Origin of the sequence: Mesorhizobium sp. B2-7-1 (assembly GCF_006440735.1) — a bacterium.
Classification (GTDB): Bacteria; Pseudomonadota; Alphaproteobacteria; order Rhizobiales; family Rhizobiaceae; genus Mesorhizobium.
Genome location: NZ_VFUA01000040.1, coordinates 1 through 49,637, shown reverse-complemented (window position 1 = coordinate 49,637; position 49,637 = coordinate 1). Strand labels below are relative to the sequence as shown.

Annotated in this window: 51 protein-coding genes; 20 read left to right on the top strand and 31 right to left on the bottom strand. The window is 63.8% G+C overall.

Features of this window, described 5'->3' with window-relative positions:
* Nucleotides 1-23 precede the first annotated feature (23 nt).
* The 3 genes from FJ471_RS16800 to FJ471_RS16790 all read left to right on the top strand — a co-directional run bounded on the left by FJ471_RS16800 (nucleotide 24) and on the right by FJ471_RS16790 (nucleotide 3,796).
* A complete protein-coding gene (locus FJ471_RS16800; RefSeq protein ID WP_348643346.1) occupies nucleotides 24-854 on the top strand; it encodes a hydantoinase/oxoprolinase family protein in 831 nt (276 codons plus the stop codon).
* Between the two features lie 26 nt (nucleotides 855-880).
* The gene (locus FJ471_RS16795) at nucleotides 881-2,674 is read left to right on the top strand and encodes a hydantoinase B/oxoprolinase family protein (RefSeq protein WP_140804903.1); all 1,794 of its coding nucleotides are present in this window, start codon (nucleotides 881-883) and stop codon (nucleotides 2,672-2,674) included.
* Between the two features lie 228 nt (nucleotides 2,675-2,902).
* Nucleotides 2,903-3,796 (top strand): DMT family transporter, encoded by an 894-nt coding sequence (locus FJ471_RS16790; protein WP_181179467.1) that lies wholly within the window; start codon nucleotides 2,903-2,905, stop codon nucleotides 3,794-3,796.
* A gap of 28 nt (nucleotides 3,797-3,824) precedes the next feature.
* Here FJ471_RS16790 and FJ471_RS16785 read toward each other — a convergent pair whose 3' ends face one another.
* From FJ471_RS16785 to FJ471_RS16770, 4 genes are read right to left on the bottom strand one after another with little or no spacing between them, the layout of a single operon-like run.
* Nucleotides 3,825-4,526 carry an RraA family protein gene (locus FJ471_RS16785; protein ID WP_140804899.1) on the bottom strand — a complete coding sequence of 234 codons (702 nt, stop codon included), beginning with the start codon at nucleotides 4,524-4,526 and terminating at the stop codon, nucleotides 3,825-3,827.
* On the bottom strand, nucleotides 4,526-5,641 hold the full coding sequence (locus FJ471_RS16780) for a mannonate dehydratase (RefSeq protein WP_140804897.1): 1,116 nt from the start codon (nucleotides 5,639-5,641) through the stop codon (nucleotides 4,526-4,528). Before FJ471_RS16780 ends, FJ471_RS16785 begins: the two co-directional genes overlap by 1 nt.
* 2 nt (nucleotides 5,642-5,643) lie before the next feature.
* The gene (locus FJ471_RS16775; protein ID WP_140804895.1) at nucleotides 5,644-6,429 is read right to left on the bottom strand and encodes an SDR family oxidoreductase; all 786 of its coding nucleotides are present in this window, start codon (nucleotides 6,427-6,429) and stop codon (nucleotides 5,644-5,646) included.
* A gap of 13 nt (nucleotides 6,430-6,442) precedes the next feature.
* Entirely contained in the window at nucleotides 6,443-7,177 is a 735-nt protein-coding gene (locus FJ471_RS16770) for an FCD domain-containing protein (protein WP_140804893.1), read from the bottom strand.
* 188 nt (nucleotides 7,178-7,365) lie between these two features.
* On the opposite strand from FJ471_RS16770, the gene uxuA reads away from it, so the two are divergent.
* From uxuA to FJ471_RS16710, 12 genes are all read left to right on the top strand, one after another.
* Nucleotides 7,366-8,550, top strand: a complete 1,185-nt coding sequence (gene uxuA / locus FJ471_RS16765; RefSeq protein ID WP_140804891.1) for a mannonate dehydratase — start codon at nucleotides 7,366-7,368, stop codon at nucleotides 8,548-8,550.
* A 120-nt stretch (nucleotides 8,551-8,670) separates the two neighbouring features.
* Nucleotides 8,671-9,813 (top strand): extracellular solute-binding protein, encoded by a 1,143-nt coding sequence (locus FJ471_RS16760; protein ID WP_140804889.1) that lies wholly within the window; start codon nucleotides 8,671-8,673, stop codon nucleotides 9,811-9,813.
* The gene (locus tag FJ471_RS16755; protein ID WP_140804887.1) at nucleotides 9,813-10,664 is read left to right on the top strand and encodes an IclR family transcriptional regulator; all 852 of its coding nucleotides are present in this window, start codon (nucleotides 9,813-9,815) and stop codon (nucleotides 10,662-10,664) included. The genes FJ471_RS16760 and FJ471_RS16755 overlap by 1 nt, the downstream gene beginning before the upstream one ends.
* Before the next feature lie 27 nt (nucleotides 10,665-10,691).
* On the top strand, nucleotides 10,692-11,723 hold the full coding sequence (locus FJ471_RS16750) for a sugar ABC transporter substrate-binding protein (protein WP_140804885.1): 1,032 nt from the start codon (nucleotides 10,692-10,694) through the stop codon (nucleotides 11,721-11,723).
* A 158-nt stretch (nucleotides 11,724-11,881) separates the two neighbouring features.
* The gene (locus tag FJ471_RS16745) at nucleotides 11,882-12,865 is read left to right on the top strand and encodes an ABC transporter permease (protein ID WP_140804883.1); all 984 of its coding nucleotides are present in this window, start codon (nucleotides 11,882-11,884) and stop codon (nucleotides 12,863-12,865) included.
* On the top strand, nucleotides 12,855-14,387 hold the full coding sequence (locus tag FJ471_RS16740; protein ID WP_140804881.1) for a sugar ABC transporter ATP-binding protein: 1,533 nt from the start codon (nucleotides 12,855-12,857) through the stop codon (nucleotides 14,385-14,387). The genes FJ471_RS16745 and FJ471_RS16740 overlap by 11 nt, the downstream gene beginning before the upstream one ends.
* Before the next feature lie 63 nt (nucleotides 14,388-14,450).
* Nucleotides 14,451-15,446 carry an ABC transporter permease gene (locus FJ471_RS16735; protein WP_140804879.1) on the top strand — a complete coding sequence of 332 codons (996 nt, stop codon included), beginning with the start codon at nucleotides 14,451-14,453 and terminating at the stop codon, nucleotides 15,444-15,446.
* A 1-nt stretch (nucleotide 15,447) separates the two neighbouring features.
* A complete protein-coding gene (locus tag FJ471_RS16730) occupies nucleotides 15,448-16,233 on the top strand; it encodes an SDR family oxidoreductase (RefSeq protein ID WP_140804877.1) in 786 nt (261 codons plus the stop codon).
* A gap of 18 nt (nucleotides 16,234-16,251) precedes the next feature.
* Entirely contained in the window at nucleotides 16,252-17,457 is a 1,206-nt protein-coding gene (locus tag FJ471_RS16725) for a CaiB/BaiF CoA-transferase family protein (protein WP_140804875.1), read from the top strand.
* A gap of 2 nt (nucleotides 17,458-17,459) precedes the next feature.
* Nucleotides 17,460-18,248, top strand: a complete 789-nt coding sequence (locus FJ471_RS16720) for an enoyl-CoA hydratase/isomerase family protein (protein WP_140804873.1) — start codon at nucleotides 17,460-17,462, stop codon at nucleotides 18,246-18,248.
* Nucleotides 18,245-20,038: a CoA-transferase gene (locus tag FJ471_RS16715; RefSeq protein ID WP_246684744.1), complete on the top strand. Its 1,794-nt coding sequence runs from the start codon at nucleotides 18,245-18,247 to the stop codon at nucleotides 20,036-20,038. Before FJ471_RS16720 ends, FJ471_RS16715 begins: the two co-directional genes overlap by 4 nt.
* A 10-nt stretch (nucleotides 20,039-20,048) precedes the next feature.
* Entirely contained in the window at nucleotides 20,049-20,897 is an 849-nt protein-coding gene (locus FJ471_RS16710) for an SMP-30/gluconolactonase/LRE family protein (RefSeq protein ID WP_140804871.1), read from the top strand.
* 70 nt (nucleotides 20,898-20,967) lie between these two features.
* On the opposite strand, the gene pqqE is transcribed toward FJ471_RS16710, so the two are convergent.
* Genes pqqE through pqqB form a run of 4 tightly spaced genes read right to left on the bottom strand, consistent with a single transcriptional unit; the run spans nucleotide 20,968 to nucleotide 24,078 of the window.
* Entirely contained in the window at nucleotides 20,968-22,095 is a 1,128-nt protein-coding gene (gene pqqE / locus FJ471_RS16705) for a pyrroloquinoline quinone biosynthesis protein PqqE (protein WP_140804870.1), read from the bottom strand.
* Nucleotides 22,092-22,388: a pyrroloquinoline quinone biosynthesis peptide chaperone PqqD gene (gene pqqD / locus FJ471_RS16700; protein ID WP_140804868.1), complete on the bottom strand. Its 297-nt coding sequence runs from the start codon at nucleotides 22,386-22,388 to the stop codon at nucleotides 22,092-22,094. The genes pqqE and pqqD overlap by 4 nt, the downstream gene beginning before the upstream one ends.
* Nucleotides 22,385-23,143 (bottom strand): pyrroloquinoline-quinone synthase PqqC, encoded by a 759-nt coding sequence (gene pqqC / locus FJ471_RS16695; RefSeq protein ID WP_140804866.1) that lies wholly within the window; start codon nucleotides 23,141-23,143, stop codon nucleotides 22,385-22,387. Before pqqC ends, pqqD begins: the two co-directional genes overlap by 4 nt.
* Nucleotides 23,140-24,078 carry a pyrroloquinoline quinone biosynthesis protein PqqB gene (pqqB, locus tag FJ471_RS16690; RefSeq protein WP_140804864.1) on the bottom strand — a complete coding sequence of 313 codons (939 nt, stop codon included), beginning with the start codon at nucleotides 24,076-24,078 and terminating at the stop codon, nucleotides 23,140-23,142. Before pqqB ends, pqqC begins: the two co-directional genes overlap by 4 nt.
* Before the next feature lie 100 nt (nucleotides 24,079-24,178).
* Between pqqB and FJ471_RS34825 the strand changes: the two genes are divergently transcribed.
* Nucleotides 24,179-24,412 carry a hypothetical protein gene (locus FJ471_RS34825; RefSeq protein WP_181179464.1) on the top strand — a complete coding sequence of 78 codons (234 nt, stop codon included), beginning with the start codon at nucleotides 24,179-24,181 and terminating at the stop codon, nucleotides 24,410-24,412.
* Between the two features lie 84 nt (nucleotides 24,413-24,496).
* Here the strand turns inward: FJ471_RS34825 and FJ471_RS16680 are convergent, their stop codons facing one another.
* From FJ471_RS16680 to FJ471_RS16670, 3 genes are all read right to left on the bottom strand, one after another.
* Nucleotides 24,497-25,399 carry a substrate-binding domain-containing protein gene (locus tag FJ471_RS16680; protein ID WP_140804862.1) on the bottom strand — a complete coding sequence of 301 codons (903 nt, stop codon included), beginning with the start codon at nucleotides 25,397-25,399 and terminating at the stop codon, nucleotides 24,497-24,499.
* Nucleotides 25,371-25,895, bottom strand: a complete 525-nt coding sequence (locus FJ471_RS16675; RefSeq protein WP_140804861.1) for a c-type cytochrome, methanol metabolism-related — start codon at nucleotides 25,893-25,895, stop codon at nucleotides 25,371-25,373. The genes FJ471_RS16680 and FJ471_RS16675 overlap by 29 nt, the downstream gene beginning before the upstream one ends.
* A gap of 158 nt (nucleotides 25,896-26,053) precedes the next feature.
* The gene (locus FJ471_RS16670) at nucleotides 26,054-27,955 is read right to left on the bottom strand and encodes a methanol/ethanol family PQQ-dependent dehydrogenase (protein WP_140804859.1); all 1,902 of its coding nucleotides are present in this window, start codon (nucleotides 27,953-27,955) and stop codon (nucleotides 26,054-26,056) included.
* Nucleotides 27,956-28,652: 697 nt separating this feature from the next.
* Between FJ471_RS16670 and FJ471_RS16665 the strand changes: the two genes are divergently transcribed.
* On the top strand, nucleotides 28,653-29,006 hold the full coding sequence (locus FJ471_RS16665) for a hypothetical protein (RefSeq protein ID WP_140804857.1): 354 nt from the start codon (nucleotides 28,653-28,655) through the stop codon (nucleotides 29,004-29,006).
* Between the two features lie 51 nt (nucleotides 29,007-29,057).
* Here FJ471_RS16665 and FJ471_RS16660 read toward each other — a convergent pair whose 3' ends face one another.
* The 4 genes from FJ471_RS16660 to FJ471_RS16645 form a co-directional block, all read right to left on the bottom strand.
* The gene (locus tag FJ471_RS16660) at nucleotides 29,058-29,798 is read right to left on the bottom strand and encodes an ATP-binding cassette domain-containing protein (protein WP_140804911.1); all 741 of its coding nucleotides are present in this window, start codon (nucleotides 29,796-29,798) and stop codon (nucleotides 29,058-29,060) included.
* Complete coding sequence (locus FJ471_RS16655) at nucleotides 29,767-30,513, bottom strand: ABC transporter permease (RefSeq protein ID WP_181179474.1); 747 nt, start codon at nucleotides 30,511-30,513, stop codon at nucleotides 29,767-29,769. Before FJ471_RS16655 ends, FJ471_RS16660 begins: the two co-directional genes overlap by 32 nt.
* 77 nt (nucleotides 30,514-30,590) lie before the next feature.
* Entirely contained in the window at nucleotides 30,591-31,580 is a 990-nt protein-coding gene (locus FJ471_RS16650) for an ABC transporter substrate-binding protein (RefSeq protein ID WP_210242031.1), read from the bottom strand.
* A 40-nt stretch (nucleotides 31,581-31,620) separates the two neighbouring features.
* A complete protein-coding gene (locus tag FJ471_RS16645) occupies nucleotides 31,621-31,830 on the bottom strand; it encodes a hypothetical protein (protein ID WP_140804853.1) in 210 nt (69 codons plus the stop codon).
* Between the two features lie 289 nt (nucleotides 31,831-32,119).
* Between FJ471_RS16645 and FJ471_RS16640 the strand changes: the two genes are divergently transcribed.
* Complete coding sequence (locus FJ471_RS16640; protein WP_140804851.1) at nucleotides 32,120-32,500, top strand: cytochrome c family protein; 381 nt, start codon at nucleotides 32,120-32,122, stop codon at nucleotides 32,498-32,500.
* A gap of 182 nt (nucleotides 32,501-32,682) precedes the next feature.
* Here FJ471_RS16640 and gph read toward each other — a convergent pair whose 3' ends face one another.
* Genes gph through FJ471_RS16590 form a run of 10 tightly spaced genes read right to left on the bottom strand, consistent with a single transcriptional unit; the run spans nucleotide 32,683 to nucleotide 42,567 of the window.
* Entirely contained in the window at nucleotides 32,683-33,384 is a 702-nt protein-coding gene (gph, locus tag FJ471_RS16635) for a phosphoglycolate phosphatase (protein ID WP_140804849.1), read from the bottom strand.
* Nucleotides 33,381-33,938, bottom strand: coding sequence for a thioredoxin family protein (locus tag FJ471_RS16630; RefSeq protein ID WP_140804846.1), 558 nt, complete (start codon nucleotides 33,936-33,938; stop codon nucleotides 33,381-33,383). Before FJ471_RS16630 ends, gph begins: the two co-directional genes overlap by 4 nt.
* 20 nt (nucleotides 33,939-33,958) lie before the next feature.
* Nucleotides 33,959-34,645: a ribulose-phosphate 3-epimerase gene (gene rpe, locus FJ471_RS16625; protein ID WP_140804845.1), complete on the bottom strand. Its 687-nt coding sequence runs from the start codon at nucleotides 34,643-34,645 to the stop codon at nucleotides 33,959-33,961.
* A complete protein-coding gene (gene cbbX / locus FJ471_RS16620; RefSeq protein ID WP_140804843.1) occupies nucleotides 34,642-35,580 on the bottom strand; it encodes a CbbX protein in 939 nt (312 codons plus the stop codon). The genes rpe and cbbX overlap by 4 nt, the downstream gene beginning before the upstream one ends.
* A gap of 23 nt (nucleotides 35,581-35,603) precedes the next feature.
* A complete protein-coding gene (locus tag FJ471_RS16615; RefSeq protein WP_140804841.1) occupies nucleotides 35,604-36,023 on the bottom strand; it encodes a ribulose bisphosphate carboxylase small subunit in 420 nt (139 codons plus the stop codon).
* Nucleotides 36,024-36,034: 11 nt separating this feature from the next.
* The gene (locus tag FJ471_RS16610) at nucleotides 36,035-37,495 is read right to left on the bottom strand and encodes a form I ribulose bisphosphate carboxylase large subunit (protein WP_140804839.1); all 1,461 of its coding nucleotides are present in this window, start codon (nucleotides 37,493-37,495) and stop codon (nucleotides 36,035-36,037) included.
* 35 nt (nucleotides 37,496-37,530) lie between these two features.
* Nucleotides 37,531-38,610, bottom strand: a complete 1,080-nt coding sequence (fba, locus tag FJ471_RS16605) for a class II fructose-bisphosphate aldolase (RefSeq protein ID WP_140804837.1) — start codon at nucleotides 38,608-38,610, stop codon at nucleotides 37,531-37,533.
* Nucleotides 38,611-38,621: 11 nt separating this feature from the next.
* A complete protein-coding gene (gene tkt, locus FJ471_RS16600) occupies nucleotides 38,622-40,625 on the bottom strand; it encodes a transketolase (RefSeq protein ID WP_140804835.1) in 2,004 nt (667 codons plus the stop codon).
* A 10-nt stretch (nucleotides 40,626-40,635) separates the two neighbouring features.
* A complete protein-coding gene (locus FJ471_RS16595; RefSeq protein ID WP_140804833.1) occupies nucleotides 40,636-41,508 on the bottom strand; it encodes a phosphoribulokinase in 873 nt (290 codons plus the stop codon).
* Nucleotides 41,509-41,517: 9 nt separating this feature from the next.
* On the bottom strand, nucleotides 41,518-42,567 hold the full coding sequence (locus FJ471_RS16590) for a class 1 fructose-bisphosphatase (protein ID WP_140804831.1): 1,050 nt from the start codon (nucleotides 42,565-42,567) through the stop codon (nucleotides 41,518-41,520).
* 119 nt (nucleotides 42,568-42,686) lie between these two features.
* Between FJ471_RS16590 and FJ471_RS16585 the strand changes: the two genes are divergently transcribed.
* Both FJ471_RS16585 and FJ471_RS16580 read left to right on the top strand, forming a co-directional pair.
* Nucleotides 42,687-43,673: a LysR family transcriptional regulator gene (locus FJ471_RS16585; RefSeq protein WP_140804827.1), complete on the top strand. Its 987-nt coding sequence runs from the start codon at nucleotides 42,687-42,689 to the stop codon at nucleotides 43,671-43,673.
* A gap of 202 nt (nucleotides 43,674-43,875) precedes the next feature.
* Nucleotides 43,876-44,076 (top strand): hypothetical protein, encoded by a 201-nt coding sequence (locus FJ471_RS16580; protein ID WP_140804825.1) that lies wholly within the window; start codon nucleotides 43,876-43,878, stop codon nucleotides 44,074-44,076.
* Nucleotides 44,077-44,085: 9 nt separating this feature from the next.
* Here FJ471_RS16580 and FJ471_RS16575 read toward each other — a convergent pair whose 3' ends face one another.
* The 6 genes from FJ471_RS16575 to FJ471_RS16550 all read right to left on the bottom strand — a co-directional run bounded on the left by FJ471_RS16575 (nucleotide 44,086) and on the right by FJ471_RS16550 (nucleotide 49,142).
* A complete protein-coding gene (locus FJ471_RS16575; protein WP_140804823.1) occupies nucleotides 44,086-44,715 on the bottom strand; it encodes a hypothetical protein in 630 nt (209 codons plus the stop codon).
* On the bottom strand, nucleotides 44,715-45,575 hold the full coding sequence (locus tag FJ471_RS16570; RefSeq protein WP_181179470.1) for an ABC transporter permease: 861 nt from the start codon (nucleotides 45,573-45,575) through the stop codon (nucleotides 44,715-44,717). Before FJ471_RS16570 ends, FJ471_RS16575 begins: the two co-directional genes overlap by 1 nt.
* An 11-nt stretch (nucleotides 45,576-45,586) precedes the next feature.
* Nucleotides 45,587-46,339, bottom strand: a complete 753-nt coding sequence (locus FJ471_RS16565; RefSeq protein ID WP_246684743.1) for an ATP-binding cassette domain-containing protein — start codon at nucleotides 46,337-46,339, stop codon at nucleotides 45,587-45,589.
* A gap of 82 nt (nucleotides 46,340-46,421) precedes the next feature.
* The gene (locus tag FJ471_RS16560; RefSeq protein ID WP_140804819.1) at nucleotides 46,422-46,865 is read right to left on the bottom strand and encodes a hypothetical protein; all 444 of its coding nucleotides are present in this window, start codon (nucleotides 46,863-46,865) and stop codon (nucleotides 46,422-46,424) included.
* A 32-nt stretch (nucleotides 46,866-46,897) separates the two neighbouring features.
* Nucleotides 46,898-47,824 carry a YVTN family beta-propeller repeat protein gene (locus FJ471_RS16555; protein WP_181179461.1) on the bottom strand — a complete coding sequence of 309 codons (927 nt, stop codon included), beginning with the start codon at nucleotides 47,822-47,824 and terminating at the stop codon, nucleotides 46,898-46,900.
* A 67-nt stretch (nucleotides 47,825-47,891) separates the two neighbouring features.
* Entirely contained in the window at nucleotides 47,892-49,142 is a 1,251-nt protein-coding gene (locus FJ471_RS16550; RefSeq protein ID WP_140804905.1) for an ABC transporter substrate-binding protein, read from the bottom strand.
* Nucleotides 49,143-49,637 lie beyond the last annotated feature (495 nt).

Sequence of the window (49,637 nt, the reverse complement as noted above, 5' to 3'; positions counted from 1 at the left end):
CGAGCGTCGTCACCAGCGGGTTGATGCCGATGCCGGCGATGAGCACGCCGTTGGCGAGGCCGATCGCGCCGGCGATCGAGGAGATCACCGTGCGCGAGGGCATCAATCCGCGCGACTCCTTCTTCGTCTGCGGCGGCGGCGCCACCGCCATCCACATCGCCGAGATGGCCGACATCCTCGGCTTGAAGCGCTATATGGTGCCGCGTTTCATGGCCGGCCTCAGCGCCTTCGGCGGCCTGATCTCCGACATCCGCTCCGAAGAGAGCGCGGTGCTGCTCACCTCCGATGCCGACTTCAACGTCGCCGGTGTCAACGATGCGCTGAAGCGGCTCAAGCAGGCCGGCAACAACTTCCTCGCCGAAGCCGGCGTCGCGCCGGAGAATCGTCAGTTCGAGTTCTCCTTCCTCGGCCGCTACGAATACCAGTCCTTCGAGATCGAGGTGCCGTTCGAGGCCAAGGACGGCGTGGTCGATGAGAGCGATCTGCCGGGTCTGGTCGAAGCCTTCCACAAGATGCATGAGCGCATCTATTCGATCCGCGCCGACAATGACGTGGTCGAGTTCACGGCCTGGAAGCTGCGCGCCATCGGCAAGCGCTCGGGCCAGGACATCTGGCAGAAGAACACGCTGGCCGACCAGGTCGGCGCCATCGACCTGAAGGCCCAGCGCGGCATCTACCAGCAGGAGAGCGGGCGTGTCGAAACGGTGCCGGTCTACGAACTTGCGCGGTTGCGCGCGGGTGCGCAAGTCGCCGGTCCCTGCCTCGTCGAGGCCGAGACCTTCACCGCCTATCTCAAGGACCAGCACCAGGGCCAGATCGACCGCTACGGCAATCTCGTCGTCAACATCGCCTAGTCAAATCCATACAAGGGAACGATCCTATGGACTCCATCAACAGGCTCGAGCTCGACGTCGCCGACCGCCGTGTCGACCCCTTCCTGATGTCGGTGCTGAAAAGCCGCTTCGAGGCGATCGTGCGCGAGATGACGCTGGTCGTCATGCGCGCCAGCCGCTCGGCGGTGATCAAGAACGCGCGCGACTTCTCCTGCGCCATCCTGACCTATGATCATCGGCTGGTCTCTGTCGAGGACGCGCTGCCGATCCACGTCATGTCTATGGACATGGCGACGCGCCCGTTGACTGATCTCTTCGACGACATCACGCAAGGCGACATCTTCCTCAATAACTGCCCCTATACCGGCGGCACCCATCACGCCGACCTGATCATGGCGATGCCGGTGTTCTTCGAGGGCGAGCCGCTGTTCTGGGTCGTGGCGCTGTCCCACCACGCCGACACCGGCGCGCCGGTGCCGTCGACCTATCTGCCCTTCGCCAAGAACATCTTCGAGGAGGGGATGCATTTCCCCTGCGTACGCGTGGCGCAGAACTACGAGGAGAAGAAGGACATCTTGCGCATCGGCACGATGCGCAACCGCGTGCCGGACATGTGGCTCGGCGACGTGCGCGCGCAGATCGGCGCCTGCCGCACCGGCGAGCGCCGCATCGGCGAGTTGTTCGCGCGCTACGGCCGCGACACCATCCTCGGCTTCGTCGAGGACTGGTTCGACTACGGCGCGCGCTGCGCCAAGGCGGCGATCGCCAAGCTGCCGGCCGGCAGCTACAGCTACGAAACGCGCCATGACCCGGTGCCCGGCGTCGCCGATGAAGGCATTCCGGTCAAGGTGACGATCAATGTCTATCCGGAGAAGGGCGAGATCGTCGTCGACGTGCGCGACAACATCGACAATGTGCCGGGCGGCCTCAACCTGTCGGAGAACACCGCAACCGGCTCCTGCCGTATCGGCGTCTTCAACAATCTCGACGAGAGCATCCCGCACAATGAGGGCGCGAAGTCGCAGATCAAGGTGCTGCTGCGCGAGGGAAGCGTCGTCGGCAAGCCGAAATATCCGGTCGGCACCTCGGTCGCCACCACCAACGTCAACGACCGCCTGATGATTGCCGGCAACTGCGTCTTCTCGCGCATGGGCGCCCCTTACGGCCAGGCCGAGAGCGGTTCGCACCTGCCGGCCGGCGTCGGCGTCATTTCCGGCGAGGATCCGTTCAAGCACGGCAAGTCCTACGTGAACCAGGTCTTCGTCGGCTATGCCGGCGGCGGCGCCCGCCATGGCTTCGACGGCTGGCTGACCTATTGCGGCCCGGCCAATGCCGGTCTGATCCAGCTCGACTCGGTCGAGGTCGACGAGTCGATGTATCCGATCGTCATCGAGCGCCGCGGCGTGCTGCCCGGGTCGCAGGGTTTCGGCGAGTTCGAGGGCGCGCCGGCGACCGGCGGCGTCTTCTATCCGCTCGATCATGACATGACGATCGTCTACGCGGCCGACGGCACCAGCTTCCCGCCGCGCGGCGTGCTGGGTGGCGGCGACGGCAAGGAAAGCGAGACGATCAAGCTCCGTGCCGGCGAGAAGATCGTGCTGCCGGCCTTCAGCGAGGAGACGATCGAGGATGGCGCCCGTATCGAGTTCACCGCCTGTGGCGGCGGCGGTTACGGCGATCCGCTGAAGCGCGATCCGAAGCGGGTCGCGGCGACCGTCAATCGCGGCTGGCTGAGCCGCGAGGATGCCGAGACGGTCTACAAGGTGGTTCTGGTCGATGCCGACGAGCCCGGTCTGCTCCGGGTCGACGAAGCTCGTACAGCCGCCCTCAGAACGGTTTGACTCCGATAGAGCGTTTCACCGTTTCACGGAAACGGTGAAACGCTCTATCCCTTTGTTTTTACGCAATTCCGGACGGAAGGCTACGGCGAAGCTGCCGAGCCCAACCGCTCACACTTTTCATGGAATTGCTCCAGGCGCGGAACAGGTCTGCAAGAGACCTCGAATTCCGGGCCGGTGGTTGGAGAGGGAGCGCCTGCCCGGCGGGGTGCCATGCATGACGACCGACCCGTGGCGAGCGACCGCCTGCTGCCGATGGACGCTGTTCTTCTGCTGCTGGCAGCGGCGATCTATGGCGGCATCTTTCCGGTCAACCGGCTGGCCGCCGAAACGCAATGGCCGCCTGTGGGCTTCGCCTTCGCCCAATCGCTTGCGGCAGGCGTGATCCTGGCCGTGTTGGCAGTAGCAGCCGGCGGTCGGTTCGCCGTTACCGCCGGACAGGTGCGCACGTACCTGATTTTAGGCGGTCTGGTGGTTGGCCTGCCGATCGGCATCCTGGTCTCGGCCGCTCCGCATGTCGACGCCTCGGTGCTGACTTTGGTGCTCTGCCTTTCTCCCATATTCACCCTTGCCATTGGTGCGCTGGCGGGCCTTGATCGCTTCGATTGGCGCACTCTCGCCGGCATGCTGCTCGGAGTGGCAGGCGTGGCCGTCCTCGCGTTGCCCGATGTGGGCGTTGTCGGCTCGGATGGCATCGTCTGGTTCCTGGTGGCGCTCATTGCTCCGGTCATGTTCGCCGCCGCCAACAATTGTGCCAAATGGCTGCGCCCCGAAGGTGCGTCTTCTACAATGATGGCGGCCGGAACATTGCTGGGAGCGGCCGTCGTCGCCGGCCTCGTCATGCTTGCGCTCGGCAGCGCGGCATTGCCTTCCGAGTGGACCGGCAGGACCGCGATGCCGCTCGTTCTCGCCACGGCGATCAACGCCGTCTTCTTCGTCCTGTTCTTCGAGCTGGTCGCTCGGATGGGACCGACGCGCTTTTCGATCTTCAACTATCTGGCCGTGGCCGCCGGCATTCTCTGGAGTATGGCCGTCTTCGCCGAACGACCGGCCGCCTCGTTCTGGCTGGCCCTGTTGCTGATGCTTGCAGCCATGTATCTGGTGCTGTCGCGCAAGCCCGACTGACCGTTTGGTTACGACCAGCCGCGGCCTTTCACATGATGCCGAAGGTCTTGTAGGCATCCACCGCGCTCATCCCTTCGCGGATTGCCTTGGCGACGAGCTTTTCTCCTCGGACTTTTTCAAGGGCCAGGCGCACCACCTCTTCCTCCGCTTCCCGCGGGATAACGAGAACGCCTTCCTTGTCGCCGAACAGCAGCGTTCCCGGCTCTATGCGGACGCCGCCGATTTCGAGCGCGCAGCGATAGTCGACGACCTTGCCGCGCACGCCCTGATCCTGCGCGTAATAACCAGTGCAGAAGCAGGGAAATCCCAGCGCCTTGATGCCGTCCGTGTCGCGGGCGAAGCCGTCGACCAGCGCGCCATGCGCGCCAAGGATCTTCGCACGCGTCGACATCAACTCGCCCCACAGCGCGTAACGGGGCGAGGCGCCGCTGGCGACGTAGATCTCGCCGGGCTTCAGGTCGTCGAGCGCTTCGAACATCAGCCCGAATGGCTTCACCATCAGTGGGTTGTGCGTCGGTCCGCTGGACGGAAAGATGTCGGTCTCGAGCACCGGCATGGCCCTGCCGAGCAGGCGCGTCTTCTCGTCGACGGGCTTGAACACCGGCGGCAGGAATTGATGCTGCAGCCCCAGCGTGTCCATCACGTCGCCGACGACCGCGACGAAGAGCTCCTCCTCGAACAGTCGGTACATTTCGGCGTCGTCGGCATAGAGACGTGTCGATCTGGTCATCAGGCTTGCATCCGTATGTTGCTGGAGTGCTGTGAGCGCGAGGGTCCCAGCGCCGCGGCGTTCTGCACCAGCGCGCGCATATAGCCGAGCGCGAAGGCCTTCCCCGCGTGCCAGGGCGCATCGCAGGACATTTCCGGCGTATGGTCGGGGATGATGACGCCCTCATAGTTTTCATCGCGCAGGATGCGGACGATTTCGGCCATGTCGATGTCGCCGTCGTCGACGAAGGTTTCGTGGTAGTTCGGCACCTTGCCGCGCACGTTGCGGAAATGGATATAGCCGATGCGCTTGCGTCGGGCGAAGCGCCGGACATGCCCGTAAATCTCGTCGGTGTCCGGCATCTCCTGCAGCGAGCCGAGGCAGAGCTCGAGCCCGTTGGCCGGCGAATCGACTATGTCCATCAGCCGGTCGTATTTCTCCGGCCGGTTGACCAGCCGCGCCGCGCCGCGCAGCGCCTCGGCCGGCGGATCGTCCGGATGCGCGGCGAGCACCACGCCGGCCTCCTCGGCCACCGGAACGACGTCCCGCAGGAAGGCGCCGAGCCGCTGCCAGAGTTCATCGCTGCTCACTCTCACCGGTTCGGCGCCCGGCCGGCCGGCGCGATAGCGCATGTTCCAGACCACGCCGTCGGGCAGGCGCAAGTCGGGGTCGATGGCCGCAAGGTCGAGCCCGACCGACATCGCCTCGCCGCGCGCGAAGGGCCCGCGCGACCAGCCCCAGACGCCGGCGATGGAAAAATTGTAGCCGATGCACGGGATGCCGGCGCGGCCGGCATCCCGGATAAGCCTCTTCAGCCCTTCGATCTGCTTCGCCCTGTCGGGGCCATCGAGCAAGACATCGGACCAGAAGCGCGGCGAGAAATTCTCGATCGCGGCGATTTCCAGCCCGTTGTCGCGCACGGTCTTCACCAGGCCGGCAAAGTCCTCGTAGTTCCACAGCTCGTCGGTGGAGCAATCGCCCCAGCCTTCCGCCTCGCTGCCTGCCGACAGCGAAGGATCGCGGCCGCGAAAATAATTGGTGAGGTGGGCGACGATATGGGTGGCGCCTGCCTGGCGGGCGAAGCGGAAATTGTCGGGAGTCAGCGATTCCCGGTAAAGACCAAGACCGATCTTCATGGTCACCTCACGCCGATGCCGGCGGTCAGGCCGCCATCGATCTTGTAGTCCGCGCCGGTGCAGAAGCCGGCTTTCGACGAGCACAGGAAAGCGATGAGCTCGGCCACTTCCTCCGGCTCGCCGATGCGGCCGAGCGGATGCGCCGCGCCGAAGCGCCTGTAGGCGTCCTCGACGTCGGCATCGCTGCCATTGTCGCCGCGCGCGGCCTTCTCCAGGATCGGCGTACGGATCGAGCCCGGGCTGACCGAATTGACCCGTATGCCCGCGGCCGCGTAGTCGAGCGCCAGCGAACGCGTCAGCGTATGGATGGCGCCCTTGGTGGTGGCATAGGCAGCGACGTTCTGCTGGCAGGCGAAACCCTGCACCGAGGCGACATTGATGATCGCGCCGCCGCCGCGCTTGATCATTTCCGGGATGCCGAAATGGGCGGTCAGATAGATCGAGCCGACATTGACCGTCATCGCCTTGTTCCAGGTTTCCCAGTCGGTCGTCGTCGCGGTTCCGTAGGGATGGACCGCCGCCGAATTGACGATCACGTCGAGGCCGCCGAAGCGCGCCACGCCGGCAGCGACGGCGTCGCGGACCTGGTCTTCTACGGAGACGTCGATGTCCACGACCAACGCGCCGGCCCCGGAGCTTTCCAGTTCCGCCCTCATCGCCGTATTGGCAGCGCGATCGATGCCACAGGCGACGATCGCGGCGCCGCCGGCGGCAAGGCGCCTGGCGGTTGCGAGACCAATCCCGGTCGTCCCAGTCACCAGCGCGACCTTGCCTTCAAAATCCTTCATTGCGGGAACTCCTTCAGTCGCTGTCGGAAGCCGGCTCTTCCGGCAGGAAGCGCAGGGCGAAATCGAGATGGCGGCTCATCAGATAGGCGTAGGCCAGCCTGTCGCGCGCGCGGAGCGCGGCGATGATCTCGCCATGCGCGGCGCGGGTGTCGGCCAGCACCGGTCGCATTTCCTTGCCGATGGTCATGATCCGCAGGATCACGGGCGACAGGAACGAATACATGTCGGTGAGCATGCGGTTGTCCGCCAGCCCGATCAGCGCCATGTGGAAATTGAAGTCGTTCTCGGCGGCTTCCTCGATCGAGCGGCTGTCGACGATCCTGGCGTTGATCTCATCGAGCGCCTCGATCTGCTCGCTCGTGGCGTTGAGCACGATATGGTCGCCGATGCCGACCTCGATGATGCGCCTGAAACCCTGGATGTCGGCGAAGGACGAGCGCGAGACATCCATATGCGCGGCGAAGAAATTCTGGATGGCGATGCTCTGCCCGTCGGCCAGCACCGCGCCGACACGCGGCTTGGGCTCGATCAGCCCATAGGTGCGGATGGTGCGCAGCGCCTCGCGCACGGTGTTGCGGCTGGCGCCGGTGATCTCGCTGAGCTCGCGTTCGGTCGGCAGCACATCGCCGACATTGAGTTGTCGCGCGCGAATAAGCTCAAGAATCCGTCCGGCCGCGGTGTCGACCGCGGACCTGCCGCCAGCGCGGCGGGCGACGGCGTTGTCACGCGCGGCCTGAGTGTCTTCCAACGCCGATCCTCCTGAATTGTTGGACCAACATATCGCAGAGTCTGAGGAAAACAACTGGTTTCGGCGGCTGCTTGGTCGAATTCCCTGAGATTTTGGCGCGAGTGGACCTCTTGTAGACTCGAAATTTTTAATTTGACTCTCGTTGTGGTCCAACAATAAGTTCCGGCCATTCATAGAGGGAAGCGGCAATGGAACAGTGCTGGCGCTGGTATGGCCCGGACGACCCGGTGACACTCGATCATGTCAAGCAGGCGGGCGCGACAGGCGTGGTCTCGGCCCTGCACGACATCTATGACGGGCGCGCCTGGCCGCTGGAGAACATCCTCGAGCGCAAGCGGATCATCGAGGCGGCGGGGCTGACCTGGTCGGTGGTCGAGAGCATTCCGGTCCACAACTCGATCAAGATCGGTTCGCCGGAGCGGCTCCGCTATGTCGGCTTCTACAAGGATACGATCCGCGCCCTGGCGAAGGTCGGCATCGCGACCATCTGCTACAATTTCATGCCGGTGGTCGACTGGACCCGCACGGATCTGGCTTGCCGCCTGCCGACGACGGGTTATGCGCTGCGCTTCGACGCGATCGATTTCGCGGCCTACGACCTGTTCGTGCTGAAGCGCCGGAATGCGCGGGACGGCTACACGCCCGCCCGCATCGCCGAGGCGGAATCGCGGCTGAAGGAGCTCGGCGACGAGAAGATCGACAGGATCGAGCGCAATCTCATCGCCGGCCTGCCCGCCACCGAGCGTGCCTACAACCGCGACAGCTTTCGCGACGCCTTGGCCGACTACGATTCGATCGGGCCGAAGGAATTGCGCGAGAACCTGGCCTGGTTCCTGCGCGAGATCATTCCGGTGGCCGAGGAGGAGGGGGTGCGCATGTGCATCCATCCCGACGATCCGCCATTCTCGCTCTACGGCCTGCCGCGTATCGTCTCGACCGCCGAGGATGCGCGCTTCATCCTCCACGCCGTCGACAGCCCGGCCAACGGGCTGACGTTCTGCACCGGCTCCTACGGCACGCGCGCCGACAACGACATCGTCGCCATGGTCAAGGCATTTGCGGAGCGAATCCATTTCGTCCATCTGCGCAACGTCACCATCGAGGATGACGGCTCCTTCCACGAGGCCGAACATCTCGAAGGCGGCACCGACATGGCGCATGTCATCCTCGCGCTGATGCAGGAGGAGGCGCGCCGTCGCAAGGAAGGCCGCGCCGACTGGCGCATCCCGATGCGGCCCGATCACGGGCATCTGCTCGCTGACGACATCGGCAAGACCAGGATCAATCCCGGCTATTCGCTGATCGGCCGCCTCAAGGGCCTCGCCGAACTGCGCGGCATCATGCGCGCCGTCGAGCGGTTCGGGCTGGCTTGAGGCGGTCGCCGGGAAGAAGGTTGTCGTTTGCGTATGTAAAAACTATTTGCTCAGGTAAAAATACCTGCTACTGGTCTGCGGGTCGGGCACATGCCCGGTTCCAGGGAGGAATTGCCGGATATGACAAGACTGCGCGGTCTTGCGTGGGATCATCGACGTTGCTGGGGTCCGCTGGATGCCAGTGTGGCGCCGTATCGCGCCGCCAATCCCGACCTGGAAATCGAGTGGGACCGCCGCAGCCTCTACGAATTCGGGGAAGGCGCGCTCGGCCCGGTGCTCTCGGCCTACGATCTGGTGGTGTTCGACCATCCCTTCATCGGCGACATCGCGCAGGACGAGTTGATGGTGCCGTTCGACGCTTATCTGTCGGTTGAGCAGATCCGTTTCTTCGAACGGGATTCGGTCGGTCCGTCCTGGCGGTCCTACGAGAAGAACGGACGCCAATGGGCATTGCCGATCGATGCCGCCTGCCACGTCGCCTCCTATCGTCCGGACCTGCTGGAGCGCTACGCACCGGTGCCCCGTACGCATGAAGAGGTGGTCGCGCTCGGCCGGCTGGCGCGCAAGGACGGGAAATGGCTCGGCCTGCCTTTCGTGCCGACTGACGCTATGTGCCTGCTTCTGACGCTTGGCGACCCGCAGGAGGACGGCGAGCAGTTCATCGCGACGGACATGGTCGAGCAGGCCGTCGGCCAATTGCGCGAGCTTGCCGCGCTGTCGCATCCGAACTCGTCCGGTTGGAATCCGATCCGCTGCTACGACCACATGATCGCGCATGACGACGTCGTCTATGTGCCGTTCGCCTTCGGCTATGTGAACTACGCCGCGAAGACCGACAGGCCGTATCTGCGCTTTGCCGACGTGCCGACCGCGCGATCGGCCGGCGCCCTGCTCGGCGGCGCCGGCATCGGCGTCAGCGCCCAGTCGAAGCACAAGCAGGCGGCGATCAACTATGCGCTGTTCCTTTGCTCGCCCGACTATCAGCGCGGCGACTATGTCAAGTCGGGCGGGCAGCCGGGATCGCTGGCGGCCTGGAAGGATGCCGAGGTCAATCGCCTTTCCGGCGATTTCTTCTCCTCGACGCTGCGCACGATCAGCTCGTCCTACCTGCGTCCGACGCATCCGGGTTTCATCGCTTTCTTCCGCGAATGCGCGCCGCGCGCGGCCGCGGCCATCGCCGGCGACATCTCGGCCGCTGAGCTCGCCGACCACGTGAACCGCCTCTACCGCGAAGCCAGGCAACCGGAACGGAGCGTTGCGTGATGGCTGCCGGTATTGCCGAAACGCTCGAAGAAAGCGAAAGCGGCCGCAACGGATATCGCGTGCCGGCGGTGGAGAAGGCGCTCGACTTGCTGGAGTTCATGGCTTCCAGCGCCGATGCGATGACCCAGACCGAGATTGCGACCGGCCTTGGCAGGTCCATCCACGAAATCTACCGCATCCTGCTTCTCCTGGAGAAGCGGGGCTACATCTTCCGCACGCAATCTGACCGCTTCCGGCTGTCGCTGAGGCTGTTCGAACTGGCGCATATGCATCCGCCGGTGAACAGGCTCGTCGAATGCGCGCTGCCGGTGATGCGCGAATTGACCGCCAATGCCGATCAGAGCTGCCATCTTGTGGTGCGCGAGGGACAAAACGCGCTGGTGGTGCTGCAGATCGATTCGCCGCTGCCGATGCGCTATTCGGTTGCGCTCGGCTCGCATTTCCCGATCCTCGAAACCAGTTCCGGCGCGGTGCTGCTCGCCCATTCGAACCGGGCCGAGCGCGACCGCATCGTCGAGCGCATCGTCGCCGCTGGCGAAGGCCAGGGAACGCGCGAGGAAATCGAGGCGCGGCTGAACGAAGTGGCGAAACTCGGCTACGAGATGCGCGCGTCGTTGGCCGTCGAGGCCTGCACCAACATCTCCATGCCGGTGCGCGATCACACCGGCGCCGTCATCGCCGCGCTCACGGTGCCGCTGCTGCCGCAGAAGGCGGCGCGTTTCGACCGTGAAACCGTCTTCGAGCGAACCCGGACCGCCGCCGAGAAGATATCGGCCGCGCTCGGCTGGGGCGACGCCAGCAGCTCTTCACGTGCCGACCCGGAACGGCGGGATTACCCGTTCAGCGACTGAGACAAACGAAAACCCTGGGAGAGAAAAATGAACTGGTCCAAATCAATCCTGCTCGCATCCGCGGCCATGCTGGCCATTGGCGCGGCGACGGCGCGCGCCGAGAACATGCCCAAGCACATCGGTTACGTCACCAACTACGCCACGCATGAGTGGTACCAGAACGTCATCAAAGGCATGAAGGCGCACGGCAAGGAATTGGGGATCGAGGTCGAGGTGCAGGACGCCAATCTCGACATAGCCAAGCAGGTCGCCGCGGCCGAAGATTTCATCGCCAAGGGCGTCGACGTGCTGATCATCACCCCGGTGAACGAGGAAGGCGTGGTGCCGCTGCTGCGTCAGGCCAAGGCCGCCAACATCCCGGTGGTGCTCGAGGGTAACCCGGTCAAGGGCATGACCACGATGGTCGCCATCTGCGACTACGACACCGGCTATTTCTCCGGCGTCGAGGCCGGCAAATATGCCAAGGAAAAGCTCGGCGGCGTCGCCAAGGTGATGAATGTCGGCCTGCCGTTGCTGTCGGCGACGGTGCTGCGTTCGCAAGGCTTCATGGACGGGCTGAAGACCATCGTCCCAGACGCGGTCATGGTCCACGATCTCGATGGCGGCGGCAATCCGGACCGCGCGCTCGAAGTGTCTTCGGCCGCACTCGCCAAGAATTCCGACATCAACATCATCTACGGCATCAACGACTCGTCCTCGCTGGGCGGTCTGCAGGCCTGGAAGGCGGCCGGCAAGTCGCAGGACGGCCTGCTGACGGTCGGCACCGGCGGCGAAGGGCTCGCCTTCATCAACGCCATGCAGAACGAACCGTCCTACCGCATCGAGGCCGCCATGTTCCCGGAAAAGGAAGGCTTCACGACCATCGACGCGGCGGTCAAGCTGTTCAACAACGAGCAGGTGCCGGAGCACATCGTCAGTCCGACCGCGCCGATGACTGGCGACGACTGGAAGAAATACTATGATTATGACGGCACGACCCGCACCATCAAATGGGACGCCGTCAACGCGCTCCAGCCGCCGGCAAAGTGCATGAAGACCTCGGCCGATCTGAAGAAATAAGTCGGTCGGAGCGGCCTTTCCCGCATCGCGGGAAGGGCCGTCAGCTAGGTCGGCGACGACACGGCGCGGGCGCCTGACCTTAGAGATAGAGCATGATGTCGTCCGAAAACCGCTTCACACTTTTCGGCATCATGCTCTAGCGACGGGAATGGACTGACATGAGCGAGCTTACACACGCTTCCACGCAGAAGCGTTTCATCGGCGGCCAGCTTCTCGGCAGCAGCCAGCTGGTGCTAGGCGCCATCCTGGCGGTGCTGTGCATCGCCATCTCGATCGCGGCGCCGCAGTTCTATTCGGAGGCCAACATCATCGCCATCCTGCGCCAATGCGCGCTGGTGCTGATCGTCGCCTCGGGCATGACAATGCTCATCATCACGGCGGAGGTCGACCTGTCGGTCGGCGCCTCGCTCGCCTTTGTCGGCTGCATCGGCATGGCGGTGCTCAATTCCACCCACAGCCTCGCGCTCGGCATGCTGGCGGCGCTGGCCTTTGCCGGCGGCGTCGGCCTGTTCAACGGGCTCGTCGTCACCAGGCTCAGGGTGAACTCGCTGATCGCCACCATCGGCACCATGATGATGCTGCAGGGGGGCGTCTATCTGTTCACGCGCGAGGCGGTACAGAACCACAATCAGCTGGCAAGCTTCACCGACCTCGGCGCCGGCTATGTCGGCGCGGTTCCGGTTCCCGTCATCCTGGCGGCGCTGATCTTCGTCGTCGCCTATGTGACGCTGCGCTTCACCACGCTCGGCCGCTATCTCTACGCGGTCGGGGCCAATGAAAAGGCGGTGCGCCTGTCCGGCCTGCGTTCGGAACGGCTCAAGCTGCTTGCCTTCGTCGTCACCGGCCTGTGCGTCGGCGTCGCCGGCATGATCCTGTCCTCGCTGATGAATGCCGGACAGCCGACAGCCGGGCGCGGCTTCGAGCTGACGGTGATCGCCGCCGTCATCCTCGGCGGCACCAGCCTGCTCGGCGGCCGCGGTTCGCTGTTCGGCACGCTGCTCGGCGTGCTGGTGCTGAAAGTGATCGACAACGGGATCATCATCCTGGGCTGGAACCAGGACCTGCAGATGGTGGTGCCGGGCATCGTCATCATCCTGGCGACCTATCTCGACATCATCCGGAACAAAGCCAATGTCCGTTGATTTCCTTCATCCCGGCGAAGGTGCTGCCATCGACACGAATGTGCCGGCGCTGGAGATGCGCGGCATCGGCAAGCGGTTTCCGGGCGTGGTGGCGCTGGACAATGTCGACTTCACCCTGGAGCCTGGCAAGATCCACGCCCTGATGGGCGAGAACGGCGCCGGCAAGTCGACGCTGATCAAGATCATGGCAGGCGTCTACGGCAAGGACGCAGGCACCATCCGCATGCGTGGGCGCGAGGTCGACATCAAGTCGCCGCGCGACAGTTTGAAGGAAGGCATCAAGGTCGTTTTCCAGGAGATCGCGTTGATCTCCGAATTCACCGTGGCGGAAAACATCTTCCTCGAAGGCTATCCGACCGGCAGGACCGGCTCGATCGACTGGAAGAAGATCCGGGCGGACTCGGCGGCGCTGTTCAACCGCATCGGCTTCAACGTCGATCCGGCGGCACGGACCGGATCGCTGCCGGTCAGCCAGCAGCAGATGGTCGAGATCGCCCGCGCGCTCGCCCACGAGGCGCGCGTGGTGGTGATGGACGAACCGACATCCTCGCTGACGCCGAACGAAGTCTCGCTGCTGTTCACCGTCATCCGCCGTCTGGCGGCGCTCGGCATCGCCGTGGTCTATGTAAGCCACAAGCTCGACGAGGTGTTCGAGATCGCCGACACGGTGACTGTGCTGCGCGATGGACGCCACATCTCGACCAGGCCGATCGGCGAGCACACCAACGACACGCTGATCCAGGACATGATCGGCCGCCGGATCGACAACCTCTTTCCCCGCCAGCGCGGCGCGGCGGGCAGCAAGGTGGCGCTCTCGGTCGAGAAGCTCAGCACGGCGAAGAAGCTCATCGACGTGTCCTTCGAGGCGCGCGCCGGCGAGGTGCTCGGTTTCTTCGGATTGATGGGCGCCGGCCGTACCGAGCTCGCCAAGGCGATCGTCGGCTACGATCCGATCATTTCGGGCACCATCGCGGTCGACGGCCAGCGCCTCGCGCCGCACGACACGCGCACCGGCGTCCGGCTCGGCATCGGCCTGCTCACCGAGGACCGCAAGAGCGAAGGCCTGATGGGCGAGCTGCCCGTCTACCAGAATGCCAGCCTCGCCTCGCTCGGCGCGTTCGCCCGATTGGGCTTCGTCGACAAGGCGAAGGAGCACCAGGCGGTGCAGGACTATGTCGATCGCTTCCGCATCAAGACGCCCAGCCTGTTCCAGCAGATCAAGAACCTGTCGGGCGGCAACCAGCAGAAGGTGCTGATCTCGCGCTGGCTGATGCGCGGCCTGAAGGTCATCGTCGTCGACGAGCCGACGCGCGGCATTGATGTCGGCGCCAAGTCGGAAATCTTCGCGCTGATCGACCGGCTCGCCGGCGAAGGCCTGGCGGTCGTCATGATGACGTCGGAGATGCCGGAGCTGCTCGGCCTCGCCGACCGTATCGCGGTGATGTGCGAGGGCCGCCTGACCGCGATCATGTCGCGCGAGGACGCCACGCAGGAGAAGATCCTCAATGCGGCGATCGGATAGAACCATGACGCATCGCCGCAGCATCCCTGGCGATACGCGCCATTCCCTCGGAGGAGGCAAGCGATGAGCCTGGCAAGCACGGCTTCCGCAAAAGACCAGCCATCCATGCTGGCGAGGCTCTTTGCCCGGCAGGAACTCGCGCTGCTCGTCTGCCTCATCCTGGTGCTGGCGTTCTTCTCCATCACAGTGGAGAACTTCTTCTCCGTGCGCAACATGACCAACGTGCTGGGCCAGGCCTCGCTGGCGCTCACCGCTGGCATCGGCTGCGCCATCGTCTTCATTTCCGGCGAGGTCGACATCTCGATCGGCTCGCTGCTGGCGACCATCGCGCTGCCGCTGATCATCATCATGAACGACACCAACTCGCTGCTCCTCGGCGTCGGCGGCGCGCTGCTGTTCGGCCTGATCATTGGTGTCGTGAACGGCTATCTCGTCGCCTATGCCGGCATCAACTCGTTGATCGTCACGCTCGGCACGATGTTCATCATGCGCGGCGGCGTCTATCTCTACACCGGCCAGCGCGCGATCCCCGACGACGCCAGCCTCGACAGCTTCATCGCGCTGTCGGATGGGCGCCTTTTCAACATCGTCCCCTATTCGGCGGTGATCGCGATCGCGCTCCTTGTCGCCTTCGGCTACATGATGCAGCACCGGCCGTTCGGGCGGCAGATCTATGCCGTCGGCGGCAATCAGGAAGTGGCGCGGCTGGCCGGTTACGACGTGCGGCGCGTCAAGTTCATCTGCTTCATCATCAGCGCGCTGCTCGCCACGGTCGCCGGCATTATCCTTGCCGCGCGCGTCGGCTCGGCGCAGCATACCGCGGGATTGAATTTCGAATTCCAGGTCGTTGCCGCGACGGTGCTCGGCGGCGTGAGCCTCGCCGGCGGCATCGGCAGCCTGACCGGCATGGCGCTGGGCGTCCTGATCCTGCAGTTCCTGTCCAACGGCCTGCGCGGGCTCGGGCTGCCGACCGAATGGCAGCTGGTCATCACCGGCATGATCATCATTGCCGCGGTCGCCTTCGACGAGGCGAAGCGCCGGCGCGCGAATGGAGGCTGACATGGCTCGTCTCGAAGGAAAAACCGCCGTCATCACCGGTGCGGCCGACGGTATCGGCCACGCGATCGCCGAGGCGATGGCGCGGGAAGGGGCGCGTGTCTTCCTCGGCGATATCGCCGACGAGGCCGGTGAGAAGTTCGCCGGTGCACTTCGCGCGGCCGGCCGTCGCGCCGACTACGTCCATTGCGATGTCTCCCAAGAAGCCGATATCGCCGGCCTGATCGACAGCGCCGTCAAGAAGACCGGACGTCTAGACGTCCTGGTCAACAACGCCGCCATCGCCATAGGCGGCATGCCGGTGCACGAGATGACCGACGAGCAATGGCACCGGCTGATCGCGGTCAACCTGACCAGCGTGTTCCGCGGCTGCAAATACGCGCTGCCGCATATGATCGCGCAGAAGTCCGGCTCGATCATCAACATGGCCTCGGCGCAGGGCCATATCGGCCTCGACGGCTGGACCGCCTATGCCGGTGCCAAGGGCGCGGTGATGGCGATGACGCGCCAGATGGCGGTCGAGTTCGGCCCTGTGAACATCCGCGTCAACTCGATCTCGCCGGGCACCATCAACACGCCGATGAACGACAGGCTGATCAAGGAGATCGGCGGCAGCCTCGCCAAGGCCTGGGTCAAGATGCATCCGCTCGGCCGCATCGGCGAGCCTTCCGAGGTAGCCGAGGCCGCCGTCTATCTGGCTTCCGATGCGGCCGGCTTCACCACCGGCACCGACCTGCGCGTCGATGGCGGGCTGACGGCAGCGCCCCGCTACGTTCCCGAACTGCTTTGAAACGAAACGAGACATGAAATGAACAAGGCCCTCGAAGGCGTCCGCATCCTCGATTTCAGCCATCTGTTGCAGGGGCCCTTCGCCACGCAGCTGCTCGGCGACATGGGCGCCGACATCATCAAGATCGAGCGCGCCGGCGCCGGCGACATGTTCCGCGGCATGACCTTTTTCGCCAAATGGGTCGGCGGCTCCGAGAGCCCGAACTTCCTCGCCTGGAACCGCAACAAGCGCTCCATCGCGCTCAACCTCAAGAGCCGTAAGGTGCACGCCATTATCATGGAGATGGCGCGGACCGCGGATGTCGTGGTTCAGAATTTCCGTCCCGGCGTGCTGGCCAAGCTCGGTTACGGCTATGAGGATTTCAAGGCCGTCAATCCGCGCATCATCTACTGCTCGGGTTCGGGCTATGGCGAGGAGGGCCCCTATGTCGAGCGCCCCGGACAGGACATGCTGATCCAGGGACTGGCCGGGCTGATCGCCAACACCGGCCGGGGCGACCAGGCCCCGGTTCCGGCCGGCGCTGGCCTCGCCGACCAGATCGGCGCCATGAACATGGTCTATGGCATCCTGTCGGCGCTCTATTATCGCGAGAAGACCGGCAAGGGGCAGAAGATCGAGGTCAATCTGCTGGCCGGCCTGCTGGCCCACCTCAACCAGGAATATGTCGCCGTGCTCAATCTCGGCGAGGATTTCGTGCGGCCGAATTCCGGTATAGGCCATCCCGGCATGCAAGCGCCGTTCGGCATCTACGAGACGAAGGACGGCGGCTACGTGTCGATCGCCATGAGCCCGTTCAAGACGCTCTACGAGGTGCTGGAGGCGCCGCAGCTCGCCGTCTACGACGACCTGAAAACCTTGTTCGACAAGCGCGACGAGGTGTTCGAGAAGGTCAATGCCGAGACGAAGAAGTTCGCAACTCAGGATCTGCTGGCGCGACTTCTCAAGGCCGATATCTGGTGCGCCGAGGTGAAGGATATCCGTCGCGCCGCGGAAGACCCGCAGGTGAGGCATATGGGCATGATCACCAGTTACGATCATCCGCGCGGCGGCAAGGTGCGGGTGGTGGCGCCGGCGGTCAAGATGAGTGAGACGCCCGCGACCATCGAGCGGCCGGCGCCGCTGGTCGGCCAGCATGGCCGCGAGATCCTGGCCGAGTTCGGCCTGTCGAAGGATGAGATCGCAGCGCTCGAAGCCTCCGGCGACATGACCGTGGACGCGGCCTGACGATGCGCGACTACCAGACGCTCACGGTGGAAACCCAAGGCCGCGTCGCGGTCGTCACCTTCCGCCGTGCCGACCAGCTCAACGCCATGAACCGGCTGATGCAAGGCGAGATCACCGAAGCGTTCGAGGCGCTGTCCTCCGACGCGGGCGTCGGCGCGATCGTAGTGACCGGCGAGGGGCGCGGCTTCATGGCCGGCGCCGACATCAAGGAATACGCCGCGCAGACGGCGGCCGAGTTCGACACGTTCCAGGCTGCCGGCATGCGCATGTATGCGGCGATCGAGGACAACCGCAAGCCGGTGATCGCGGCGGTCAACGGCTTCGCGCTGGGCGGCGGCATGGAGCTGGTGCTGTGCTGCGATATCGTGATCGCCAACCAGTTCGCCAAGCTCGGCCTGCCGGAGATCAAGCTCGGGCTGATCCCCGGCGGCGGCGGCACCCAGCGCAGCGTCGCCAGGCTCGGCCGCAACCGCGCCAATCTTCTGCTGATGACCGGCGCCATCGTGCCGGCCTCCGAGTTCGTCGATGCCGGCCTGGTCAATGAGATCGTCGATGTCGAAAGGCTGATGCCGCGCGCGCTGGAACTGGCCGGGATGATCGCTGCCGAGCCGGCCGCCGCGATCGAGGGCCTCAAAGCCCTGACGGCGCATGCCGTTTCTGGCGATCTGGCCGAAGGCCTTGCCATGGAGCGCAACATATTGGGCGGCCTCTACCGCAGCGAGACCGGCCAAAGGCGCGTCAAGGAATTCGCCGAGAGGAGCACGACGAAGGCGAAAAAGGCCGGGCCGTGAAGACCGTCGATCGAACCGCATTGTCCCTGGTCAAGCCGAACCGGCCGCGCTTCACCGATGTCGAGGGCCTGGCGGCGATGGTCGGCGACGGCGACGTCTTTGGCGTCGGCGGCCACCACTTCGCCAGGCTGCCGATCGCCTTGCTGGGCGCGATAGCCGGGTCCGGCATCAAGGATTTGCGCTACGTCTCCTGGGCTGGCGGCCTGCCGCTCGAGCTGCTGCTCGGGGCGGGCGCGGTGGCGGAAGTCGAGCTTTGCTTTTCCAGCCTCGACATCTTCGGACTGCCGCCGAAATTCCGCGCGGCTGCCGAGAACGGCGCGATCCCCGTCCGCGACTGGACGGCCCTGGCCATGATCCAGGCGCTGCGGGCGGCGCAGCAGAACCTGCCGTCGATGCCGTTCCAGCTTCCTCAAGGGTCCGACATGCTGGCGCGCGTGCCGGGCGCGCGCGCCGCGTCCGATCCGATTTCCGGAACCGCTACCGGATTTATCCCGCCGCTGCGGCTCGACACCTTGGTCGTCCATGCCCAGCGCGCCGACGAAAGTGGCAATGTCGAGATCATCGGACCGCGGGCGCTGGACTTCGCCATGGCCGGCGCGGCGCGCCAGGTGCTGGTCACGGTCGAGGAGATCGTGCCCGTCGGGGCGCTGCGGCGGGATGGCCGCCAGAGCATCCTCACCCGCAACCAGGTTTCGGCGATAGCGCTGGCGCCGGGCGGCGCCTATCCGGCCTCGTGCCTGCCATTCTATGTCACCGACTATCAGGCCTTGTCGGTGGCGTTCGCGGCGAAGGACGTGGCTTTGTCGGATAGGCTCGGCCTGCCTGCGGGCGGCCTGCCGGAGCGGCTTCAAAAAGCGGCCAAGGTCAGCGCCGCAACGGTCGTCGCGATGCCTGCATTGGCGCAGGGCGAGGGGCAAGCATCCGTCGAAGAGATCATCGCCGCGCGGATCGCCGCCGAGCTCGACAATGAGAGTTTCGCCAGCGCTGGTGCGGTATCGCCGCTCGCCAACGTCGCCTACCGGCTGGCCAAGGCAACGCATGCGCCGGACATGATCATCGCGACGATGAGCTGCGGCCATCTCGACATCGCGCCGAGCCCGATGGTGCTGTCGCTGATCGAAAGCCTCGATTGCGAGACGGCCGTGGCGCATGCCGGCGGCGACGACACCTACTCGACCTATTACCAGGCGGGCGCCGTGACACACGAGATCGTCGGCGCCGCGCAGGTCGACCGGCACGGCCGCGTCAACACCATCGCGCTGCGCAAGCCGAGCGGCGGCCTGATCCGGCTGCCGGGGCAGGGCGGCATGGCCGACGTCGCCAACATGCATCGCGACTACCTGCTCTACGTCCCGCGCCATTCGGTCCAGTCGCTGGTGGGCGCGGTCGAGATCGCAAGCTCCGCCCGCGGCCTGCTGACACCGGCCGAACGCGAGCCGATGGGCTATCGTACAGGCAAGGCGCTGGTCTTCACCGATCTCTGCATCTTCCGGCTCGACCAGGCATCACGGGAATTGATCGTCATCGAAACCATGCCCGGCGTTACCCGGCAGCAGGTCCGTGAAGCCACCGGGTTCGAAGTGACATTCGATGCCGACTGCCGCGAGGTGCCGATGCCTTCCAGCGATACGCTTGCCGTGCTGCGAAACCGCATAGACCCGCTTGGCCTGCGGCGTCTGGAATTCGTCAGCGCCAAGGAGCGTGGCGCGCTGATCGCCGAGATCCTCGCGGCCGACCGTGCCATGGTCGAGCGCTGCATCGCCGCGCAGAGGCCGCTTGCCGCAAGCTGAGGAGCATTCCATGGCAAAGCCGTTGCTCGATATGTCCGCCGCTCGCGTTTTCTTCGACGGCATCTTCACCAGTCCGCGCGTCGCGCATCCGGAGGGCGTGGCTGTCCATCGCGACGGATCGATCTGGTGCGGCACCGAGACCGGCGATCTCGTGAGGCTGGCGGCAGACGGCGGCTCGGTCGAGCGCATGGGCGGCACAGACGGCTTCCTGCTCGGCATCGCTTTCGACAGCGCCGGCAATTGTTTTGCCTGCGACCTCAAGTATGCCGCGATCTTCCGCCGGGATGCCGCGACAGGTCGCATGGAGCGCTTCGCTTCGTCCGGCATTCGCGTGCCCAACTATCCGATCGTCGACGAGGCGCGGGGCTGGCTGTTCGTTTCCGACAGCGTCGGCGAGGACAATCGCTCGGGCATCTTCCGTTACGATCTCAGGACGGGCGAGGGCGGCCTGTGGTGCCGTGAGGTCATGAGGTTCGCCAACGGCATGGCCATGGCGCCGGACGGCAACGGGCTCTATGTGGTTGAGAGCGATGCGCCCTGCGTCAGCTATGTGCCGATCCTCGCCGATGGTGCGGCAGGGGTCCGGCAGGTCGTCGTCGAAGACGTGCGCAATGTTCCTGACGGGCTCGCCTTCGCGCCCGACGGCTCGCTGCTCATCTCATGCTACGAGCCGAGCCGGATCTATCGCTGGCGAAAGGAGCAAGGCCTCGAAGTGCTGATCGAGGATCCGGCGGCGACGACGCTGGCGCATCCCACCAACATCGCCTTCAAGGGCGACAAGCTCTACACCGCAAACCTTGGCCGCTGGCACATCACCGAGATCGATCTTGCGGCGGTTCCGGGCCTGAGCGGCGCTTAATCCGGCAAAACACACACAGTGCCGCCGCAAAGGGCGAGGGTATCCTTCGGGCCGTCATCGGTGGGCAGATTCAAGCCCGAGTGCTAGGTCGGATTGTGGCGCCGATCCGCCGGAAAATGAAGCTTTCATTTCCCTCCGATGCTGCCTCTTCCTGCGCGGCGTCGGTGAGTATCGCCATGTACTTGTGGATCGGCGATTTGACGCAGGCCGGATCCGTTGCCGCGGCGTCGCCGGCAATCGCCATCGCCTGACACCTGCAGCCGCCCCAATCGACCTCGCGGCGCTCGCAGCTTCGGCACGGCTCCTGCATCCAGTCGGTGCCGCGGAAGGCATTGAATGCCGGTGAATCGGTCCAGATTTCGGCGAGCCTGCGTTCGCCGAAGCGCTCGAAGCGGAGCGAGGGAATCGTCTGGGCGGCATGGCAGGGCAACACGATGCCGTCGGGCGCCACCATGAACGCGTCGCGCGCCCAGCCGCCCATGCATGGCTTGGGATAGATGGCAAAATAATCCGGCGTGACGAAGTCGATGTCCATGATGCCGGCGAGCCTTTCGCGCGCCGCCGCGACAATGTCCGCCTGCCGGTTGACCGCCGCCAGGTCGGGCATCAGCCTATCGCGGTTTGTCAGCGCCCAACCGGCATATTGAACATTGGCGATCTCGATCCGCTCCGCACCCAATGACAGGGCGAGATCGATGTATTCCGGCACTTCCTGGATATTGTGCCGATGGACCGGCGCATTGATGGTGAGGGGCAGCCCGGCCGCGCGGGCGCGGCGTGCCGTCTCCAGCTTCTTCTCGTGGCTGCCCTGGTGGTTGCCGATACGGTCGGTGGTCGCCGGGCGGGCGCCCTGGAAGCTCAGTTGCAGATGGTCGAGACCGGCTTCGGCAAAGGCCTCGATGCGGCCCTCGGCAATGCCGACGCCGGCGGTGATAAGGTTGGTGTAGACGCCGCGCGCCGAAAGCCCGGCGATCAATTGCTCGAGGTCGCGGCGCAGGGTCGGCTCGCCGCCGGAAAGATGCACCTGCAGCACGCCGAGATCGGCGGCCTGCGAGAAGAGATCGAGCCAAGTCTGCGTGTCGAGCTCGCGGTTGGCTTTCAGCAGTTCGAGCGGATTGGAGCAATAGGGGCACTGCAGCGGGCAACGATGCGTCAGTTCCGCCAGCATGCCGATCGGAGGCAGAATGGGCTCGCTCATAGCTTCACCAAAAGCTTGTCCGACCATTCCTGCAGGAAGGCGATGACGTCGGCCGCCACGTTCTCCGGATCCGCGTCATAGTCGGCCGCAAGACCGGTGATGATGTTGTCGACGGTGGACTGGCCGTCGCAGCGGCGCAGTATGTCGAGGCTTATCTCGTTCGGCCAGAACACTTTCTCCGGTGAAAGCACGGCGAAGGCCTGCCGCACGGGGTCGTACTGGATGCGCACATGCCTGGGCAGCGATGGCGCCGACCGCAACGACACGATGGCTCTTTTGCGTAATGCTGTCATGAGGCCGCCTCCGGGCGGAAGGCGCCGGGCGGTATGTTTCCCGGCGCGCCATAGGCATGCTGGAGCGCATCGAGCATGGCCCATAGTATATCGCATTTGAACACCAGCGCATCGATCGCCTGCTGCTGGCGTTCGGGCGTGTCGGCGTGGGCGAGCACATAGGCGAGGGCAAAGTCGGCGTCGCGCGATGCCTGTTCGGGCCGCCGGCTGAAATAGGCCAGTGTATCCTCGGTGATATAGTCGTATTTCGCCAGCATCGCCGGCACCCGCTCGCCGATGATGCGCGGCGAGAACATCTCGGTCAGCGACGACGCGACCGCCTCGAGCGGCGTCCGGTTGGTGCAGAACGACAGGTAGGCGCCGACGGCGAAGCGGGTTGCCGGCAGCGCCAGCCTTTCGCTTTTGACCGCTTCGGCATCGAGCCCGAGCGAGGTCGCCAGATGCAGCCAGCGCGCGATGCCGCCGCTCCAGCCGTCCTCGCCGTCATGGTCCTCGATGCGCTTGCGCCAGGCGGCGCGAAACGCCGGATCCTCGGCACGCGCCAGGATCATGGCGTCCTTGCGCGGGATGACGGCCTGGTAGCAATAGCGGTTCAGCGCCCAGGCCTGCATTTCGGCCTTCGACAGGGCGCCGCCGGTCATTCTGTGATGGAAAGGATGGCGGTTGTGATAGCGCTCGTCGCCGACCTGCCGCAGCACGGCCTCGAGCTCGCTCTTCGACAGGCCGCCCCGCGCCGCGTTGTGGAAATTGCTCAAAATTCCATCTCCATGCCATCGCTGGCGACTTCCCAGCCAGCCGCCCTGACCGCCGCGTGTTCGGCGGAATTCTCGTCCAGAACAGGATTGGTGTTGTTGATATGGATGAAGATACGCCGAGCGATCTTCACATCGGCGAGGCCGGCAATCGAACCCGCCTCTCCGGACATCGCGATGTGCCCCATGCGCGCGCCGGTTTTCTGGCCGACGCGGGCCGTGATCATCTCGTCGTCCGTGTAGACGGTGCCGTCGAACAGAAGGCAGGCGGCATCTGCCAGGCGCGCGCGCAGCGCGGCATCGATGCGCGCGCAGCCGGGAATGTAGAAAACAGCGGCGCGGCCATCGACACTGCTGATACGGACGCCGATCGTGTCGCCCGTGTCGGAGCTGAAATTGGCGCCGGGATCGTCTCTTTGCTCGAGATAGAGCGCGACCTTGCCTGGTACCGCGAAGCTGCCGACGACCAAGCCAGTCGGGTGGCCGTCCGCGTCGCGGATCGCCATTTCCTCCGTTGGCGCCAGGAGACGCCGCGGCACGATCGCCGGATCGAGAACATTGAAGATCGAATTCGCCTCCAGCGTCGCCAGCACCTGTGCCGTCGCATAGATCGCGAAGGGCTGTCGTTCACGCAGGCTGAGCAAGCCGGCGATATGGTCCACGTCAGCATTGGTCAGCACCACCGCGCGGATAGGCGTCGAGCGCAACGATGCGTCGGCCGCGGGCTGCAGCTCGGGCGCCTGCGCAATCTGCTGGCGGATATCGGGCGATGCGTTGAAAAGAACCCAGCCTATCCCGTCCGCCGACGCGGCAATGGATGATTGGGTTCGCGGATGCACGCCGGGCATCCCGGTGCGAGCCGCCCGGCTCAGGCGGTAATTGCAGTTCCATTGCGGAAAGCCGCCTCCCGCCGCCGATCCGATGATTTTCACGCGCATGGCAAATGCCCGCTCCGCGGCCCATCTGATGGGCTTCCCGGCGGTAGACAGTTTCGTATCCGCGTTTCCCGCTGCAAAGCCCTCACATGCGGCGGGGTGCATGCCCCTGCTGCCAGGGACATGCACCCTTGCGGCCTACTTCCTGGGAGGAATTTCAGCAGGCAGATACCGCGAAATTTCGAAGCCCGCAGCGACCTGGCACATGGTCGGTTTCTTCCAGCTCTTCTTCATGGCATTTCTCCTCTTCTGCCAGCCCGAAGGGGCCGGTCATGTCGTTGTCGCCATTGCGGGCGGGTGCAATGGCTCGTCCATCACTTCACAAATGGACAAATGAAACACTGGGTTCTCAAACAACTAAAAGAAACTATCCGCATCGACGATCGGTTCCTTTCCTCCATCGCATCTCCTGTCTTCGCGCTTACCCCGGCGTTGCCGTGATCGGGTTGTCGTGCTCGTCGATCAGCGGCACGTTATAGTCGAGCAGCAGCTTGTTGATCTCCGCCTGGTTCTCCCGGATCACCTTGTTGAGCGTACGCTTCCATTCCTGGTCGGATGGACGCACGCCCATGGTGATGCGGTAGGACATGCGCGAACCGGTCTTTTCCTTGACCAGCGGAACGATCGTGACATTCGCGTCGAGCTGCCTGACATAGTAGCCCGCCATCGGCCCCCACAGGATCGCCGCGTCGATCTTGCCGGCGAGCATGTCCTTGATCATGACCTCTCCCATCGACGGGGTGACGCGGGTGTCGACGGACAGCGGGTAGATCTTTGCCGTTCGCAAGAGCTTGTTGGCGGCCATGTTGGCGGTTGGCGGCGTGCGTTCGACGACGCCGATCCTCTTGCCGGTGAGCTTCGGATCCTCGATCGTCTCGACACCCTCGAGGTCATCGCCCTTCGGATGCACAAGCACATAGGAGGAGCGATAGTAGGCGTTGGTGTTCTGCACCAGCTCATCGCCCTGGGCATAGCCCATGATGACGTCGCATCGGTTGGCGGCGAGCGTGTTGCGCACGAAGCCGATGACGGTCGGAAACCATGTATAGGCGACCGACTTCCGCCCCGTCTTCCTGGCGACGAGCTCGGCCAGCTTGTTTTCGAATCCCTGGCCGTTCTGGTCGGTGAAAGGCATGTTCGAAGGATCGGCGCAGACGCGCAGAATGTCGGGGTCGACCAGTTCTCCCGCGGCGCCGAGGCCGGCGCCTTGCGCCCAAGCGGCCAACGGCAGCAAGGCGAGCGCGCCGAGCAGGGGCAGAACGAAACGTGGCTTCGATGCAACCCGGCTGGTCACTTCATCCCCCCATGCAGGATTTTTCGGCATCCTTGGCCGCCTGGGGCTTGTCCTCGTGCTTGGGCGGCCTGCCGCGCGGCGCGGCGCCGTCGGCGCGGGCGCGCAGATAGACGTAGAGGTCATCCAGGTAGCAGTAGACGTTCTTGTTGTCGCCAAAGGCCGGCATGACATTCTCCTTGCCGTTGGCGGTGTTCTTACGGCCCTGTGCAACGATCGAGAGGAAAGTAGGGTAGTCGATCGTTTTAAGGCTGTTCGCCAGGGCCGGGGCATAGGTCGAACCCATCCCGTCCTGTCCGTGGCAGACATGGCAGTCGGAGTGATAGCGGCGGTAGCCGCTGAAGGTGTACCAATCGACGGTTCCGTTCTCGATCTTGTAGGTTGGATTTCCATCCGCATCCAAATATTTGCCGCCGTCGTCCTTCACCGCCTTGGCTTTGTCGGCGCTGTCCTCGGCCTGCGCCGAAATTGAGCCGGCCAAAGGCAGAAGGGTCAGGGCGAGAACGGAAACTGCGATGCGGATGGACATTCAGACGCTTCCTTATTTTGCCAAAGGACGAAGGGGTGCCGTCGCAAAGCGGCGTTGGCCGGTGTTCGGGTATGCTGCAGATCGAGAGCCCGGCCGTTGCCTGCGGATGATCCGGGCTCTCGATCTTTCAGCCTTCGGTCTTGAGGTGTTCCGGAATATCAATCCGGAAGACCGAAGACGGTGAGCTGGCCGCCGAGCGTCGTGTAGTCGGCGAGTGCAGCGTAGCCACCGACCGCTCCGAGACCGGCCGTTCCAACGACCGCGGCCTGATCGCCTTGCGCGCGGCCCTGATCGACGGCGCCGTGCCAGGCAGCGGCGTTGTCGGGTGACAGCAGTCCGCCGGCGAGGCCGATGCCTGCCCATCCGCCGACACCGGACAGAACGGCGATGTACTGCTTGCCGTCATGCTCGAAGGGCGTGACGTTGCCGATGATGCCGGACGGGGTCTTGAACTTGTAGAGTTCTTTGCCGTGCTCATCGACCGCCTTGATGTAGCCTTCGAGCGTTCCGTAGAAGATGACGTCGCCTGCGGTCGCCAATGCGCCCGACCACACCGAGAACTGCTCGGGCTTCGACCAGACGATCTCACCCTTGGCGGCATCCCAGGCAATGAAGTTGCCCATGTTGCCGTCACCGCCGGGCGCCGGATACATCGACACCGTGGCGCCCACATAAGGCTGGCCGGCCGTATAGCTCACCTTGTAGGGCTCATAGTCCATGCAGACGTGGTTCGTCGGCACGTAGAACAGTCCGGTCTTCGGCGAGTAGGCGGCCGGCTGCTGGTCCTTGGTTCCAAGCGCTGCCGGGCAGATACCCGTCGAGTTGGTGTCTTCGCCGTTCTGCTGCGTCGAATATTTCGCCACGACCTGCGGGCGACCATACTCCTTGCTGTTGGGGTCCATGTTGACTTCGGTGGCCCAGTTCACCGCCGGGTCGTACTTCTTGGCGACGAGAAGTTCGCCGGTGGTGCGATCCATGGTGTAGGCGAAGCCGTTACGGTCGAAATGCACCAGCACGTCGTGCTTCTTGCCTTTGACCTCCATGCCGTCGACGAGGATCATCTCGTTGATGCCGTCATAGTCCCATTCGTCATGCGGGGTCATCTGGTAGACCCATTTGGCTACGCCGGTGTCGGCATCGCGGGCGAAGATGGTCATCGACCAGCGATTGTCGCCGGGGCGCTGGACCGGATTCCAGGTCGAGGGATTGCCGGTGCCGTAGTAGACGAGGTTCAGCTTGGGATCATAGGAATACCATCCCCATGTCGTGCCGCCGCCCGTCTTCCACTGCTCGCCTTCCCAGGTGTTCGTGCCGGAGTCCTTTCCCACCGGCTTGCCGAGCTGCGTGGTCTTGTCGGGATCGAGCAGCGTGTCCGCATCCGGACCTTCCGAATAAGCCTTCCAGGCGAGCTTGCCATCCTTCAGATTATAGGCGGCCAGCCACCCGCGGACGCCGAATTCCGCGCCGGATACGCCGACGAGGACCTTGTCCTTGACGACCACGGGCGCCGACGTGCCGGATTCACCCTTGCCGCCGTCGGTCTGCTCGCCGTTCTTGACCGACCACACGACCTTGCCGGTCTTGGCATCGAGCGCAACGACGGTGGTGTCGGCCTGGTTGAGAATGATCTTGCCGTCACCATAGGCAACGCCACGATTGACCGTGTCGCAGCACATGATCGGAATGACATTGGTGTCCTGCTTGGGCTCGTACTTCCAGAGGATCTTCCCGTCATTGTTGAGATCGAGGGCGAAGACGGTGTTCGGGAACGGCGTGTGAACATACATGACGTTGCCGATGATCAGCGGTCCGCCCTCATGACCGCGCAGAACACCGGTCGAGAAGGTCCACTTGACCTGCAGGTTCTTCACGTTTTCCTTGGTGATCTGCTTCAGCTTGGAGTAACGGGTGTTGGCGTAGTCGCCAGTCTGCATCACCCAATCTTTCGGATTTTCAGCCATCTTCACGAGATCTTCGTTAGCCGACGCTGTATAGAGCGCGCCTAACGACAGTAGGGCAGTGGTTGTTGCGATGTAGGTAGCTTGCGTAAGTGCGCGCATCAAATTCCTCCCATGTTGACAACAAGAAATCGGTATTCAGGCTCGCAAGAGCCTGTCCAGGCGATTCGTATTGGGAAGTATTTCCGGCAGCTGTCACGACCTAGACTGCAAATAGCAGAGGACCTTTTCTGTCCTTTACCAAACCAGCCCAGCCTACACCCGCCCGATGTGGCCTACGAAAGACTGCCGCCGCTCCCTTGTTACAGCGATGTCCTTGAAGCCGGAAACAGGATTAGGCTATGTCATTGCAAAATGTCAGGCAAGGAAAAACCCTTGCCGAAATTGTGCGATGCAGCATATATTTGATGCGATGCAATACAAAATTGAGGTACAAAGGATTATCCAAACTTCATGATGATATACAGTGTAAAATCGAGAGACTGCATATATAAAATCCTATAATATCGCGTTAAAAAGCGTGTGTACTTTGGCGTTTATTTATATATATTCCTTTTCCTTGCTGTATAGGATACTTATGGTTTTCCGTATTGATCCGGCTATGAAACAGTACTCATGAAGATGGGTTCTGTGGCGGGCCGTAAAGTTGCCTTGGAGCACTGCTGCCGGGGGGCAAGGCATTCCTCCTTTGGTCCTATACCGGGGCGGTGGGAACTTGACCGGGCGCGCGCCATGTCGCCAACTGGACACGATGGTGCTGCCTCGCCGCAGCGCGGGCGGGCAATAGGAGGAATTTCTCATGGTCAGATATGTTGGATTTTCGATCCTGACGCTCGTCTTTTCGTCGGCAACGGTCTTCGCAAACCCGGCCGGCGCTGCGGGAGACTATCCGACAACGACGATTGTCGACTATGTGCTCGGCTGCATGCGGACGAACGGCCAGACACGCCAGGCGCTGGAGAGCTGTTCATGCTCGATCGATGTCATCGCCTCGATCCTCTCTTACGATCATTATGAGAGGGCCGAGACCTTCAAGAGCATGTCCCTGACGACAGGCGAGAATGCAGGTCTGTTTCGCGAAAGCGCGCCGGCGAAAGCCGCGCGAACGGAGCTGAAGCAGGCGCAGGCCGAAGCCGACGTGCGTTGCTTCTGAAGCAGGAAGTCGGCAGCGGTTTTCCGTTCGCAACTGCATAGAGCAGTGTGATCAGCTCACGCCCGGAAATTTCTGATGGAACGATCGCAAAAGGTCGTTCGTCGCCTCGGGGCCGCGGTGTTGCCTGGGCAGCCCTATGTCGAAAACGCCGAGCACATGCGAGGGCCGCGGCGAAAGCACGATGATGCGATCCGCCAGCGCCAGGGCCTCTGCCAGGTTGTGCGTCACCATCAGGGCGGTCGTAGGCCTGGCCGACCAGACGTCGAGAAGCAGGCGCCGGAGCTGCCCGGCGGTCCGCCCGTCGAGCGAGACGAAGGGCTCGTCGAGGAACAGCACCGCCGGTTCGGTTGCGAAGGCCCGCGCAAGTGCCGCTCTTCGTGCAAGGCCGAGCGACAGCTCGGCCGGATAAAGCGAGCGCATGCCGGCGAGACCCAGCGTGTCGAACAGCGCGTCGAGATTTTTCACCCGCAGCTCTTTCGGCAGCGCCAGCCTGACATTCTGTTCCACCGTGCGCCAGGGCAGCAAGGTCGGTTCCTGGAACACGGCGGCTATGCGGTTCGAGCCGCCTTCGGGAAGCTGGAAAGAGCCGGAGAACTGCCTGTCGAGCCCAAGCAGTATGCGCAGCGTCGTGGTCTTGCCGCAGCCCGATGGTCCGAGCAGGCAGGCGAATTCGCCGTTTGGGACCTCGAAGGAAAGGTTCTTGAGCGCCGTGACCGAGACGCCCTGCGCGGACCTGAAGGTCTTCTCGGCGATGTCGACCCTAAGCGGGGCGGCGGCGCCAACGGGTTGCATGTCGTTCAACGGGCTGCACCAGAAGAAGTTCGATCACGAGCATCACCGCCACGAATGCCAGCGTGTAGGCAAGAATGGCGGCAACGTCGAAAAGCTGGAAATAGAGGTGGATCTGGAAGCCCACGCCATTGGAGCGGCCGAGCAGTTCGACCACCAGAACGATCTTCCAGATGAGAGCAATGCCGGAGCGCGAGGCCGCGGCCAGATAGGGCTGCAGTTGCGGGAGCAGGATATGGCGAACGCGATCGAGGGGACCGAAGCGGTAGACTGCCGCCATCTCGGCGTAACTAGGGTCCAGCGCCCTGGCGCCCTCACGCATGGTCACCACGACATTCGGGATCTTGTTCACGGCCACCGCGCCTATCGCCGCCGCCTCGTTGAGGCCGAACCAGATGTAGGCCAGCACGATGATCACCAGCGCGGGAATGTTGAGGAACAGGATGACCCAGGGGTTGAAGAACCGGTCCGCGCGGCGGTAGCTGCCGAGGAGGATGCCGATCACCGACCCGGCAATCATCGCGACGAGGTACGCGGCGGCGACCCGGCCGAGCGTTGCGCCGAGGTGGTAGAAAAGGTCGCCGCTCGCCGCCTCTCGCAGCAATACCTGCCAGACCTGTCCCGGTCCCGGAAAGGCAGGGCTCGGCCAGGCATTCGCCGCCAGGCTCCACAGCAGGCCTAGCCCGAGCAGAGAGACCGTCACCGTCAGCGCGGGCATCAGCGTCGCCGCAGGAGCGGAACGCCCGGAGATGCCGGCCGCTTCGCCGAGCGTGCGATCGCCACCCTCTCTTGCGGTCATTGCAGCGGCTCCTGCCAGAATGTGCCAGGCGCCATCTCCGGCGCGCTGCCGACCAGCTTTTCGCCGCCGATTCCGGCCAACACCCGATAGAGCTTGCCGGCATCGGCAGCCTCCTCGGAGACCGGCCGCCTGGGGATGCCCTCGCGGTAGCGGTCGCGCAGCTTTGCCAGCTCCTTGCCGTCCGCGCGGATGATCGGCGCGAGGCGCAGCCACTCTTCGTCGGACGTTGCCAGCAGATCCTTGGCCTGCGCGGAAGCCTCGAGGAAGCCGCGGGCGGCTTGCGGGTTATCGTTTGCCCATTTGTCGTGGAAGACATAGCCAAGCGTCGATACCGGACCTGAGGCTCCGAGCGCCATCTGCGCGTCGCCGGCGCCGATCAGCCGACGGAAGCCGTCGGCTTCGAGCCGGGCGCAGAAATGCCAGAAATTGAGCACCGCATCGAGCTCGCCTTGAATGGCCTTTTGCGAAATCAGCGGCGGCGCGCCAAAGACGACATCGCTCACCGCCGGCAGGTCGAGGCCGTGATCGCGCCTGGCCAGCGCCTGTATCAGCAGCCAGCTCTTGTCGAGCGCTCCGCCGGCGACGCCGATCTTCTTTCCTTTGAGGTCGGCGATGGTGCGGATCGGCGATGCGTCCTTCACCATGATCGCCCCGACGGCCGTCGAATAGGGGGCCAAAGTGACATCGCCGCCTTGCGAGCGCTGACGCGAGACCCACAGCCAATCGGTTACGATCATGTCGATCGCGCCTGCCAGCATCGCCACATTGGTCGCATCCTCCCCGGCTAAATAGATGACGTCCAGATCGATCCCGTTGGCGGCGTCGAACTTGTGTTGCTTCAGCGTATCAAGCTCCCAGCTCACCGTGCCGAACTTCAGCACGCCGATGCGAACCGTGGGCGCGACGGCAGCGGCAGTGGGGTGCGGGCCGAGCACCGCCGCCGTTCCAAGGGCCGCCAAACGAAGCGTTTCCCGCCGCGAAATCATGATGCGTCCTCCCGGGACTGCAACAAGTTTGGGGCGCCGGTCAGATTGCCCGGTCATTGGTCGGGAAAGCGCATTTCCAACGCCTGACCTTCAGGGCCGGGTGTTCCTGCGACCATTTCGCGATCTCGCTGGGCGCCAGCATCATGCATTGGAACAGGGAGCCACGGCTTTCAAAATAGAGATGCTCGTCCCGGCAATCGCCGGGATTGGCGCTCAGGCAAACCGTCAAGATGAGGTCGACCATATTCATTCAGCACCTCTTGCGCGCGAAGACGCCCGCTCTGGCTAAATGCCGCCGCCCCCATAGCCTGGGCAAATCTCAGCCTGGATGAAACCAGCCTGACCGATGTCCCGAGGTGCCCTTGGGATTCCAGAACGAGCTGAAGCTACGCGCTCGCCCCAGGACCGTCAACAAAGGCGAAAGTACAGGATGGGCTCTCTCCAGTGCCGGAGTCTGGACCTTCGTATGATTGACTTCCGCCATCCTCCAGCTAGCTTTTTACAGGCGCCGGGGATCTGACGATTGATGAGGAATTGCCATGCGCGCTATCGCATTTTTTGCCGTCACATTCCTGGTTACTTTCATCACGGACCAATCCTACGCGCAGGATGCGGCGGCGGGTGAGAAGGTCTTCACCAAATGCAAGGTCTGCCACGTCGCGGACAAGGATCAGAACAAGGTCGGTCCGTCGTTGAACGGCGTCATCGGCCGCACGGCCGGCACGCATCCGGGGTTCAGCTACTCCCAGGCCATGGTCGCGGCTGGAAAGTCCGGCGTCAAATGGGACGAGCCGACGCTGACGACCTATCTCCATGATCCAAAGGCCATGGTGAAAGGCACGAAGATGGCGTTTGTCGGCCTCAAGGACGACAAGGACGTGGCCAACGTCATCGCCTATCTCAAGCAGTTCTCAAAGTAGGGCAATTCTCGAAGTGGCGGCTTTCGGGCGGTTCAGTGTTTGATAGACTGAACCGCTCTAACTCTTTGTTTTCACACAATTCCGAAGGGAAGGCTACGGCGAAGTCGTCGAGCCCGACCGCTGCGCGCTTTCCTCGAATTGCTCCAGCGCGCCGTTCGATCATTTGGTCGACGCGACGCGCTTCAGGCGGCGTCGCGCGGCCTCCGCATGGCGGAAGGCAGATCGAGCAGGCTGTCGCACACGAGGTCCGCGCCCAGTTCTTCGACGGGGACATGGGTGTAGCCGCCGCGCAGCAGAACGACCGGCGTGCCGGCCGCTCGCGCGGCGCCGACATCGCTGACGCTGTCTCCAACCATCAGCGCCTCGTACGGTTCGACCCCAAGCTGGTCGAGCGCCAGAAGCAGGGCGTCGGGCGCCGGTTTCAGGTTCGTCACGGCGTCTCCGCCGACGATCGCGCCGAGATATTCCGTCAGGTGGAAGTGCAGCAGGATTTCGCGGGTCGCCAATTGCGGCTTGTTGGTGACGACGCCCATGGCCGTGCCGGTCAGGTGGAAGTGCGTCAGCGCCTCCCTGACGCCAGGCATCAGCCTCGTCCGGCCGGTCAGATGCCTGCGGTAGATCGGCGCCATGTCGCGGTTGGCTTCCTCGAGGGCGCTGCCGGAAAGCGGCGACCCCGACGCTGCGAAAGCCCGCTCGACCAATTTCATCACGCCGCCGCCGATCATCGCCTTGACCTGATCCACGCTGAGCGGCGGCAGATCGCGGCCGGCCAGCAGCTCGTTCACGGCCGCTGCGATGTCGGGCGCCGAATCGATCAGCGTGCCGTCGAGATCGAACAGGATCGCCCTCGGCGACCGAAACCGTTTGCTTGCGCCGACGTTCATACGGCCTCCTTCCATTTGATCGAGCAGCCGATCGAAGCGATCTGATGGAGCGGTCCGTTGCCGGTTCGGGCAACCTGCTTCATCGCCTCGAACAGATCGCGTCTTAGCCCAGGCGGTCCGGCGTCCCGTCGCGATGCATCCAGCCGCCCGCGATATTGCAGCGTCAGTTCTCCGTTGAAGCCGAAGAAATCCGGGGTGCACACGGCGCCATAGGCGCGCGCCATCTGCTGCGCCTCGTCATGGAGGTACAGGAAGGTGAAGGCGTTCGCTCTGGCGAAGAGCTTCATGTTGTCGAAGCCGTCGTCCGGATAGGCGTCGACATCGTTGGCGTTGATCGCGACAAAGCCGATCCCCTCGGCCTTGAGGTCGTCGGCATCGCGCACGATGCGGGAAATCACCGCCTTCACATAGGGGCAGTGATTGCAGATGAAGGCGACGACCAGCCCGTTGCGACCGGCCTGGCCGAAGATCGAATGCGATTTGCCGTCGATGCCGGGCAAGACGGCATCGACGCCTTGCCAGCCGAAATCGCAGACGGGTGGGATTGCCGCCATGTCGTGCTCCGATCAGGCCGTCACGCGGCCCGCCGGACCGCTCCGTCGGCCGCCTGTCTGATCGCGCCGATATTGGCGCGATAAGCAGCCTCGGCGCCACCCTTGAAAACGGCGGATCCCGCGACGAGCACATTGGCGCCGGCCGCGGTGACAAGGGGAGCGGTCTCGGGCGTGACGCCGCCGTCGATCTCGATGTCGATCGGACGCTGGCCGACGAGCGCCTTGACACGCCTGACCTTGTCGATGACCGCCGAAATGAAGGCCTGGCCGCCGAAACCCGGATTGACCGTCATCAAAAGCACCAGGTCGAGCCGGTCGAGAACATATTCGATGACGCTTTCCGGCGTCGACGGATTGAGCGACACGCCGGCCTTCTTGCCGAGGTTCCTGATCGCCTGCAGCGAACGGTCCAGATGCGGTCCGGCCTCGGCATGCACCGTGATGATGTCGCAACCGGCGTCGGCGAAGGCGGCGAGATAGGGATCGGCCGGCGCGATCATCAGATGACAGTCGAAGATCTTGTCCGTTCGGTTGCGGATCGCCTTGATCACCGGCGGGCCGAAGGTGATGTTGGGCACGAAGTGTCCGTCCATCACGTCGAGATGGATCCAGTCGGCGCCCGCGCGCGCGACCGCTTCGACCTCGTCGCCGAGCCGTGAGAAATCCGACGACAGAACGGAAGGGGAGATGATGGTCTTTGCGGTCATTTGCCTTCTCCTTTCCCAGGGGGCAGCGCGAAGACCCGGCTGGCGGTGATGTCCTCGCCGGAGATCGTCGACAGCGCCTTTGCGTCGAGCGGTCCCTTGGCGCTCTCGAACAGGCGGTTGGCCTGCCGCAGCCGTGTCCGGTCGAGCGCGTTGCGGATCGAGCGGGCGTTGGCGAAATGCGGCTGCGCGCGGCGGCGCGCGATGTAGTCGGCCATTGCGGCGGTTGCCTTGGCGTCGAACAGGTAGTTTTGCTTTTCGAGCATTTGTTCCGCGATCCTGAGAAGCTCGTCGTCGGAATAATCGGGAAAGTTGATGTGGTGGGCGACGCGCGAACGGAATCCCGGATTGCTTTCGAAGAAGCGATCCATGCGCTGCGCGTAGCCGGCCAGGATCACCACGAGATCGTCGCGCTGGTTCTCCATCACCTGCAGCAGGATCTCGATCGCCTCCTGGCCGTAATCGCGCTCGTTCTCGGGGCGATAGAGATAATAGGCCTCGTCGATGAACAGCACGCCGCCCATCGCCTTCTTCAGTATCTCCTTGGTCTTGGGCGCGGTGTGGCCGATATACTGGCCGACCAGGTCGTCGCGGGTGACCGAAACCAGATGGCCCTTGCGGATATAGCCCAGGCGATGCAGCAGGTCGGCCATGCGCAGCGCGACGGTCGTCTTGCCGGTGCCCGGATTGCCGGTGAAGCTCATATGCAGCGTCGGCGTCTCGTGCGCGAGGCCCATGCGGCGGCGGGCCCGCTCGACCAGCAGGAGCGCCGCCGTCTCGCGGATGCGCCGCTTGACGGGGGCGAGTCCGATCAGATCGCGGTCGAGTTCGGCCAGGACGTCCTTGACGCCGGACGTCTCGAATTCCTCGCGCAGATCGATCGCCGCCGGGGCGGCGGCTTGTGGCAGTTCCGTTTCGGCAAAGGCTGGCGCCGGCATGGCATTTCCTCCTATCGCGATGATCAGCCGTACCTCGCGCCGGCCGGCCTGTCGGCGGCGTAGGGCCTTGTGGTGTAGCGGATCATGCGGCCCGCTGCCTCCTGCCGGTCGAGCCGATAGCCGGGTTCCTCGTCCGGGCGGTTCACGATGAAGGAGAGCTTCACCGATTCCCAGCCGGGCGAGGAATCGAAGGCGACGACACGGATATAGCGATCGCCATAGAGCTTGCGGCATGCGTTCAGCTCCATCATCAGCGCCGCCGCGTCGGGATTGTCGAACATCGGGTGGCCCCACATGTCCCAATAAGTGTTGCGCGGGTGCGGGTCGTCGGTGAACTCCAGGCTGACGGCCCATTTGTTGTCGATGCAATATTGCACCTGCGCGCGGATCTGGTCGTCGGTCAGGTCGGGCAGGAAGGAAAAGGCCCCTTGGGTAATGCGCATTGTCCGTCTCCTTATTCGGCCGCCGTTGCCACCGGGACGAAGTCCGGCGTGTCGGTCGAGGCGTAGTTGAATGTCACGTCCTTCCAGACGTCGAGCGCCTGTCGCAGCGGCAGGCATGAGCGGGCGGCACGCTCGAGGATCTCAGGCCCCTCCCGCAGGTAGTCGCGGCCCTCGTTGCGGGCGAGGATCATCGCTTCGAGAGCCACCCTGTTGGCGGTAGCGCCGGCCGTGATCCCCATCGGATGGCCGATGGTGCCGCCGCCGAACTGCAGCACGACATCCTCGCCGAGCAGGTCGATGAGCTGATGCATCTGGCCGGCATGGATGCCGCCCGACGCCACCGGCATGAGCTTGTTGAGCGAGGCCCAGTGCTGGTCGAAGAAGATGCCGTTCTCCAGCCGCATCGGGTTATAATCCTCGCGGCAGATGTCGTAATAACCCTTGGTCGTCGCCGGGTCGCCTTCCAGCTTGCCGACCACGGTGCCGGCATGGATGTGGTCGACGCCGGCAAGCCGCATCCATTTGGCGATGACGCGGAACGACACGCCATGGCTCTTCTGCCGCGTGTAGGTCGAGTGTCCGGCGCGATGCAGGTGCAGGATCATGTCGTTCCTGCGCGCCCACTTGGCCATCGACTGGATCGCCGTGTAGCCGATCACGAGGTCGATCATGACGATGTTGGAGCCGAGTTCCCTGGCGAAGTCGGCCCGCTCGTACATGTCCTCCATGGTGCCCGCGGTAACGTTGAGATAGGTCCCCTTGATCTCGCCCGTCTCGGCCTGCGCCTTGTTGACGGCCTCCATGCAGTAGAGGAAACGCTCGCGCCAATGCATGAAGGGCTGCGAGTTGATGTTCTCGTCGTCCTTGGTGAAATCGAGCCCGCCTTTCAGTGCCTCGTAGACGACACGGCCGTAGTTGCGGCCCGAAAGGCCGAGTTTCGGCTTGACGGTTGCGCCGAGCAGCGGGCGGCCGAACTTGTCGAGGCGCTCGCGCTCGACGACGATGCCGGTCGCCGGACCCTGGAAGGTCTTCACATAGGCGACGGGAAAGCGCATGTCCTCCAGCCGCAATGCCTTCAACGGCTTGAAGCCGAAGACGTTGCCGATGATCGATGCCGAAAGATTGGCGATCGAGCCCGGCTCGAACAAGTCGAGGTCGTAGGCGATATAGGCGAAGTACTGTCCGGGCGCATTCGGCACGGGGTCGACCCGATAAGCCTTGGCGCGGTATTTTTCGCTCGCCGTCAGCCGGTCCGTCCAGACCACGGTCCAGGTCGCGGTCGAGGATTCGCCGGCGACTGCCGCGGCGGCCTCGATCGGGTCGACCCCGTCCTGCGGGGTGATCCTGAACACCGAGATTATGTCGGTGTCCTTCGGCTCGTAGTCGGGCTCCCAATAGCCCATCTTCTTGTATTCCATCACACCGGATCTGTAGCGGTCCTTGCCGGTGACGGTCTCGGATTTGTTGGGCATGAGGTTGGTCCTTTCCTTCTCTGGCGGACCGCCGCTCAGGCGGCTTTCGCGGTTGCGATCTGCGGGTCGAGTTTTCCCGCGGCGTAGCGTTTCGCCATCTCGTCCATGGCGATGACCTTGATCTTCGAGGCGTTGCCCGCGGTGCCGAAGCGTTCGAAGCGATCGCGGCAGAGGTCGCGCAGGGCGTCCATGGCGGGCTTCAGGAATTTTCGCGGATCGAATTCGCGCGGATCCTGTGTCGCGACGCGGCGGAATTGCCCGGCCATGGCCATGCGGCAATCGGTGTCGATGTTGACCTTGCGCACGCCGTGACGGATGCCGCGTTCGATCTCCTCGACCGGCACGCCGAAGGTCTGGGGCATCTCGCCGCCATATTTGTTGATGATGTCCTGCAGGTCCTGCGGCACGGAGGAGGAGCCGTGCATGACCAGATGCGTGTTCGGCAGCTTCTCGTGAATCGCCTCGATCACCTGCATGGCCAGGATGTCGCCATCGGGCTTGCGGGTGAACTTGTAGGCGCCGTGGGAGGTGCCGCAGGCGATCGCCAGCGCGTCGACCCTGGTGGCCGTCACGAAGTCGACCGCCTGATCGGGGTCGGTCAACAGCTGTTCATGGGAGAGGGCGCCTTCTGCGCCGTGACCGTCCTCCCCTTCGCCCTGGCCGGTTTCCAGCGAGCCGAGCACGCCGAGCTCGCCCTCGACGGAAGCGCCGACCCAATGCGCCATGCGCGCGACGCGCTCGGTGATGGCGACGTTGTAGTCGTAGCTCGCCGGGGTCTTGGCGTCCGCCAGCAACGATCCGTCCATCATCACCGAGGTGAAGCCGTGGCGGATCGCCGAAAGGCAGGTGGCTTCGTTGTTGCCGTGATCCTGGTGGATGCACAATGGAATGCTTGGATGGATCTCGGTCAACGCCTCGATCATTCTGGCCAGCATGACGTCGTTGGCATAGGAGCGGGCGCCGCGCGAGCCCTGGATGATCACCGGCGCATCGCAGGCCCTGGCCGCCTCCATGATGGCGAGGCCCTGTTCCATGTTGTTGATGTTGAATGCCGGCACACCGTAGCCGTGCTCGGCGGCATGGTCGAGAAGCTGGCGAAGGGTGATGCGGGCCATTGTCGGTCCTCCTAGATGATGAGCTTCAGTGCCGCCGCGACGACGGCTTCGGGTGTGATGCCGAAATACCGGTACAGGTCCGGTGCGGGCGCGCCGGCGCCGAAGCCGGTCATGCCGACAAAAGCGCCGGTGTCGCCGATCCAGCGGTCCCAGCCGAGACGGGCGGCTGCCTCGACGGCAATGCGCGGCGCGGAACCGAGGACGGACTTGCGGTAGTCGGCTTCCTGTTCCTCGAACAATTCCCAGCACGGCATCGAGATGACTGCCGCGGCAAGGCCGTGCTGGGTTTCCAGCCGCTCCGCGGCAGTGACGGCGATCTCGACTTCCGAGCCGGTGGCGATCAGCGTCACGGCGCGGTGTCCGGATGGCTCGCGCAACACGTAAGCGCCGCGGCCGGACCGGTTCTCGTGGCTGTACGCCTGGCGCAGCATCGGCAGGTTCTGGCGCGAGAGCACGAGCACGCTCGGCCGCCTCCCGCTCTTCAGCGCCAGCTCCCAGCACTCGGCCGTTTCGATGATGTCGGCCGGACGGAAGACGTTGAGGTTCGGTGTCGCCCGCAGCATCGCCAGGTGCTCGATCGGCTGATGGGTCGGGCCGTCCTCGCCGAGGCCGATGGAATCATGCGTCATCACATAGACGACGCGCTGGTTCATGAGCGCCGAGAGCCGCATCGCGCCGCGAGCATAGTCGGCGAAGCACAGGAAGGTGCCGCCGTAAGGGACGAACCCGCCATGCAGCGCGATGCCGTTCATGGCCGCGGCCATGCCGTGCTCGCGGATGCCGTAATGAATATAGCGGCCCGCGTAATCGCCAGGCGCTATGCGATCCATGCCTTTGGTGATCGTCAGGTTCGAGTGCGTGAGATCGGCGGAGCCGCCGACCGTCAGCTCGGTTGCGTCGTTGATCGCGGCGAGCGCCATTTCGGAGGCCTTGCGCGTTGCGACCTTGGAAGCCTTCTCGACATGCTCCTCGCGAAAGGCGTCCAGTGCTTCGAAGACCGCACCGGGCAGCTTGCCGGAAAGCGCGCGCTCGAAGTCCTGACGCCGTGGCGAGGCGGCAAGCCGCCGTTCCCAGGCGCGGCGCGCCGCTTGCCCGCGCTCGGCGACCTCGCGCCATGTGGACAGGATATCGTCCGGCACCTCGAACGGCGCGTGGGCCCAACCGATGTTTTCGCGCGTCGCGGCGATCTCCGCATCGCCCAGCGGCGCGCCGTGCGTCTTTTCCGAACCGCCGAGATTGGGTGCGCCCTTGCCGATCACCGTGCGGCAGGCGATCAGCGACGGCCGATCCGACCGCCGCGCGGCCTCGATCGCCGCGGCGACGGCTTCCATGTCGTGGCCGTCCACGGACTGCACATGCCACCCGGCGGCTTTGAACCGGGCCGGCTGGTCCATCGATGTCGACAGCGAGGTGGATCCGTCGATGGAGATCGCGTTGTCGTCCCAAAGCACGATCAAGCGGGAGAGCCTCAGGTGACCGGCGAGGTCGATCGCCTCGTGGCTAATGCCTTCCTGCAGGCAGCCGTCGCCGGCGATGACGTAGGTGTCGTGGTCGACGAGATCGGCGCCGTAGCGGGCGGCAAGCATGCGTTCCGCCAGCGCCATGCCGACAGCGGTCGAGATGCCTTGTCCGAGCGGACCGGTGGTCGTCTCGATGCCGAGCGCGTGGCCATGCTCCGGATGTCCGGCGGTACGGCTGCCCAGCTGACGGAACCGCTGCAACTCCTCGATCGGCATGTCCTGGTAGCCGAGCAGGTAATGCAGCGCATATTGCAGCATCGAGCCGTGCCCGGCCGAAAGCACGAAGCGGTCGCGGTCGGGCCAGTCCGGCGCCGCTGGGTCGATGGCGATGAAGCGGCTGAACAATACCGTCGCGACATCGGCCATGCCCATCGGCATGCCCGGGTGTCCGGAGCTTGCCTTCTGCACGCTGTCCATGGCCAGCGCGCGGATGGCGTTCGCCATATCGCGCTCGGACACGGCTGCGGCGGACTTCAATGCTGCCAGGCTGGTCATGGCATCCTCCTCACGACACACGTTTCTTGCGTTCGATCAATTGCAGGATGAGCGGCGTCAGGATCAACTGCATGGCAAGGTCGAGCTTGTTGCCTGGCACCACTATGGAATTTGGCCGCGACATGAAGGAGTCGTGGATCATTGAAAGCAGGTAGGGGAAGTCGATGCCACGAGGATTGGCGAAGCGGATGACCAGCATCGATTCGTCGGGGGTCGGGATCCAGCGCGCGATGAACGGGTTGGACGTGTCGACGATCGGCACGCGCTGGAAATTGATCGCGGTCTGCGAGAATTGCGGGACGATGTAGCGGACATAGTCCGGCATGCGGCGCAGGATCACGTCCATCACCGCCTCGGTGGAATAGCCGCGCGTAGCGCGGTCGCGATGGATCTTCTGGATCCACTCGAGATTTATGACCGGCACGACGCCGATCTTGAGGTCCGCGTGCCTGGCCAGGTTGATCTTGTCGGTGACGACGCAGCCATGCAGGCCTTCGTAGAAGAGCAGGTCGCTTGGCGCGAATTCGCGCCATTCGGTGAAATGACCGGGCGGCGTGTCGTACTGCTTCTCCTCGTCCTCGTCATGGACGTAGGTGCGGGTCCTTCCGCTCCCGCGGCGGCCATATTCCTCGAAAACCCCCTCGAGGATCTCCAGCTCGTTGGCCTCGGCATGGAAATGGGTGAAGTTCGGGTTGCCTGCCTTTTCCTGCGCGGCGACCTCCGCCTTCATCGCGGCGCGATCGTAGCGATGAAAGGCGTCGCCTTCGATGAAGGCAGCCTCGATGTTCTCGCGCCGGAAGATCATCTCGAAGATGCGCTTGACCGAGGTCGTGCCCGCGCCCGACGATCCGGTGATGGTGATGATGGGGTGCTTCGCCGACATGGTTTCCGCTCAGGCCCTGAAGAGTCCGCGGCGGCTGAACAGCGGCGCACGCTCGCCGATGGCGCTGGGTTCGGTGTGGTAGCGGGCGATGCGCGCGACTTCCCGCGAGGATCCGAAGACCACGGGCACGCGCTGATGCAGGCTCTCGGGTTCGATTTCCAGGATGCGGGTGATCGCGTCGGTCGCGGCACCGGCCGCCTGTTCGATCAGATAGGCAATCGGGTTGGCCTCATAGACCAGCCGAAGCCGGCCCTGGCCGTAACCTCGGCGTTGGTCGCCGGGATACAGAAACACGCCGCCGCGCATTAATATGCGATAGCATTCGGCAACCAACGAGGCGATCCAGCGCATGTTGAAATCCTTCTCCCTTGGACCTTCGGTGCCTTCCAGGCAGTCGTCGACATAGAGGCGCACGGCCTCGTCCCAGTGGCGGTAGTTGGCGGCGTTGATGGCGAACTCCTGGGTCCGCTCGGGGATGATCCGGCTTTCGTAGGCCTGGACGAAGGTGCCCAGCCGGGTCGAATGCACGAAGACGTGCGTGCCGCTGCCGAGCGACAGAACGAGCGCCAACTGCGGCCCGTAGATGAAGAAGCCGGCGCCAAGCATGCTCACGCCTGCCTGTAAAAAGGAGGCGGCCGGATCGACATCCGGCGCGCCAGTTGCAGGGAGGAGCGAGAAAATCGTTCCGACCGACACGTTGGTGTCGATGTTGGAAGAGCCGTCCAACGGGTCGATGGCGACGGCGAGGGGGGCTTGCCTGTCGAGCAGTACCGGCTGCTCCAGCTCCTCGGAGGCATAGAGCGCGACCGGGGCGCGACGCATGGCGTCGAGGAAGATGTCGTCGGCGAAGACGTCGAGATCCTTCTGGACATCGCCATCGGCATTGGCGCCGTGGGTCCCGGCAAAAGCGACGCCGAGCGCCCCCTGGTTGATGGCATTGCGGACCTTGGTGGCGGCTTGCGTGAACTGCCGGATGGTCGCAACGACCGCGGATCGGCGTTCGTCCGGCTGGTCGCCGAGATAGGAGTTCAGAAAAGCGTCGAGCGTTGCCGCTGGCATCGTAACCTCCCGGTCCGGCCATATCCCTCGAGGCCGGATGGAGAGATGAAACCAAACGATCCACGCTAAGTAAAATTCAATAACTTTACCTCGGCACTAAAATTAATTTAGTATAGCCCATGAGAAACCTCACGCTCAAGCAATTGAAGACCGTCCAGGCCATCGTCAGTCACGGAAAAATCGTGAGCGCGGCCAAGGTGTTAGGCCTTTCTCCTCCAGCGGTTACGATCCAGTTGCGACAGGTGGAGGACGAGTTCCAACTGGCCTTGTTCGACCGGACGTCGGACGGCATGCGTCCCACCGCCGCAGGGCTGGCCTTCGTCGAGGCAGCGCAGGCCATCGACGAGCGGCTGCGCATGCTCGAAGACGAGATGGACGCCATCAAAGGCGTGCGCACCGGCAGCCTGAGGCTCGGCGTCGTTTCCACCGCCAAATATTTCGCGCCGCGGCTGATGGCCGGCTTCATGAAGGAGCATCCCGATATCGACATGCGGCTTGCCATCGGCAATCGCGCCGAAACGATCGACAGATTGAAGAACCACGATATCGACATCGCGCTGATGGGCCGTCCGCCCAAGGAAGTTTCGGTGCGTGCTTCCGTCTTCGGCGACCATCCGCTGGTCATCATCGCGCCGCCCGAGCACAAGCTGGTTTCGGCACGCGACATTTCCAAGGAAAGGATCGCCGAGGAGCATTTCCTTATCCGCGAGCCAGGCTCGGGCACGCGCATCTCGCTGGAGATATTCCTGAGCGACGTGCCCGGCCGGATCGACGATCTCGGCGTCGAGATGGGGTCGAACGAGACGATCAAGCAGGCGGTGATGGCAGGTCTCGGCATCGCCTTCATCTCCGCCCACACCATCGCCGCAGAGACGGAAGCCGGCCGGCTCGTCATTCTCGACGTGGCCGGCATGCCGATCCGCCGGCAATGGTTTTCGGTGATGCGCACCGATCACGTGATCTCGCCGGCGATGGCGACCTTCAACGATTTCCTGATGCGCAAGGGCGCGACCTACCTGCCCCTGTTCGGCAAATTGTATCCGCACGCCGAAGTAGATGAAGCAGCGCCGGCACGGCAAGCGAGAACGCCTGCAAGGTCCAAGTGAAACGCCTGACATACCGGCCGTCGAGATCGTGCGAAAGGTTCGGAAAGGGCGTGAGCAATGGGTCACCGCCATGGTGATCGGCCAGCCCGCATGTTATATTGCTTATTGCTAATGGAATGGTAGGGCAGCAGGGCAGCCAAACCCTGCAGACAATCGCTATGCGTCCCGGCGTGGGGTTCGGGATTTCGAAGGGGAAGGGGCAATGCTTTATACAATCGTGATGATGGTCTGCATGACGGGCGTACCGCAGAATTGCGAGCAACGCGAGGAAATGGCGGACGGTCTGGCCATGAATCCCGGAGTGGCCTTCATGCAGGCACAGCCGCTGGTCGCGCATTGGCTGGACACACATCCTGGCTACTTCGTGCAGCGCTGGCGCGTGCTGCCCGGCCGGAGCAGTTGACCGGAGAGGTTATTTCTTCGCGGCAAGCGTGCCCGAGACGGTCTTGGCCAGCTGATAAAGCCGCTGCTCGATTATCGTCGGCACGTCGCAGACATAGGTCAGGGACTGGGCGCGCTCCGTGAAGATCCGCGTCGCGAAAGTCAGCTGGTCGGTCCGCCGCTCGACCTCGTCCTGATCCGCGTCGGGCTTCGCGCGCAACGCATCGACATCGGAGGCTTGCTTGCGCAAGTCGGCGGCCATTTCGAGCTGCCTGTGGGCATAACGGGAAATGCCGGAAATCACATGCGAACGCTCGGCGTCCATGTGGTCGAACATACCCTGCACGAGCATCGCCATTTTCGGTGCAAGCTGCTCGGCCGGCAGCGATGCCGCAAAATCCCTGATCTTCTTCTCTGCGTCGGCGATCGGCAGCCGCCGTGCCGCAACGTCCTCGACAAGGGCGGAAACCGAGGCGTCGTTTGACCAGTCCTTGGCCGAAGGCGGAAGGTCGGCTCCGTTCCAGACCTGGCCGAGCGACAATTGCGGCACCTTGCGCTGGACACACGGCCAGTCCGGATCGACGGTCGCCGCCTTGGCATTTGCGCCCGGCGCGAGCATGGCGACCACAACAAGGCCGCGAGCAAAGGCCAATCGCGTCATCAGGCATTTCCTCCCGTATCCTGCTTGCGGGTCATCAGGCCGCGTGAAGGGTCGTAGGCGATGATGGCTCCGGCCAGGAACAGCAGCGTGCATCCGGCGACGACGCCCAGCGACAGCCAATCGACCTGCCCGTAAAAGGCGAAGCGGATCAGTTCGACCGCGTAGGTGAACGGATTGACGACGCAGATCTTGTAGAGGAGAGGGCTGGCTTCCTGGATGCGCCACAACGGATACAGAGCCGGCGAGGCGAAATAGCCGGGGAATATGACGAAGTTCATGATGCCGGCGAAGTTCTCGAGCTGCTTGATCACCGAGGACAAAAGCATCCCGAGCGCGCAAAGCATCATGCCCGACAAAAACAACGCCGGCAGCACGAACAGGTAGCCGAGCGGCGGCGCCTTGACGCCCCAGAACCAGGCCACGATCAGGAACGCGTAGACCTGCGCGATCGAAACGGCGACGCCGGCGAGCATCTTCGACACCAACAGGAACCAGCGCGGAAACGGGCTGACGAGAAGGGTGCGCATATTGCCCATCTCGCGGTCGTAGACCATCGACAGCGATGACTGCATGCCCGAGAACAGAAGGATCATGCCGCACAGGCCGGGCGTGATGTAGACCTCGTAGAGGACGTAGGTCTTGTAGGGCGGGATGATCGAGACGCCGAGCACCTGGCGAAAGCCGGCGGCGAAGATGAACAGCCAGACGAGCGGCCTGACCAGCGAGGAGATGAAGCGCTCGCGTTGATGCAGGAAACGCAGGCACTCGCGCAGGACGACGCCCTTGAGGCAGATGAGATAGTGGCGCAGGCCGAACGCGCCGGACCTCACCGGCGTGACGGAGGCGACCTTCTGCGGCATTGCGGAGGCGCTCACGGCGAGATCTCCGCAATGCCGGCCGCCTCTGCGCGGTTGAGCTTCGAGAAAGCGTCGCGGATCGAATCAGCGCCGTTGGCCTGGATGAGATCGGACACCGTGCCGCTGGCGACAAGGTTGCCCTGTCGCAACACGACGGCATGGTCGCCGTCGTCGACTTCGTCGATCAGATGCGTGGCCCACAGAACGCCGATGCCTTCGGTTTCGACCAGCCTACGGATGGTGGCCAGGATGCCGGCGCGCGACTGGATGTCGAGGCCGACGGTCGCCTCGTCGAGCAGCAGCAGGGCGGGGCGATGCAGCAGCGCCCTGGCGATCTCGATCCGTCGCATCTGGCCGCCGGAGAGAGAGCGGGCCTTGTCATGCCCGCGACCCCGCATGTCGACCGTTTCGAGCAGGGCCGCGATGCGCTGCCGGGCCTCGCGTCCGCCGATGCCGTGCAGCGAGGCGTGGTAGGAGAGGTTCTGGTGCACGCTGAGGTCAAGGTCGAGGGTGCGTGCCTGGAACACGATGCCGACACATCTGAGCGCTTCGCCGGAAGCGCGGCGGATGTCGTTGCCGAAGATGCGGATCGATCCGTGGCGCGTGTCGTAAAGGTGGCTGATCAGCGAGAACAAGGTTGTCTTGCCGGCGCCGTTGAGGCCGAGCAGAACGGTGAAAGTCGCCGGCGCGATCGAGAAGGACACGTTGTTCAGCGCCCGCTTGGGACCGTAGGAATGGCTGACACCGGCGACGTCGAGCGCCGCCACCTCATTTCCCGGTCCGCCTGTCCGTACATGCTGCACGCCGATCACCTTGTCCTCATCTGTGCCCGGTCCTCATTTGCCGTTTTCATTTGATCGTGATCTTTCCCTTGAGGCCCTTGTCGGCAAGGTCGGAGACGGACCAGGTGTATTCGCCGGGCCGCACGGTGTGGAACTGAACCAATATGGTTCCCGCATCGTCGAATTCGAGCCAGGCTGGTGCGCCGGCCATATGCACTTCGAGATCGTTTATGACGATCTGGTCGATCCAGACGTTTCGCCAGAGATCGGTCATGAACTTGTATTCGAAGCCGCCGTGAGACGTGATCTTCCAGCGGTAGCCCTGGCCGGCGACCAGTTCGAAATCCGCCCGGTTGACGTCGTAGCTGGATTTGTCCGAGCCCAGGACCAGCTCGGGGAGGTTCTTGCTCGATCGCGTCACCTTCAGCGCATTGTCGTCGGCACTGGCCGCGAGCGGAGCAACCGCCAGTCCAACCAGAACGGCGAAGGCAATCGTGCGGTTGATCGTCATGGAACGAACCTCCTGGCTTGCTTGGAGCATCGCTAGTTGGGCGATATGGCCACGCCCCACGGCTGCTGGCCGACGGTGAGCGACTGGACCGGTTCATCGGTCGCCGTGTCGATGAAGGTGATGTCGTTCGAGTTGCCGTTCGTGGTGATCAGCGTCTTCTGGTCGGGGGTGAAGGCCAGATGCCAGACGCGCTGGCCGACAAGGATGTATTTCTCCACTTCGTAGGTCTCGGTGTTGATCACCGCGACATGGTTTGCCGGACCGAGCGCGACATAGGCCTTCTTGCCGTCGGCGGTTATGGCGATGCCCACGGGTTGGATGGTTTCAGCCCGCAATCCATTGATCGCGAACTGGATTTTCTTCACGACCTGGCGCTTGGCGTTGTCGATGACGCTTACCGTGCCGCCGACCTCGGCGCTGACCCAGACCTGCGAGCCATCGGGCTTGAATTCGGCGAAGCGCGGGCGCGTGTCGACCAGCACGTTATCGGTCACCTCATGACTTTGCGTGTCGATGAAATGCGCCATGCTGGTGGTCTCGGAGGTGTTGACCATGGTCTTGCCGTCTGGGCTGACGCCCATGCCTTCCGGCTCGACGCCGACCGGGATCTCCGAGAGCACCGCCTTGCTCGCGACGTCGACGACAGTCACCAGATTGTCGTCCTCGTTGGCGATATAAAGCGTCTTGCCGTCGGGCGAGAGCACGAACAGTTCAGGGTCGGGCCCAGAGGGCAGCGTGCCCACGATTTCAAGGCTGGACGTATCGATGATCTGGACCGTGTCGTCGTCGCTGGCGCACAGGTAGACGAACTTGCCGTCGGGCGAGATCGTGATGCCGCGCGGCCGCTGGCCGACATCGACGGTCTTGATCACCTTCATCACCGCCGTGTCGATGACGGTCATGGTGTTGTCCTTCTCGTTGGAGACATAGGCCGTATAGGCCGATGCCGGACCGGTCATCAGACCGGCCGCGAGAATGGCTAGTGCACAAGTTCGTCCTTGCACCGAAACTCCTCCCGATTGCTTTCTACTTAAGGGCGCATTTGGTCTCCGGTTGGTCGACGCCGAGCGTGTCGAGCTCGGAAACCTGATGGAGATAGCCCTCCTGCGGCGAAGTCGAGACGACCGACTTGGCGTCGCTGAGCAGGATCGGCTGGCGCAGCTGGAGGTTCCATTTGCGGAAGGTCAGCTTCTGGCCCTTGAAGGCGGCGACCGAGAAATCATCCGAACGGATGTAGTCGCTGATTTTTTTAGGATCGTCGCCATTGGTGCGCGTGGTGGCTTCGCCGACGGCCCGCACGGCCGTCCAGGCCGACATGTCCTTGGACAACATTCGCCGGCCCGTGGTCCTCAGGAAGCGGCTTTGCATCTGGATGCCGCCCCATTGCTCGCTCGCGGGGTGCCATGACGATGCGACAAGTCCGGCCGTGCCCGCGACCGGCCGCGGCGTCCATGTGCGGTAGGGCACATAGGTTCCGAATACCTCGCTCTCGTCGGCGACCAGCACCACGTCGTGCTCAGGCAGGTCCTGCGTGAACACGGAAATCTGCTGCTGGATCTGCGTGGCGCCCGTATCGGTTCGCCTGGCGGTGCCGGTGTCCTTGAACTCCTTCTCCGCCACGATCTGGCCACCGAAACGGGCAGCCGCGCGGCGCAACGCATCGGCGTAGAGGTGGTCCTGCTCATGCGAGCCGTAGAGCAGCACCCAGTTAGGCCATTTCTTGACCATGAGATACTGCGCCAGCGCGTCGGCCAGCATGCTGCGCGTCGGCGCGATGTGGAAGACGTTTATGCGGCAGTCCTCCTCGCGCAGACTGTCGTCGGTGGCGCCGATGTTGAAGATCAGCACGCCCTTGTCGCGCGCGATGTCGGCGATGGACAGCAGCTGCTTGGCCGGGAGGTCCGCAACCACATAGCGGTCGCCCTTGGCGATCAGGTCGTCGAATGCCTGAACCGCATCGGCGTCCGGTTTTATTTCGGTGATGTCGAGGCTGAATTTCTGGCCGAGGAATGCTCCTGTCGTATTGTTGTCGCCAATCGCCACCTTGGCGCCGGCAAGGCCCTCGTCCCTTGGCGGCAGGTCGAGCAGGGAAAGCGTCAGCTGCGGCGCGTATGCGCGCAAATAACCTATCTTGATTTCGGTGATCTTCTTTTCAGGCTTGGCCGTCGCGGCCGGTTGCTTGCTCGCCGCTTCCTGGGCCGCCGCACCGGAAAAATTGGCGGCCAGGAAAAGGAAGCACAAAAAGGTCGTGAGAGTGCTCGGCACCGCGCTCGTCATCGAAAACATTACCCACTCTCGTGCCGAGTCCAATCCTATCGGACCAGCGCCAAGCCAAGGTGCCCGCGAAGAAATTAGCGGAAGTGTTGGATTTATCAAACCTTGTAAGCTGACCTGTCACTTCTGCTTTAGTCCTATTCGCCGCCGGGAAGGCGGCCGGCGATCAAGCGGAGCACGGCATGCCGAAACTGCGCGGAAAGCTTCCAATTGATCTGCGAGATCGAACAACATGTCTACCGGACAGCCACTTTGAAGCGGCTGGAAGGGTGGGGGGACCTTGGTAGAATAGACTTATGAGGGAGACCGTTCGATTATCGCGACCTCACTACGGCTTGGAAACGGTATTTTTTGTTGCCCGGCGGACTTCACGTCCGCTGGAACATGAAGTTTTTTCGACTGCCTTGGGAGGAAGTGCCTCATGAAAACGCGTGCCGCCGTAGCCGTTGCCGCCGGAAAGCCGCTTGAGATCATGGAGGTGGACCTTGAAGGTCCGCG

Excerpts from the sequence above, each read along its gene's own strand:
- FJ471_RS16740 (WP_140804881.1), top strand. The coding sequence starts at position 12,855 with ATGTCCGTTGATTTCCTTCATCCCGGCGAAGGTGCTGCCATCGACACG.
- FJ471_RS16775 (WP_140804895.1), bottom strand. The coding sequence starts at position 6,429 with ATGAAGGATTTTGAAGGCAAGGTCGCGCTGGTGACTGGGACGACCGGG.
- FJ471_RS16645 (WP_140804853.1), bottom strand. The coding sequence starts at position 31,830 with ATGAATATGGTCGACCTCATCTTGACGGTTTGCCTGAGCGCCAATCCC.
- FJ471_RS16710 (WP_140804871.1), top strand. The coding sequence starts at position 20,049 with ATGGCAAAGCCGTTGCTCGATATGTCCGCCGCTCGCGTTTTCTTCGAC.
- FJ471_RS16555 (WP_181179461.1), bottom strand. The coding sequence starts at position 47,824 with ATGACCGGTCCGGCATCGGCCTATACGGCCTATGTCTCCAACGAGAAG.
- FJ471_RS16760 (WP_140804889.1), top strand. The coding sequence starts at position 8,671 with ATGACAAGACTGCGCGGTCTTGCGTGGGATCATCGACGTTGCTGGGGT.
- FJ471_RS34825 (WP_181179464.1), top strand. The coding sequence starts at position 24,179 with ATGCCCCTGCTGCCAGGGACATGCACCCTTGCGGCCTACTTCCTGGGA.
- FJ471_RS16665 (WP_140804857.1), top strand. The coding sequence starts at position 28,653 with ATGGTCAGATATGTTGGATTTTCGATCCTGACGCTCGTCTTTTCGTCG.
- pqqD (WP_140804868.1), bottom strand. The coding sequence starts at position 22,388 with ATGACAGCATTACGCAAAAGAGCCATCGTGTCGTTGCGGTCGGCGCCA.
- FJ471_RS16800 (WP_348643346.1), top strand. The coding sequence starts at position 24 with ATGCCGATGCCGGCGATGAGCACGCCGTTGGCGAGGCCGATCGCGCCG.
- FJ471_RS16670 (WP_140804859.1), bottom strand. The coding sequence starts at position 27,955 with ATGCGCGCACTTACGCAAGCTACCTACATCGCAACAACCACTGCCCTA.
- FJ471_RS16755 (WP_140804887.1), top strand. The coding sequence starts at position 9,813 with ATGGCTGCCGGTATTGCCGAAACGCTCGAAGAAAGCGAAAGCGGCCGC.
- FJ471_RS16660 (WP_140804911.1), bottom strand. The coding sequence starts at position 29,798 with ATGCAACCCGTTGGCGCCGCCGCCCCGCTTAGGGTCGACATCGCCGAG.
- rpe (WP_140804845.1), bottom strand. The coding sequence starts at position 34,645 with ATGACCGCAAAGACCATCATCTCCCCTTCCGTTCTGTCGTCGGATTTC.
- FJ471_RS16630 (WP_140804846.1), bottom strand. The coding sequence starts at position 33,938 with ATGGCGGCAATCCCACCCGTCTGCGATTTCGGCTGGCAAGGCGTCGAT.
- FJ471_RS16795 (WP_140804903.1), top strand. The coding sequence starts at position 881 with ATGGACTCCATCAACAGGCTCGAGCTCGACGTCGCCGACCGCCGTGTC.
- FJ471_RS16725 (WP_140804875.1), top strand. The coding sequence starts at position 16,252 with ATGAACAAGGCCCTCGAAGGCGTCCGCATCCTCGATTTCAGCCATCTG.
- FJ471_RS16575 (WP_140804823.1), bottom strand. The coding sequence starts at position 44,715 with ATGACGCGATTGGCCTTTGCTCGCGGCCTTGTTGTGGTCGCCATGCTC.
- FJ471_RS16615 (WP_140804841.1), bottom strand. The coding sequence starts at position 36,023 with ATGCGCATTACCCAAGGGGCCTTTTCCTTCCTGCCCGACCTGACCGAC.
- FJ471_RS16785 (WP_140804899.1), bottom strand. The coding sequence starts at position 4,526 with ATGACCAGATCGACACGTCTCTATGCCGACGACGCCGAAATGTACCGA.
- FJ471_RS16580 (WP_140804825.1), top strand. The coding sequence starts at position 43,876 with ATGCTTTATACAATCGTGATGATGGTCTGCATGACGGGCGTACCGCAG.
- FJ471_RS16610 (WP_140804839.1), bottom strand. The coding sequence starts at position 37,495 with ATGCCCAACAAATCCGAGACCGTCACCGGCAAGGACCGCTACAGATCC.
- FJ471_RS16650 (WP_210242031.1), bottom strand. The coding sequence starts at position 31,580 with ATGATTTCGCGGCGGGAAACGCTTCGTTTGGCGGCCCTTGGAACGGCG.
- FJ471_RS16595 (WP_140804833.1), bottom strand. The coding sequence starts at position 41,508 with ATGTCGGCGAAGCACCCCATCATCACCATCACCGGATCGTCGGGCGCG.
- FJ471_RS16780 (WP_140804897.1), bottom strand. The coding sequence starts at position 5,641 with ATGAAGATCGGTCTTGGTCTTTACCGGGAATCGCTGACTCCCGACAAT.
- FJ471_RS16675 (WP_140804861.1), bottom strand. The coding sequence starts at position 25,895 with ATGTCCATCCGCATCGCAGTTTCCGTTCTCGCCCTGACCCTTCTGCCT.
- FJ471_RS16745 (WP_140804883.1), top strand. The coding sequence starts at position 11,882 with ATGAGCGAGCTTACACACGCTTCCACGCAGAAGCGTTTCATCGGCGGC.
- FJ471_RS16720 (WP_140804873.1), top strand. The coding sequence starts at position 17,460 with ATGCGCGACTACCAGACGCTCACGGTGGAAACCCAAGGCCGCGTCGCG.
- FJ471_RS16560 (WP_140804819.1), bottom strand. The coding sequence starts at position 46,865 with ATGACGATCAACCGCACGATTGCCTTCGCCGTTCTGGTTGGACTGGCG.
- FJ471_RS16735 (WP_140804879.1), top strand. The coding sequence starts at position 14,451 with ATGAGCCTGGCAAGCACGGCTTCCGCAAAAGACCAGCCATCCATGCTG.
- FJ471_RS16550 (WP_140804905.1), bottom strand. The coding sequence starts at position 49,142 with ATGACGAGCGCGGTGCCGAGCACTCTCACGACCTTTTTGTGCTTCCTT.
- gph (WP_140804849.1), bottom strand. The coding sequence starts at position 33,384 with ATGAACGTCGGCGCAAGCAAACGGTTTCGGTCGCCGAGGGCGATCCTG.
- FJ471_RS16730 (WP_140804877.1), top strand. The coding sequence starts at position 15,448 with ATGGCTCGTCTCGAAGGAAAAACCGCCGTCATCACCGGTGCGGCCGAC.
- FJ471_RS16585 (WP_140804827.1), top strand. The coding sequence starts at position 42,687 with ATGAGAAACCTCACGCTCAAGCAATTGAAGACCGTCCAGGCCATCGTC.
- fba (WP_140804837.1), bottom strand. The coding sequence starts at position 38,610 with ATGGCCCGCATCACCCTTCGCCAGCTTCTCGACCATGCCGCCGAGCAC.
- FJ471_RS16640 (WP_140804851.1), top strand. The coding sequence starts at position 32,120 with ATGCGCGCTATCGCATTTTTTGCCGTCACATTCCTGGTTACTTTCATC.
- pqqE (WP_140804870.1), bottom strand. The coding sequence starts at position 22,095 with ATGAGCGAGCCCATTCTGCCTCCGATCGGCATGCTGGCGGAACTGACG.
- FJ471_RS16750 (WP_140804885.1), top strand. The coding sequence starts at position 10,692 with ATGAACTGGTCCAAATCAATCCTGCTCGCATCCGCGGCCATGCTGGCC.
- FJ471_RS16590 (WP_140804831.1), bottom strand. The coding sequence starts at position 42,567 with ATGCCAGCGGCAACGCTCGACGCTTTTCTGAACTCCTATCTCGGCGAC.
- FJ471_RS16570 (WP_181179470.1), bottom strand. The coding sequence starts at position 45,575 with ATGCCGCAGAAGGTCGCCTCCGTCACGCCGGTGAGGTCCGGCGCGTTC.
- pqqB (WP_140804864.1), bottom strand. The coding sequence starts at position 24,078 with ATGCGCGTGAAAATCATCGGATCGGCGGCGGGAGGCGGCTTTCCGCAA.
- uxuA (WP_140804891.1), top strand. The coding sequence starts at position 7,366 with ATGGAACAGTGCTGGCGCTGGTATGGCCCGGACGACCCGGTGACACTC.
- FJ471_RS16680 (WP_140804862.1), bottom strand. The coding sequence starts at position 25,399 with ATGCCGAAAAATCCTGCATGGGGGGATGAAGTGACCAGCCGGGTTGCA.
- FJ471_RS16655 (WP_181179474.1), bottom strand. The coding sequence starts at position 30,513 with ATGCCCGCGCTGACGGTGACGGTCTCTCTGCTCGGGCTAGGCCTGCTG.
- cbbX (WP_140804843.1), bottom strand. The coding sequence starts at position 35,580 with ATGCCGGCGCCAGCCTTTGCCGAAACGGAACTGCCACAAGCCGCCGCC.
- tkt (WP_140804835.1), bottom strand. The coding sequence starts at position 40,625 with ATGACCAGCCTGGCAGCATTGAAGTCCGCCGCAGCCGTGTCCGAGCGC.